Here is a 45,747-nt window from a genome sequence, read left to right as displayed (position 1 = left end):
CTGCCGCGGTTTAACGGTTCAAATATTCAGAGGATCCAGCTATGAGTAGCGGACGTATCGTTCAAATCATCGGCGCCGTTATCGACGTGGAATTCCCACGCGACAGCGTACCGAGCATCTACAACGCGCTGACTGTACAAAGCGCGGCCGCAACCACTCTGGAAGTTCAGCAACAGCTGGGCGACGGCGTGGTTCGTACCATTGCGATGGGCTCCACCGAGGGCTTGAAGCGTGGTCTGGACGTCATCGACACCGGCGCAGCCATCTCCGTACCAGTCGGTAAAGCGACCCTGGGCCGGATCATGGACGTACTGGGTAACCCGATCGACGAGGCTGGCCCGGTCGAAACCGAAGAGCGTTGGGGCATTCACCGTCCTGCGCCAAGCTTCGCTGAGCAAGCGGGCGGCAATGACCTGCTGGAAACTGGCATCAAGGTTATCGACCTGGTTTGCCCGTTCGCCAAGGGTGGTAAGGTTGGTCTGTTCGGTGGTGCCGGTGTAGGCAAAACCGTAAACATGATGGAACTGATCCGTAACATCGCCATCGAGCACAGCGGTTATTCCGTGTTCGCCGGTGTGGGTGAGCGTACTCGTGAGGGTAACGACTTCTACCACGAGATGAAGGATTCCAACGTACTGGACAAGGTTGCTCTGGTATACGGCCAAATGAACGAGCCACCAGGAAACCGTCTGCGCGTAGCGCTGACTGGCCTGACCATGGCTGAGAAGTTCCGTGACGAAGGTAACGACGTTCTGCTGTTCGTCGACAACATCTATCGTTACACCCTGGCCGGTACTGAAGTATCCGCACTGCTGGGCCGTATGCCTTCTGCAGTAGGTTACCAGCCGACCCTGGCTGAAGAGATGGGCGTGCTGCAAGAGCGCATCACTTCGACCAAGCAAGGTTCGATCACTTCGATCCAAGCGGTATACGTACCTGCGGACGACTTGACTGACCCGTCGCCAGCGACCACCTTCGCCCACTTGGACGCCACCGTCGTTCTGTCCCGTGACATCGCTTCCCTGGGTATCTACCCAGCGGTAGACCCACTGGACTCGACTTCGCGTCAGCTGGATCCGAACGTGATCGGCAACGACCACTACGATACCGCTCGCGGTGTTCAGTACGTGCTGCAGCGTTACAAAGAACTGAAGGACATCATTGCGATCCTGGGTATGGACGAGCTGTCGGAAGCCGACAAGCAGTTGGTAAACCGTGCTCGTAAGATCCAGCGTTTCTTGTCGCAGCCGTTCTTCGTGGCTGAAGTCTTCACCGGTGCTTCGGGTAAATACGTTTCCCTGAAAGACACCATTGCTGGCTTCAAAGGCATCCTCAACGGTGACTACGACCACCTGCCAGAACAAGCGTTCTACATGGTTGGCGGCATCGAAGAAGCGATCGAGAAAGCCAAGAAACTGTAATCCCGGCGCCCGGTAACGGGCGCTAATTTAGGGTGAGGCAATCAGATGGCTATGACAGTCCATTGCGATATCGTCAGCGCGGAAGGAGAAATCTTTTCCGGTCTGGTCGAGATGGTGATTGCGCACGGTGCACTGGGTGATCTTGGTATCGCTCTGGGTCACGCGCCGCTGATCACTAACCTGAAACCAGGTCCGATCCGCCTGGTCAAGCAGGGCGGGGAAGAGGAGGTGTATTACATCTCCGGTGGTTTCCTCGAGGTTCAGCCGAACATGGTCAAAGTGCTTGCCGACACTGTGCAACGTGCTGCCGACCTGGATGAAGCCTCCGCTCAGGAAGCCGTCAAGGCTGCCGAGAAGGCCTTGCATGATCGGGGCGCGGAATTCGATTACGGTTCTGCTGCCGCACGTCTGGCCGAGGCTGCAGCTCAGCTGCGCACCGTCCAGCAGGTCCGCAAGAAGTTCGGCCGCTAAGGCTTCGCTTGTTGTGCGATTGATTAAAAAGGGTAGCCTCGGCTACCCTTTTTTCTTTTCCGATATTCTTAAATTTGGTCGCAGCCGCTGACCACCCAGGATTGGTGCCAGACATGTCTCTTGAAATCGTTATTCTCGCCGCCGGCCAAGGCACGCGCATGCGTTCGGCCTTGCCGAAAGTCTTGCACCCGATTGCCGGCAATTCGATGCTCGGTCATGTTATCCACAGCGCCAGACAGCTTGATCCACAGCGCATTCACGTGGTGATCGGCCATGGTGCCGATGCGGTGCGTGAACGTCTGGGTGCCGACGATTTGAATTTCGTCCTTCAGGATAAACAACTGGGGACAGGCCATGCGGTGGCCCAAGCGTTGCCATTCATTGAGTCCGATACCGTGTTGGTTCTTTACGGTGACGTACCGCTGATTGAAGTTGAAACCCTGCAAAGACTGCTCAAGCTGGTTGAGCCAGGGCAAATGGGTCTGTTGACCGTAGAGCTGGATGACGCAACCGGTTACGGCCGTATCGTTCGCGGAGCGGATGGCAAGGTCGCGGCCATTGTTGAACACAAGGACGCCACTGAAGCTCAGCGCGCTATCAAGGAAGGCAACACCGGTATTCTGGCGGTTCCTGCCAATCGCCTGACCGATTGGACGGGGCGCCTGTCGAACAACAATGTGCAAGGTGAGTACTACCTGACCGACGTGATTGAAATGGCGGTTGGCGATGGTCTGGTGGTTGCCACCGAGCAGCCCCATGACGCGATGGAAGTGCAGGGCGCCAATGATCGTAAACAGCTTTCCGAGTTGGAGCGCCACTATCAACTGCGTGCTGGTCGTCGTTTGATGGCTCAAGGCGTGACATTGCGCGATCCGGCCCGTTTCGATGTTCGCGGTGAAGTCACTGTAGGTCGTGACGTACTGATCGACATCAACGTGATCCTTGAAGGCAAGGTGGTCATCGAAGACGACGTGGTGATTGGCCCGAACTGTGTCATCAAGGACAGCACCCTGCGTAAAGGCGTTGTGATCAAGGCTAACAGCCATATCGAAGGTGCGATTTTGGGCGAAGGCAGCGATGCCGGCCCATTTGCGCGTTTGCGCCCAGGCACCGTACTCGAGTCACGAGCGCATGTGGGTAACTTCGTCGAGCTGAAAAATGCACACATGGGCGAAGGCGCCAAGGCTGGTCACCTGTCTTATCTAGGCGATGCTGAAATCGGCGCGCGCACCAACATCGGTGCTGGCACCATCACCTGCAATTACGATGGTGTGAATAAGTGGAAAACCGTGTTGGGTGAAGATGTGTTCATCGGCTCCAACAACTCGTTGGTAGCGCCTGTGGATATCTCTTCAGGAGCAACTACCGCAGCCGGTTCAACCATCACGCAGAATGTGGATAACGCGCAGTTGGCCGTGGGTCGTGCCCGTCAGAAAAACATCGATGGCTGGAAGCGGCCGGAGAAGGTCAAGAAGAGCTGAGTTATTCACAGCCAGCTTTGGTTGAAGTTATACACAATCTGATCCAGTGCATTCGCGGGCAAGCCTCGCTCCCACAGTAACTAAATTCTGTAGGAGCCGAGCTTGCCCGCGATGCTTTTATCCACAGATCTTTTTATCGCCCCGCGCTTGACGAAGTTTCATCGATAGGTTTTGATTGCTTCCGTTATCTTTCGAAACGAAACTTACCAAGTCATGTCGAAACGCAACACACCTCAACGTCGCCACAACATCCTAGCCTTGCTCAATGAGCAGGGCGAAGTCAGTGTGGATGAACTGGCGAAGCGCTTCGAAACATCCGAAGTTACGATTCGCAAGGATCTGGCTGCGCTGGAAAGCAACGGACTGTTGCTGCGTCGTTACGGTGGCGCGATCACCATGCCTCAGGAACTGGTGGCCGATATCGGCCAGCCGGTGTCCAAATACAAACAAGCCATCGCTCGCGCCGCCGTTGCGCGGATTCGCGAGCATGCGCGGATCATCATTGATAGCGGCAGTACCACCGCATCGATGATTCCCGAACTCGGTCAGCAACCAGGCCTGGTGGTGATGACTAACTCCCTGCACGTCGCCAACGCTCTGAGCGAACTTGAACACGAGCCAGTGCTGTTGATGACAGGCGGCACCTGGGACCCCCACTCCGAGTCCTTTCAGGGTCAGGTTGCCGAGCAGGTACTACGCTCCTACGACTTCGATCAACTGTTCATTGGTGCCGATGGTATTGATCTGGTCCGCGGCACCACTACGTTCAATGAGTTGCTTGGGTTGAGCCGGGTTATGGCGGAAGTCGCCCGGGAAGTGGTCGTAATGGTTGAGGCCGACAAGATCGGTCGCAAGATTCCAAACCTGGAACTGCCCTGGAGCAGCGTCCATACCCTAATTACCGATGATCGCCTGCCGCTTGAGGCCCGCGATCAGATACAGGCCCGCGGGATCAACTTGATTTGCGCGGCTGTCAGTCAGGAGAAATAGCATGTGTGGAATTGTCGGCGCAGTTGCAGAACGTAATATTACCGCCATCCTGGTCGAAGGCCTGAAGCGTCTGGAATATCGTGGGTATGACAGCGCCGGTGTGGCGGTCTATACCAACGATCAAAAGCTCGAGCGCTTGCGTCGTCCGGGCAAGGTCAGCGAACTGGAGCAGGCGTTGGCCGAAAGTGCTCTGGTCGGTCGCCTGGGGATTGCCCACACCCGTTGGGCCACACATGGCGCGCCATGCGAGCGCAATGCACACCCGCATTTTTCCGGTGATCTGGCGGTGGTGCATAACGGCATCATCGAAAACCACGAAGCCCTGCGCAAACAACTTAAAGCCTTGGGTTACGTGTTTACTTCTGACACTGACACCGAAGTCATTGCCCATCTGTTGAACCACAAGCTCAAGGAGCTGCCCGATCTGACCGAGGCTCTGAAGGCAACCGTTAAAGAACTGCACGGCGCCTACGGCCTGGCCGTAATCAGCGCGCAACAACCGGATCGTCTGGTTGCAGCACGTAGCGGCAGCCCACTGGTTATCGGACTGGGCCTTGGGGAAAACTTCCTCGCGTCCGACCAGTTGGCCCTGCGTCAAGTCACCGACCGTTTCATGTACCTGGAAGAGGGCGATATCGCCGAGATCCGCCGTGACAGCGTGCAGATTTGGGACGTGACGGGCCAAGCAGTCGAGCGCCAGACCGTGCAATACAGCGACGGTGCTGAAGCTGCCGACAAAGGTGAATTCCGCCATTTCATGCTCAAGGAAATCCATGAGCAACCGTCCGTGGTGCAGCGCACCCTTGAAGGTCGACTGAGCCAGAATCAAGTCCTGGTGCAAGCGTTCGGTCCACAAGCTGCCGAGCTGTTCGCCAAGGTACGTAACGTGCAGATCGTGGCGTGTGGCACCAGTTATCACGCGGGTATGGTTGCCCGTTACTGGCTCGAAGAGTTGGCCGGTATTCCGTGCCAGGTCGAAGTCGCCAGCGAATTCCGTTACCGCAAGGTAGTGGTGCAGGCCGATACGCTGTTCGTAACCATTTCCCAGTCCGGCGAGACCGCCGACACGTTGGCCGCGTTGCGTAATGCCAAGGAACTGGGATTCCTCGCGAGCCTGGCCATCTGCAACGTCGGTATCAGTTCCCTGGTCCGTGAGTCTGACCTGACTCTGTTGACCCAAGCGGGTCGCGAAATCGGCGTAGCTTCGACCAAGGCGTTCACCACGCAACTGGTTGGCCTGCTGTTGCTGACCCTGTCGCTTGGGCAAGTCCGCGGGACCCTGGCCGCAGGCGTCGAATCAACATTGGTTGAGGAACTGCGTCGCTTGCCTACACGTTTGGGTGAGGCGCTGGCGATGGACAGCACTGTGGAAAAAATTGCCGAGCTGTTCGCCGAAAAGAATCACACACTGTTCCTTGGTCGTGGCGCGCAGTTCCCGGTGGCAATGGAAGGGGCGCTCAAACTTAAGGAAATATCCTACATTCACGCCGAAGCTTATCCGGCGGGCGAGCTGAAGCACGGCCCGTTGGCGCTTGTGGATAACGACATGCCAGTCGTTACCGTTGCGCCGAACAATGAGCTGCTGGAAAAGCTCAAGTCCAATCTTCAGGAAGTCCGCGCCCGTGGTGGCGAGCTTATCGTTTTCGCTGACCAGAAGGCCGGCATGACCAATGGTGAAGGTACTCATGTCGTGCAGATGCCGCATATACACGACATCCTCTCGCCGATCCTCTACACCATCCCGCTGCAATTGTTGTCGTACTACGTGGCCGTGCTCAAAGGCACTGACGTCGACCAGCCACGTAACCTGGCGAAATCGGTGACTGTGGAATAAGTTATCCACAGCTGATCAAACCTCTAAAAATCGCAGCCCCAGGGTTGCGATTTTTTTATGTGAATCGAGGACATGTCATGGACCGCTGGCTTTTGAGAATTAAAACGGTCGCGTGCGAATTAAAACGGTTCCATGCGGCCATTCATCACTTGGACATCGCGTCGCAGGCTGGGGAATCTGATGCAGCTTCATCAGCTATTCAAGGCCGCGACGTGATTTTGAGTCCGTTGTTGGAGCTTCGGCCTTGAGCTCTGATATATACCCCACGCTCTTCGACTGGCGCATGAAATAAAAGTGACTTATCACAATGCTTCTACGTATCCAGCGAGACGAAACAATTCGCTCCTTTATAGAGCGCAATATCTTTATTTTAGGCAAAGGCCGGTTTCCAAAATGGTATACGTCTAAGAGCCTCACAAGTGAAGATGTTAGAAAAGTTGCATCATTATTAGGATGGCATGGATGCTCTGGTTTCAACCGACTATTGCATAACCACACCTGTCAACCGTTGTTCTCAGTATTAAAAAATTCACAGGATATGGCTTATTCCGGTAGTAAATATATTGCCGAATTCTTAGATGTAGACCCTGCTTATCCGAAGCGATTAACCTTCTGTCCTGAATGCGTGAGGTCTGATTTTGAGAAAATCGGTTTCTCATATTGGCGCAGGGCCTCCATAGAGTCTGTTGGCGTATGTGCAATTCATAACGTTATTTTAGAGTCTGTATGCCCTGCTTGCGATAAGCCATTTAACTTTCAAGGACATAGTCGTAATGTAATGTGGGAGGGGTGTGGCGGAAAGTATCTCAGCGAAAGCCACTCAAGAGTGAACAACGACCTTGCGGAGCTAAAGCGCTCACGGTTAATCGATGATTTATACAAATACCGATTTCATATATCGTTAATACCAGCCTTAGAAGCACTGTCAATTAGGTTTTTTTCGAACTCGTTGGAGATGCCTTCGAATGCATTTAGCCAAGAAGAGTTACACAAAATTTCGCGAGTTATAAGTACTCTGCTGGCTCGATTGAAAATACATGCCGAAAGTAACCTTGCATTTTATTTTGAGTATGTCGATTTCGACAGTATTATTAACTCTATAACTATGCTTTACGATGGGTTTCAGGAGTTTGTCGCGGATGTCATTGAACCCTGTGATGAAGTACGCGACATCACATCATTATGGTCAACTTACAGGGCCGGAGGTCATGAGTCTGCCAATTATGTGGACGAAGATTATTCGCTTGGAGTTGGCAACTGGTATTGCCCATACCCATCACCTCTATCTTTCGGGTTTGGGCGTGGTGATTTCATTAAAAAAAGCATTTCGGTAGTCTATCCATGCTGTTCGTTTGTTGATGTAAAAAAAGGCAGAGGGCAACTCGCTCCAAGCTTAGCTGATCCGCCACACCCCGCTATTCCGAGTATCGAACCAACGGAAACTTATGGATAGGGTCCTACTCATCTTATTAGACAAGGGTCCCCAATAGCGCTCCGTAGCGATACGATTCCCGATAGATGCTTAATATAATGAGACGTCCATCACCCCGTGCGTTGTAATAGCTCTCTAATAAGCAATCGGGTTTTAGGATAATGGGTGCGTTTTTCTAATAAACGAAACAAACTTGGAACCAGATTGAACAGCGCGGTTTTAGATATTCTCAGTTGGTCGTACTCGCCATACGCGCGATGCATCGTCGAAAGTATCAGATCCTGAAGTTCTACATCACGTTTGTCCCAGTCTATGGATGAGTAATTCCCCAGCCGTCCGCACGGCAATTCTGAGTTGCGTTCTAGCAGCCAATCACGATCATTGCGATAGAGCCAAGCATATACGCTTGGCATCGTTGATCTTAATTCTTTTGCGGACATTTGAGTGTTTGCCTTAACAGCGCCAATCCATTGTGCACGATAATTATTCAAATTTTCTTTTAGTTGATTCTCTTGCCTTAACGACTTTACTATTGGGTCTGAGAATAGCAGTCGATTAACGGTGCTAATGGAAACCTGGAATTTAGAGCAAATTTTATCTTTGGCTTGTCCTTTTTCAGGTTTTCTAAAATTGCAGCACGTAGTGGAGGGTTTAATTTTTTGGGCTTACGAGTAACCGCGTTGCTAGGCTCATCAGCGATATGCAGTTGAGCACCTCCCACGACCTTAGCATTACTATTTTTAATCAATAGGCCAGCCGCGCTGCGTCGGTCGTATGCATCGATGAAAATGTTAAGCCGGCCGAATAGCCAAGTGATCATTACCAGGTGCTTTAAAGGATGGCACCTGCCACGAGCTTTGCGCGACATCTGTGCGATAAAAGCAGATGCTGTTGGCGCCGATGTTGAATTGACCCAGCTGCCGAGATTACCCAGACCCAGTTTGATTACTCGCGAACCATTGTCTGTGCTGGGTTCATGCCGATTTGGAGGTGGGGCAGTCTTGCCTCGGCACATGGGTTAATTCGGCATCGCCTTCAACAGAGAGTCCTTTCCGGGTCGGTAAAACAACCCAACAAACACTTCGCAGCATCGAACAGGCGCTGTTCAGTATTGGGTATGACTTGCCGGTGAACGACTGACCACCATTTCTTTGGTGAAACGATCTCACAGTCACCCTGCTGGAGGAGGCGAGGGGGCGTCCTGCGCCCTTGCGCGCCCCACTAACTCAAATCGGAGGCCCCAATGGCCGAGATGACCTCGCTGCAACTCATGATTGTCGAGTTGGCAAAAAGCGGTATTAGTTCGTCGTCGCTCAAATCTGCTGTCCTAAGCGTTCACCCACACCTGAACGATGGTGCTTACTTGGCGGAATTGGCCACCTTGCAAGTCGAAGGCCGGCTTGTTGGTGAAGAGGCGGAGGGCGCTTGGTTTTTCACGTCTTTCACCGACGACGTGGTCGCTGACCGGGTACCTGAGTACAGCCCGGAGTTCGCCGAAATGATTGTGGCCGCAGATTGTGGCAACTGGACCGAATTGGATCCGGATGAGCTCATAGCGCAGTTGGATGAAATGCTCAGAAAGGCAAACGCCCGGCGTTCGGGAAAAGCGTAGCGTCGTGGTACCTCGTGGATATACAAAGCTCCGTTGATGTCTTCACCCTACCAACGCACACAATAATGGAGTGACAACGCTCCAGTATTTATCTTTAAACCATAACAATGGAGTGACAGAACTCCAGTTAAGCCTTTCGCTACGCTAAAAACATTACTAAAGTGCCACCATCTAATAGCGAGATGATGGCAATGAATATCCTCACGCCTCAACCCATTCAGGTTTCGCTCGGCCAATGGTTTAGCCGCAACTTATCGTCCGTTCTCGCTGTAGCAGGTGCGCTGCGGGAAACGCAACGCGATGCCGACGGCCCCGGGCCTTTGTCCGCGGTGCAGATCCACCAGCAAACCGGCATCGCTCGTAGCACGTTGCGGGCCCTGAAATCACCAGCGCAAGGTAGCGATGCCAACCCGGACCTGAGCACTATCGAGCGTCTTGCCCAGGCTCTGGGGGTGCCACCTGCTTTCCTGTTGATGCGCCCCCAGGACTGGGCAATGCTGGCCAGCGCGATCGGCAACAGCGGCGATTACTTGGCTGCAGCTCACAAGTTGGAGGCCGAAGAGCGGCTTCAAGAGGTTAATCCGGTGGAAAAGGTCCTGCGCGAATGCAAGGTCCATCCGGATCAGCGCCCCAGTATTGTGGGGGCCTCGCCGGAGGTTGCCCGGGCCAATGCCCGAGATGAGTGGCGTAGACGCGCCTGTCTCAAGCTCGATGCGCTGATGCTGCGCGAGATTTCAAAATCCGGCCCACGAAAGTGGTTGGCCGCGATAGCGGGCGCCTGGGTCAGCCAGACCACGCCACACGATCCTTCTTCTAGCGAACAATAAGGAGTGCCGGGATGCCGATCATTCACGACCCCGATCTTGCCGATGTATTGATGAGTGCCAGCGCCGACGACGTGGGCCTGTTGATAGATGTGATCACCGACAACGGCAAGGGACGCATCTCCCTGTCATCTTCAGTCTGTCGTCAGTTGATGGCCGACAAGGACAAGGGTGTCGGCGAGTCGACCCGGGCTATTTTCGCCGAGGAGCTGACCCGCTTTGGCGGCAACTCACTGGTCAACCTGTTCCGCGGCGGCAGTGGTGTGCCGTACCGCGAGCTGTTGGAGGATGTGGCCGGGCACGTCGGCGCGAAGAACAAGGCGAACGCCAGCTGCGCCGAGATGGAAATGGCGATCATCACCAAGGTATTCGCCCAGTCCCTGGCGCGCATGAGCGAGGAAGACCGCAAAACACTGTTCGAATCCCTGGGCGGACTGGCGTACCGACCCGGCATGGGGCCGGGGGCATTGGCGGCCTTGCTGGCTTCACTCGGTAGTTCCGGGTTGGTTTCCTACAACGTGGCGGCGGTGGTTGCCAGCGCGACCATGAGCAGCCTAGTAGGGCGTGGCGTGGTGCTGGCGGGTTCGAGCACCCTGGGTCGTGGTCTAGCAGTGCTGGCTGGCCCGGTGGGTTGGGCCATCACCGGGATCTGGACGGCATTCGACCTAGCAAGCCCGGCGTACCGGGTCACCGTGCCCTGCGTCATCCAGATCGGCCATATGCGCCAGAAGATGTTGCTCAAACCCACCTGTCCCGGTTGCCACGCGATAGTCGCGGCCGGCGCCAACTTTTGTGGCAAATGCGGGATACGCCAGGGCGCCTGATGCCCTCTTTAGACAACCAAGGAGTGAGTCCATGAACCCTGTGATTTCCCCTCTCGAATTCCTCCTGACCAACGTCATCTGCTTCGCTGCCGGCGCGGCCACGGTGGTCGCGCTGAACCTTGCGGCGAAAGCCGTGCATGCCTCCGGCAAACGCGCCGCGCAGAGCGCCACCTGAACCAATGGATTGAATAGGAGCGAGAACCGTGTACAGCAACCATCACGCCAAGCGACTGGTATCCCTCAAGGGGGAAATCATAAAGATCAATGCAGACATCCAGAATCTGCGTGCCGACCTCGAATGGTTCGAGCGATTCGACCAGGAGAGCAACCATAGCAGGCTTGCTCAGGTGCAACGGGAAACTCTCGCCGCACGGGAGCAGCTTGCCAGGGTCGAACAGAGCATCAAGGCCAGCCGCGCTGAGCTGAACATCGCCAAGGGCGTTGCCGAGGCGGGCTGGTCGCCGTTGCACTGGTTTTCCAGTGAACGGCGCGTGGCTGAGCGCCAGGTCAGCACCCTGCAGGAGCGGCTGGCGCAGTTCAAGAGCCGGCAAGAGGGCTTGGTATCCGGGCTCGGCGAAAGCGAACGGGAGCAGCTGCGCCTGAGCGCCAATTCGCGGCGATACCAGGGCTTCGATTCATTGCAGGCCAAGGCCACCATCACGCAACTGGACAATGACGTGCAACGCCTGCAGGGCGTCGCCGACGAAGTCAGAAAGGCCAGCGCCCACTGGGAGGCGGTGGCCGGAGAGGTGTATCACAATTGGAAAACGACTCATGACCAGTTGCGGGCGACGGAGCGGGACATCATCGATGCCGAATGCTTCATCAACCAGTTGGACAATGCGCAAAGCTCATTCGATAAAAGGATGGCCCATGACGAATGTGAAAACCGCTTTGGTGTCGGGCAACGCAGTCCGGATAGGGTGTTGAAGGATCGGCAATTCCACCAGCGCAAACTGGAACGGGAAGAGGAAAAACGCAAGCGCCGCCTGCGCGACACCATTCGCCTGCTGGAAAACGAAATCCGCAACTTGGTGGTAGATGGCAATAATCTTTGCTACCTGAACGAAGCGGGCGGAAAACGGCGCTTCATCGGTCTGGAGGTGCTCAAGACACTGGTGCCTCACCTGGCCGCGACTTATGGCGTGACCTTGGTCTTCGATCCGGGCATCCGCCGCCAGCTCGATATGAGCGACAACGCACTCCAAGCGATGTTTCCGCAGGCCCGGGTACTGGTTATGCCGCCCACCCTCACCGCCGACCATCCGGTGCTGGCCGCCGCGGAGTTCGATGTCGAGACCTATGTGATCAGCAACGACCACTACAGCGATTACCCGGACATGGCTGCGGTCCGAGAGGAGCGGGTACTGCATACAGTGGTCCATCGCGACTCCGTGCAGATCCCGCAACTGCAGGTATTGCAGCCTTACTGATGCCCCACGCGACCGGTGACTACCGGTCATGTGCAACCCACGCCTGTGCGCTCGTGCAGGCTAGCAACGAGTCAAGAAAGATGGATCTGAAAGGCCACCTGCTGTACATCGATATCACCCAAATCTGCGGCATCGGTTGCGCGTTCTGCATGTACGCCGACAAGCACAAGACGGGGATGAGCATGGAGTTGTCGAGCCTCGCCCGGGAGAACCTGGCTGCGCTGATCAACGCCCCCGACGTCAAGCGCATCTCCATCAGCGGAGAGGGCGAACCCCTCAACAACGCCAGAGTCTTCCACGAGATTCTTGAGCTTTCCCAAGGCGGCAAGCGTTTCGAGTTCATCACAAGCGGCTTCTTTCCGCACGAGAAGATGGCGGAGTTCTATGACACCACCAATCGCATCGTGGTTAGCCGGGGCGACACCTGCAATATCAGGCTGAGCTCGGACAGTCACCATATCGAAAAGGTGAAATGGCGGGCTCATGGCTTCAGCCTAGATTATCTGCGACGAAACAGACCGGCCGGGCTGAGCTTCTCGTTTCGCTCGATCGACACTGATCGGGAGTTCACCCGCGACTACCTCCGGGAGGAACTGGCACGCTGGGGCCTCGACGCCGGGATCGTGGCGGGCAATACCCTGGAAGATACGCTGGTGGTCGGCGAGGACCGCTTCGGCATCGACTACAAGAACCTCGTCCACCCGGCGGCTGACACTCCACCCGGTTACCTGGACCTACATGGCTACATCGACGCGATCGAAGCCCGGGTCAACAAGCGCTTCACCCTCGGCAGCCTCAACCCGCCTCCTCACGCCAACGGCATGGACCTGACGGTGAAACCTAATGGTGACGTCTTCCTGTACGGTATCGAGCACCAGCGCCTGGGCAATATCCACTTCGACCGGATCGGCTGGGAGCGACTGGCCAGCCACGTACGCGACACCCCCCTGGTCCGTGCCCTTTACAGCCAACCGCTGAGGGACCTGCTTGCGCGTCTCGACGACCTTGAGCTGGTGCACAAGATCCTGCGCAAGGCGAATAACCCCTATTGGCTGGTCAAGGAACTGGCTAGTCACGATGGCCTGTTAGAACGGATGGTGCCGGCGTGATCGACTCCCACAGCCATACCTTTTATTCCAAGCATGCCGTCGGTACGGTGGATGAGTTGGTGCGGGCGTCAATCGCCGCCGGAGTGAAGATCCTCACCATCACCGACCACGCGCCGTTCCCGGTGGACAGCGACAATCGCCTGTTGGAGGTGGAACTGGACCGCTATTTCTCCGATATTGAGCGGGCACGACAAGAGCACCAGGGCCAGATCAAGATTCTGCGCGGACTGGAGTTCGACTACATGCCGGGTGCGGATGTATACAACCGCGAGTTGCTGGCCCGGTACGAGCTGGATTTCGCCATCGGCTCGATCCACTACGTCGAGTTGCCGGGCGAGCCCATGGCGAAGGTTTGGGAGTTGGCCCGGCTGTCCACCCCGGCCTTTCTCGACCGTTATTTCGCCCATCTGCAAGCCTTGTTGGAGTGCGGGCTGTTCGACGCCGTGGGGCACGCCGATACGCTACTGCGCGGGGTGGCGGAAGACGTAGTGCTGCGCCGGATGGAACCGCTGCTGCCGCTGTTCGCCCTCAATGGTGTGGCCTACGAACTGAATGCCTCGGGTATTCGCAAGTCGAGCCTGTTGCCCGGTTCGACTCGTGAGGTTCAAGGCGTCTGGAGCTATCCATCACGCACCCTGCTGCCCCAACTGATCGCCCACGGCGCGGCGTTCACCATAGGTTCCGACGCCCACGATCCGCGGGACGCGGGGGCTGGTATTCGCACCTTGGTCGATGAACTGCAACCGCTTGGCCTGGACCGGATCAGCTACTTCGATGGGCGTCGACGCATTGACATGCCTCTGGATTTCTTCAGCCGGTCGTCTGGCACCGATACAAGGATTGTCCTGTGAACTCCCGATCGAATGACTGGAAACTACTTGCTACGGCGCCTGTCGACGAACAGCTTGCGCGCTTTCACGAGGCCGTGGCCCGGCCGCAGGCGGAGGACGTAAATGGAGGCCTGCGTGCGTTCGCTGGCGGCTTGCTGGCGCAAGACCTGATCGATATGGACAGCTATGTCGCGGTGCTCGGTGGTCATGCCCTGCACTGTCTGACGATCGACGGCACCGACGGATTCCGCGACATGAGCAGTGGCGCAAGCGCCTCCGAGCTGACGGCCATCTACAGCCGTGCCAAATACGGTAGCCAGAAGGACATCCGCTATCTCGCCGGCCTGGTGATCAACTATCTGGAGCGGCAGCTGGATGACCCGACATCGCTCTGGGCACGGCTGTTCACCAGCGCGCGGGAGCTCAACGACAATGTGGTGCTGATGACCACTGGCTGGCGCAACGTGCCTTCGACGGCCAACGTGCTCTACGACATCGTGGTGGAGGAGATAAACGTCACGCTCGCCCATATGGGCTTGCCCACCCTGATCAACGTCAAGCTGCCGCGTATTGCCCCTCCTTGCGAGAACTACGCGAGCCTTAGTACTGAAGAGCGCGAGCGGGTCAATCTTGTCCAGGACCATGTTATACCCGCGGAGAACTTCTATCGCTGGAGCGGCGTGCACGTCATCTTCGGCGACGATGTGCTGGTGACAGGATCGACCGCCGACAAGGTGTTGCGTGAGTCGCTGCTAGCCGGAGCCCGCTCGTTCCAGGCGATCTACCCGGTTGCCATCGATCCGCGGGTCGCCCTGGCGGATGCCACCGTCGAGGAGCGCCTGAACATGGTGGAAATCAGCCATCAGCTGGATGACACATTGGCCGAACTGCTTGGGGCGAAGGACTACCAACCGATCCTGCGCACGTTGCGTCTACTGTTTTCGACGGACAACTACCAAGCCTTCCCGGCATTCCTGGCGCAGGTGCCGGCTGCCAATTGGTTGCGGCTGTACAAGGCGGCTCTGGGCAACGAGTTCCTGCGCCAGGCCGAATGCAAACCCTCGCTGACGCTGCTGCGGCATTACTTGGAGGACCTCGGGCTGCTGGGCAGTAGCGGCGTGACGGTAGAGAGGGCCCCCTTGTGCGTGTGAACTACGTGAGCTACTGGGAAACGGCGGCGGGGCAGAACATGCCGCCGTGGATCGCCTTGGCGCTGGTCTCCATGCAGCGGGCGCTGGGGGACAATTTCACCCTGCTAACCCCGGACAGCCTGCAGAATTGCATAGACGCTTCTATCCTCGGCAAGAATTGGCGCTTCGAGCCGCTGAGCTTCAGCATGCACAAAGGGATCGAGGCGATCGTCGCCAGGAGCGACTTCATCCGCATGGCCTACGTTCATCGCCATGGCGGGGCCTGGATCGACGCGGACAGCATCCTGCTGCGCGACCCGACCTCCATGTTGTTCCCGACGGGACTCGACGAGCGACTGCACTGGCACAGCGAATGCCTGTTCGCCTCACTGCCGGGAAATGCCCATCTCGCTGAGGCACTGGCGACCGGGCTCGCCGTCGAGAAACATGCCTGGGGCAACCCGGGAGGGATCAAGGAGATTGTCGCCAGGTCGCCGCACCAGCTGGTGCCAATTTCGCCCTCGGTATGCGACCCGGGTTATCGACCGCTGTACAACTTCGACAGTTGCGCGGTGATGAGGCGCACGGACATTGGCGTGAGCGACTTCCTGCTCCGCGACGTGAGCATGCTCAAGCTGTACAACACCTGGTTCAAGCGGACAGCGACACGCGATGAGTCGGTGGCGGAATTCCTTGGCGAGGGAACCCTGCTGTCACGCATCTTCCTGCATATCGAACCCGACCGTGGCTATTGGCTGGGGGAGTGTGAGCGCTTGCTCGAACGCTGCGGCTGAGGGTTCAGGCCAGATCCACCGCATGCGCCGGCAGGTGCACGCGGCAACGTTTGGCCCCGTTTAGCTCCAGGCGAGTCGCGATCACCTCGTGCACCTTCGGGGTCTGCCGGTGTGGCGAGCCATGGGCGACGTACAGCCAGGCCGGCACGCGGTGGGCAAGGTGGTCGAATTCCAACTCGATGCGCAGTAAGTCGAACACCTCCCTGGTACGTCCGCTCGGTGTCCACGCCAGCGGCGCGCTGCGGTGATGAGGATGGATCAAACGCAGCGGTCGTGACAGTTGCAGGTTCAGCGTGCCCGGATGGCACTCGGCGACTTCAGGAAAGGACCGGCTGATCAAGGGCAGCTGGCGGGCCAGGGTACCAGTGGCCACGCCCAGGCCGGAAACGATATGCGCATCCACTGCGAGGGTCGCAGCGATCGACTCTTGGAGCAGTTCGGCGACTGGTTGAATCACGTCGACATCAGTGAATTCGTTCATGTTTTTCCTGCCGGTGTGCGAGTACTGACGTGGTCCCTGGCGACTAAATACAACCCGGGTATGGGGGGAAAGCGGCGGCAGCCAGGGATTAGAAGAGTTGCTGGCCGGATAGATCGCGACCAATGACGCCTTCAGTCCGACGGCCATGTGCACAATGGCAGTATCGACACTGACAACCACTCTGGCCCGCTGGATGGCACCCGCGACCGCGCGGGGCGTATCCAGTTCGACCAGTGTCCGGACGTTGCTGCGGGCGATGGCGTGCTCGAGCTGCAGTGCCTCGGTACGGCTGGCGGGACTACACAGAATGCCAATATGGTGCTGCGGCCAGGCATCCGCCAGGGCACGGACCAGTGAGAGCGCTCTGGCGAACCCAAGGCTTTTATCAGGTCGGCTGGCATATGGGTTGACCAGGATGTGCGCGACGTTGTTGCCGTCCTGTCGTTCGGGAAGCGGGACGATATAGTCGCGGTTGATCCGGGTCGCACCGAGGTCGAGCAGGACCCGGGTGTAGCGCTCGACCACGTTGAGCTGCGCGGTGGTTTCACCCAGCTTGCCGCTGACGCAGCGCAAGGCATCATCCAGCGAGTAGACCCGGGCGGGCTTAAGCATGCGGATGAACAGCATCTCGAGGGGTTGGATACGGCCAACTAAGTGGACAAACGCATCGACCGATCCCAATTCCCGTACCAGTGGGCCCAGCCCGGTCAGCGTGGGTGCGCAAGCGACAGGGATGACCCGGTCGACGCCGAAGTCGAGCCGATGCAGGTCGACCAGCTCCGGTACGGTGAGCACGGTGATCCGGGCACCGAGCTTGTGCGCTTCGCGAAAAAAGAATGAAGAAACGATCGCGTCGCCCAGTTTGGCGTCCCAGCGGGGAAGCACGATATGCAGGGGGTGGGCAAGGTCGCGAGGTGCCAGCTGACAGTCGACTAAGCAGCGCATCAACAGACGAACGATAGCCTTTCGATGGTTTTGCAAAATCGAAGCTCGCACTTTCGGAAATAGCTGGCGATGATATCTAGCGCACTGGGCCGTTACTAGTACTGGCCTAAGGAGGGGTAGTCCGTACGAGCTTGGAAAGTATCTACAAAACCAGGGACGATTCAATTAGCCGACCATTTGGGACAGCCTTTCATAAATCCTATTGCAATCCATGTCGTATCCGTAGATGTACTCTGCTAGCCGGGGAGCCGATCTGTCGACTTTCCATAAATCGAACCACCGGTCAGGCTGTTCCACATACATCGAAGGCCGGCCTGGAAATTGATCACCCGTAACGTCATTTACAATTCAGTCAGAGTGCAGCCAAACGTGGGAAGTATTCTCTAGGTACATATTTAGGTCACTCAGGACGTCCTCCAAAGCGTTCCTAATGCAAACGAATGATCAGTGTCGATGCAATCGGGTGCTCAAGTGAGGTGCAATTTCACAGTTACACCAACTGCGCCTGATGCGCCTGAAGCTGTTCGATGAGATGCGTCCTGTGCGACTCTTGCTGTTGCAAGGCAAGATCCAGCTCTGAGTTCATAAGCTCCATCAGCCTGCCGCGGTTGACGCCAAACATGTCGGCTTTGTCAACCATGTAGACCGCGATGGTGGAGGTGAGAGCTGTCGTTGCGCCTACAATCACTGCGGTGGCCAAGTCTGCAAAGGGTAATATTACCGGTATCGCTTTCAGCTGAAGGCTTATCGTCTCCTCAAGCACAACTCCACCGACAACGATTGCCCCACCCACGAGCACTTTAGACGCTTCGTGAAACCCCTCGGCAAGAGTCATACCTTCTGGTCGGACGAGCACGGTTCTGCACGCCGTAAGCAGCGATGATGCGCCTTCACGGATCATGCGTGCGGTCCGCTTGGCAGTGGTAATGAACGTGTTTATTAGGACAGTCAGAAGGTTAGCCAGAAATCCAGAGATGAAGCCTCCAGCACCGGCGGCAAGAACACCTTTCCACTGCTTGGCAACTCGAACTCCAACACGCTTGATTCGACGCTTGAGTTCGGTAGCCACGGTCTCCTCCTGGGCTCCATGCACATACCAGTCGCGAATTTCATCCCAGATCCCGGCGAACGCCTCGACCAGCACCGCCCCGACCGCGGCCTGGAACGCTGCACGACCGCCGGCCTTTGCGCTCGTTTTAAGGCAGTCAGAACGGAACTGCGGGCTGCTGTAATAGGTGTTGATCTCTTTCTCATAATCAGCCCTAGCTTTCCGATCGGCAGCGAGAAGTGGTTCAGGATTATTCGAAATCTTGTCCTGCTCGGTCAGCTTGGCGAGCTCTTGAGCAAGATCTTTCCTCAGCGGTTCGCCAGTAGCCTTCTGGGCGTGCAACTCTGCCAATCTTGCGTCACGCGCTGGTTTGTTTTCTTCAAGCCAAGCAATGTATTCGGATGCCGACTTCTGTTGCATTGCCGAATTCGTCGTCTTGGTGGTGGGATTTAAGTTGCTAGCCTCATTCGCCAATGTGGGGCCGTCCTTGCCTGCCAAAACCCGGCCGCGGTCTTTATGAATCCACTCGGCCGCTATTGTGTGGTCTAAGCTTTGGCTTTCCTCTAGACCGAGAAGGTCTCCTGTATAGGTGTCGGAAAGGTTGCCCGCCAGCCGGTCTTTGGTCGCCTTACGGTTCGTTTCTGCATATCGTTGGTCTTTCTGGTGATAGTCGTAAGTGTTGTACTCACCACGATCTAGATAAGCCTTCTGGGCTTCGTCGGTCGCATAGACACCCGCACGGGCATTGTGGATCGTGTCCACACTTCCACCAGCCTTGTCATAGGCACTGAGTATCTTGCCTACTCCAAAAGTTACTGCTACGGACTGCAGTGTTGACTGCCGTGTCTCGGCGAACAACCTCGAAACTCGTTCTGCGTGAAACGCTTCCTCTAAACCTGAGAGCCGGGCTGCAATCGTTTCTGCGCTGATGGTAATTGGAGGGCTGAGCAAAGGAGCCGCAAGCGCGAGGCCCTCAAGGTAAGCGTGATCAACCGGTGCTGCAAACAGCCGTTGTGCATCGGCCGAGGAGGGCATAGGAATAAGCTGGGAGCCGGCACTTCGCTGTGCGCGCAGAGCCTGGCGGAGCGCAAAACGCTCAATTGAATTGGTCATGATTTTGGCTTCACGCTGTTTCGCGCAGATAGAACCATTCGGATCGGAAGGCCGTCAGTCCGACATCTACTACATTCTGGAGATCAAAAAGAAGCCCGACGAGCTCATCAAAGAACCGCCACGTTTCAGTACTCGCTACGCTGACCGCATGGGTGAATGCTGTTTTTACATCAGGTGGTGCTAGGGCCACGCTGTCCATTTTCGTCCGCATGTACGTAGGCATCGCGACCTTGGATACACCAACTATGTACTCCTCGATGTGCGCCTTCTGCTCATCGGATACGGGCCCAAAGCTTGCCGCACACGCAAGTCCGACTGAATACAGGGCAAGGGTCATCTGGAACATGCGCCGGTTTTCTTCGGCCTCCGCGTTCAGCTTCTCTAGATTGTCGTTCTCGGCCTGGCGTTGCTGTTCCTGTCTCGCTTTTTCTTCAGCGGCGCCCTCACGCTTCCCGTTCGATTTCGCAGTCTGGACGTTACTACGGTTGAAGTAATACATGGTTGGGACAACGGCACAGGCTGTTACAGCAGCACTGGCAACTACATATACAAGCTTCCCTGCGGCGGCGGCACTCATTAACCAGAACCCCGTTATGTTATTCAGTGAGCGGATGATCCCACCAAATAGTGATTGTTAATAGCCATCACTATAGCGGCTTCGGCAACATCACTCTGCCGGTGAATGAAAATAGGGAGCCGCGGTTTTCGTGGCTGCCGAAGGACCGCTTTCTGCAGAACCTCTCGTTACACCAATGCCCTAGCGACAGCCAAACAGGATGAAGCTAGCCAAAATTGCCGCCAAACCGCCGTCGTAGAGGACTGCGACAGTTTTAATTCTCTAGCACTTGGCGCCCAAGCTGCATTTCTGAATGTTGCGACAGTTTTGCGCGTTCTCCAAAGGAGGCTAAAATCCGCGAATTCCTTGGGCCGTTTGCGACAGTTTTAATTCTCTAAATCCACCGCTTCCAGGAAATGCAGGTCTTCGCTGCTGTCGCCCAGGAACAGGGCTTTTCTGCGGCAGCACGGCGATTGGGTTTGTCGGCGGCCAGTGTTACCCGGGCGGTGGCGGCGCTTGAGCAACGCATTGGTACGCAATTGCTCACGCGAACTACGCGCAGTGTATTTTTGAGCGAGGCGGGTCAGCGATACCTTGAAGATTGTCGGAGAATTCTTGCCGAGGTGCAGGAAGCCGAGGATTCAGCCGCGGGCAGTCACGCTCAACCCCGTGGGCAACTCACGATCACCGCGCCGGTGTTATTTGGAGAGTTGTTCATCACACCGCTGATGGTGAGTTTTTTAAAGCAATTCCCGGACGTCACGATCAATGCGCAGTTGATTGACCGGGTTGTCAGTGTGGTCGAGGAGGGGGTCGATGTGGCTGTGCGCATCGGTGAGCTGCCGGATAGCAATCAGCATGCAATTCGTGTTGGGGAAGTGCGGCGGGTGATCGTAGCGTCGCCTGAGTTTCTGGCAAGCCATGGTCGGCCAAGGCATCCACAAGACTTGGTTCAGGCACCGATTATTGCGACCTCTGCAATTGGTCAGCTCAGAAGCTGGCCTTTTCTTGAAGGTGACGAGCCTCTGAGTGTCCGCACTGAACCACGCCTGGTGGTGACAGCGAATCAGGCTGCAATTACAGCCGCTGCCTTGGGATTAGGCTACACCCGAGTCCTGTCTTACCAAGTGGCGGGCAAAGTTGAAGCCGGGGAGCTAGAAATCATTCTGTCGGACTTCGAAATGCCGCCCTTGCCCATCCATGTGGTTTATCAGGGCGGGCGAAAGGCGGCGACGCGGATTCGTAGTTTTGTCGACTTTACGGTGAAGGCGCTGAGGGAGCATCCGGCCCTGCAGGGTTGAGGCTTTATTTCACTGGCTGAAATTATGGATTGCACTTGCTGGTAATTCTGTTGTTTTGATCAGTGGCGGAAGATGGCTGCCATCGGTGCTGATCTACTCTGAACAGCGCCACTCACCCGCGGAGTCGATCATGCAAGCCATCAAGCTCTACAACTTCCCCCGTTCCGGCCACGCCCATCGTGTGGAACTGATGCTGTCGCTGCTGCAACTTCCGACCGAATTGGTCTTCGTCGATCTCGCCAAGGGCGAACACAAGAAGCCTGAATTCCTGGCACTCAATGCTTTTGGTCAGGTGCCGGTGCTGGATGATCAAGGTGTGGTGTTGGCGGATTCCAACGCAATACTGGTTTATCTGGCGCAAAAGTACGGTAAGGGTCGTTGGCTTCCGTCCGACCCGGTCGGTGCCGCCAAAGTACAACGCTGGCTGTCTGCTGCCGCAGGACCCATCGCCTTTGGCCCAGCTCGGGCAAGGTTGATTACAGTATTTGGTGCGCCTTATAACGCGGATGAAGTGATTGCCTATGCCCATACCGTACTCAAGGTGATCGATAACGAACTGGCCAACACACCTTATCTGGCCGGGAACGAACCAACCATTGCCGATGTGGCTGCCTATAGCTATGTCGCCCACGCGCCTGAAGGCAATGTATCGCTAGACGACTACGCCAACATCCGCGCCTGGCTGGCACGGGTCGAAGCTTTACCTGGTTTTGTCCCTATGCCGCGCACTGTCGCCGGTCTGCAAAAAACCGCTTGATGCTTACGGCCCGACAACGTCGGGCCCTTCATGCTGTGCCCATGGCGCAGGGGAGAAGCCGTAATGGATCGTTCACCGTGGCATGCAGGCGAGAGAGAGTTGCAGGCTCATATCGGGGTTAGCGAACGAATGGAGGTACTTGGTCGCAGAGTGATCCGCGATCATATGCCGGACCAACACCGTGCGTTCTATGAGCAATTGCCGTTCATGCTGTACGGCGCGGTGGATGCAGATGGGAGGCCGTGGGCAAGTGTGCTTGAAGGCGAGCCGGGTTTTGTCCATTCGCCTGAACCAGGATTGTTGCAATTCGCCAGCCTGTCGGCTGCAGATGATCCTGCGCAATTGAACGCTGGCGCAGCGATCGGCCTGCTGGGAATCGAATTGCATACTCGGCGTCGCAACCGCATCAATGGTCACATCGGCAAGATGTCCGCGAGTGGTTTTGGTGTGACGGTGGATCAGTCTTACGGCAATTGCCCGCAGTACATTCAGCTACGGCAGTTTCGCTCGGTCCCATTGGCGGATCCTGCCACGCGCACCGCGCAGCTTTTTTCCGAGCTGGACGAGGCGGCCATAGCCCTGATCGCCGAGGCGGATACTCTGTTTGTCGCCAGTTATGTGGATATTGATGGCGAGCGTTCAGTGGATGTTTCCCATCGTGGCGGACAGGCAGGTTTCGTTAAGGTGGAAGGCAATCAACTGACCATCCCGGACTTCGCCGGCAATCTTTTTTTTAATACGCTGGGCAACCTGCGGGTTAATCCTCGGGCAGGTTTGTTGTTCATCGATTTCAGTTCGGGTGAACTGCTGCACCTCACGGGGCGTACTGAAATCATTCTTGAAGGCCCACAGGTTGAGGCCTTTCAGGGAGCAGAAAGATTGTGGACGTTCCACGTGGAACACATTGTGCGTCGACCCGCTGCTCTTGCTTTACGTTGGCGCTTCGACGGTGTTTCACCTACCAGTCTGCTCACGGGAACTTGGGAGCAAGCCGCGGCCAGACTACAGGCCAAGGCGCTGGGCGATCAATGGCGACCATTACGCGTGGTGCGCATTGAAGCGGAAAGCCACAACATCCGTTCGATTTATCTGGAACCAGCGGATGGTGCCGGGTTGCCGTTGTTCCATGCTGGGCAGCATTTGCCGCTGCGGTTCCATATAGAAGGCGAGGTGCATATCCGCACATACAGCCTGTCCAGCGCACCGTCCGATGATTTTTTCCGCATCAGCGTCAAGCGCGATGGGCGGGTGTCTTCACATTTGCATGAACAGGTTCAAGTCGGTGATGTGCTGGAGGCGCGCGCGCCGCAAGGGCATTTCACCGTGGCACCTCACGAGCGTCGGCCACTTGTGTTGTTGGCTGCCGGGGTTGGCATCACGCCATTGTTATCGATGCTACGGGAGGTGGTTTATCAAGGGTTGCGCACGCGCCACATCCGTCCGACATTGTTCTTGCAGAGTTCGCGTGCCCTGGCTGACCAGCCATTTCGCTCCGAACTGGATCGCTTGCTCGATAACGCCGGTGATGCGGTGAGGGTAATTCGCCTACTCAGCCAACCGGAACCTGAGGCTCGAGAGGGTGATGATTTCGATTTGCCCGGGCGGATCAATGTCGAGCTGCTCAAAGACCTGCTTGAAGTCGAGGACTACGATCAGGTGGATTTTGTCGTGTGCGGTCCCGGTAGTTTTACCCAGGCGTTGTACGACGGACTGCGCGAGCTGGATGTCCGCGATGCGCGGATTCACGCTGAGACATTCGGCCCCTCGACGTTGCGCCGTCAACCCGATCCCGACGCGATTGTGATCGAACAACCGCCTGCTGCAACCACTTCGGTGCCGGTGGTGTTTCAGCGTTCGGCCAAGGAGGCTCGCTGGCAACCCGATGGTGGTAGCTTGCTGGAGCTGGCGGAAAGCCGCGGTTTGCATCCCGAGTTCAGTTGTCGCGGGGGCTCGTGCGGCACCTGTAAGACGCGCCTGATCAGCGGCCAAGTGAATTATCCACAACCACCGGCCGAGGTTCCGGAGCCAGGCGAGGTGCTGATTTGCTGTGCCATCCCGGCGCAAGGCGCACAGCCATTGGTGCTCGATATCTGAGGGATCATGCGGTTGAACATTGCCCGGCGGTCGATGGCTGAGTAGGGTAGGAGGCAGAACGAACAAGGGCCGGACAGGCCCTTTCTGCATTTCAGGGATAGGCGTTTCATGATTGTGTTCACTCGCTTGATCATCTCGTTGACGACGTTGGTGCTGCTCAATGGCTGTGACCAGCAGGACGCGCCACCGCTCGATCAGCAGCTCTACGTCTGGCAGCGGCAATGGACACCAGCCCATGAAGCGGCTCTGAGAGACAGTCGTGCAGATTTTTCCACTCTCCGCGTGCTGGCGTTGCAAGCATTCCCCCAAGCAGGATGGCATCGGGCACGGATTGATCCAGCGTTGCTAAAAAACGATGGCCGGCCCCTGATTGCAGTGGTTCGCCTGGATGGCCAGCTTCCTTCATTGGATCAGCAGGAAGTTACGAAGCAGATCCAGCAGGTCATCAGCGACTGGCAGTCTCAAGGATTGTCCATCGCAGGCTTGGAAATCGACCATGACGCGGGTGTTGCGCGGCTAACGGCCTATCGCGATTTTCTGATGCACTTGCGCGCGGCTCTACCAGCTTCTGTTCAGTTGAGTATCACCGCATTACCGGCATGGCTCGACAGCGCTGAACTGACTGCATTGTTATCCACAGTCGACAGTAGCGTGTTGCAGGTGCATGCGGTGAGCGATCCGCGTCGCGGTTTGTTTGATCCTGACCAGGCGCGGCAATGGGCGAAAGCCTGGAGCCGCATCACTGAAAAACCGTTCTATCTGGCGCTACCCGCTTATGGGGTGGCGTTGTTGCCAGGGGACGGAGGTACGCCGATCGTGGAAAGCGAAATTCGAATAGAACGGGACGGCAAGCGTCAGGAGTTACTGGCCGATCCGCAGCAGCTAAGTCGGCTTGCTACTCAATTGCGGCTCGACCCTCCGAGACACCTGGCGGGCCTGATCTGGTTTCGAATGCCGCTGGCCAACGATCGCCGAGCGTGGAGCCTGACAACGTTGCGGGCGGTGGCGTTGGGGGATTCGCTTCAAAGTCGGCTAACGCTGAAACTTGCGGCGCACGAAGGTCTCTACGACATCAGCATCGCCAATGAGGGCAATCTCGACAGTGCCTGGCCTGAGCGCTTGACGCTGGCGGTGCAGGCCTGCGACGGCGCCGATGCCCTTGCAGGTTATGCGTTGCAACAAGGCCCGGATCTGCTTACCTTCACCCGCCTGCGCGACGGTCGGATAGCGGCCGGCGGGCAGCGCGCGATCGGTTGGGCGCGCTGTGAAAAAATTGATCAAGGAGCTTCAAATGTTCACCCGTAACTGGCCTCGCCATCTGCTTTGCCTAAGCCTCAGCCTGCCACTGGGTTCGGCGTTGGCATGTGGGCCGGACTTCCCGATGCGACTGCTGGATAACCGCGGGCAGTCGCTGGCCGAACTGCCGGAAGGCAACTTCAACTTCGAGGTCAGTCGGCTCGGGCATGCGATTGCCGGGTTGAAGAATGTCACCCAAACCGCCTACAGCATGGAGGCGTCCGACTACGCAGAACAACGTAGCCAGGCCGAACAGTCTGGTTTGCCGGTCGAGCAGCTGGCGTTGGTGAAGCAGTTGCGTAACTTGACGGACGCCCGTGAGGTCGAAGCTCAGGGCGCGAACCTGCCAGGCGAAATCCGGTTCTATCTGGCGGGGGCGGTGGCTTTCAATGCGGGTGACTTCGAACTGGCTGCCGAATACTTCCAGAAAGTGCTGGCACTTGCTGCTGATCAACGAGCGATGCGTAGCACTTGGGCGGCTTACTCGTTGGGCCGGGCGTTGTTCGCCATGGGGTCGCAGGCGCGAGCAAGTCCTGATCTGTTGACTCAATCTCGCAAGGCCTTTGAGCAAACCCGACTACTGGCGATCGACGGTTTCAGTGATCCATTGGAGCTCGGTGTTGCCAGTCTCGGCGAAGAAGCCCGTGCAGCCCGTACCGCAGGTGACTGGAACAACGCCATCGAACTCTATGCCACGCAAAACCTCCACGGTTCGGCGGTGGGTTACACCTCGCTCAAGCTGCTGATAGCTGATCTGGCAGCAATGCCTGAGGATCAGTTGGCCCAGTTGCTTCAGGGCAAGCCAGTGCAGCAACTGGTGACGGCGTCGCTGATCAGTCGCTTGGGCTGGTCGTTCGGTGATCAACCGCCGAACGAACTCAAACTGATCAAACTGCTGCAAACCAGCACTCGCGGCAGCCTCGACAACGCGGATCGTCTGGCAGCTGTGAATTATCAACAGGGTGACTACGCCAACGCCAAGGCGTTCCTGGAACACGCTGGCGATGGCGGCCTCGCCTGGTGGTTACGAGCCAAGCTGGCGTTGCGTGATGGCGACAGAACTGCCGCGGCTGCGGCTTATGCCAAAGCGGCGCAGGCCTTTGCGCAGAATGAATCCTGGGGTGAACGCAGAACGCCCGAATACGATTTCGAAACCCTTCAGCCCAAATGTCGGGTCGAGGGCGAGAGCGCCATCCTGGCGTTGCAACGCGGTGACTACCTGCAGGCCTTCGATCAGCTTTATCGCAGCCAGAGCCTCTATTGGTTCGATGCAGCAACCGTTGCCGAGCGCGTCCTGACGCTCGAAGAGCTCAAGCATTACGTCGACACCCAAGTCCCAGCGCCACCACCGCTCAGCCAGCAGGAGCGCGATAACTACGTGCCCTTGCCAGTGGCGGCAAGCCTGCGAAATTTGCTGGGGCGACGTATGTTGCGTGAAGGGCGTTACGAGGAGGCCCCGGCGTACTTCGATAATGACGGGTTACGAAACAAAGCCAGGCTGTATGGCCAGCAACGCCTGGCTGCCGATTCGGCATGGTGGCCGACCCGTCGCGCCGCCGCACTGTTCAATGCGGCCTGGACCGCCCGTGAGTGGGGGATGGATATTCTCGGTTACGAGCTGGCGCCGGATTACGCCACGTTCGTGGGCAATTACAGTTTTGAAACCCCTGAGCTGAAAGTCGGCCCATTGATGTCCGAGGACGAAGTGAAGCGTCAACAGGCCAGCGCGGCTCAGCCTGATCAGCGTTACCACTACCGGTTTGTCGCCACAGCATTGGCCAGTCGCGCGGCAGACAATTTGCCTCATACCAGCCAGGCGTTTGCTGCTGTGTTGTGTGAAGCGGCTGGGTGGAACAGCAGCCTCGCGGATCAAAGTGCGCTCTATCAACGCTATGTCAAAGAGGGGCCGTTTGTGGAGTGGGCGGCGGATTTTGGGCATCAATGCCCGTATCCAGATTTCGAGAATGCCGACAAACGCTATGTCACGCAGGTCACCGATGCCGCACGTTCTACGCTACGGCCATACAAGAACGCGTTGCAGTTTGGCGGCGTCATCGCGGTCTCCGGTATGGCTTTGTTGTTGATCAATCGCCGCCGCCGTAAAGCGCAATAGGGTTCAAGCCTGTTGAACAAAGGTCAGTCGTACGGCGAAACCGATCAACAGGCTGCCAAACAACCATTGCTGCAGGCGCTGGGCAGAAGGGCTGCGTTGTAACCAGCGGCCGAGCGCCGCTCCGATCAATGCGTAGGCGCTGTCGAACAGTAAGCCGACGCCAACCAACACAGCGCCCAAGCCTGCAAATTGCGCGAGTACGGGACCTGCTTGCGGGTTGATGAACTGCGGCAGCAGTACCGAACAGAAAAGCAATGCCTTGGGATTGAGCAGATTGGTGAGCAACCCGCGCCGTATTGCTTCCCTCCAGTGTGCATTTGCGACCGGTTTATCGCTGGGATTCAGATCCGGCAGCATTGTCGTTCGCAGGCATTGGATACCGATCCACAACAGGTACGCCGCACCAGCCAGACGTACAACGTCGAATGTCCAGGGTGCAGCCTTGAACAGTGCCGCCAACCCCAACGCGGCCAGTGCAACGTGACAGCCTCGGGCAATGGCTAGCCCCACCGCCGTGGCCAATGCCGCTCCTTTGCCCTGTCGGGCGCCGGTCTGCAACAGAAGAATCATGTCGGGGCCGGGCAACAGGTAAACCACCGCCAGCGCCATGATAAATAGCCAGAGATCCGCCATGTTGCACCCCATTCGTTGTCGATTCGGTAGGGTTAGTCTAGGGCGCAAAGGCAGGGCAGGTGCTTGCGTAGTTGGCTTCTAAAACTCCTTGGCTTGGCATAATCTGCCACTAGATTGCTACTCAACCATCGGGATCTGCCAAACCATGAAACTGGATGCCTACGACCGCAAGATTCTCGCCGCGCTGCAACGAGATGGTCGGCTAAGCAACGTGCAACTGGCTGAAGAGATCGGGCTGTCGGCGTCACCGTGCTTGCGTCGGGTGCGCATGCTTGAGGAAGCCGGGGTGATTCGCGGGTATCAGGCCAATCTGGATCGCGATGAGGTGGGGCTGGGGTTGACCGTGTTTGTAGGGGTTAAGGTCGAGCGACACAACGATGAGCAGGCAGAGTCTTTTCGTCTGGCCGTGACGGCGTTACCGGAGGTGATTTCGGCGTTCCTGGTGTCGGGCGAATCGGATTTCCTGTTGCAGGTGGTGGTTCCGGATTTGCGCGCCTATGACCGGTTTCTGACCGGACGATTGTTGAAGTTGCCGGGCGTGAGCGATATCCGCAGCAACTTCGCGATTCACACGGTGAAGGCGCCGGGAGTGTTGCCGTTGGAGCATTTGCCGGGTTGAGAGACCGGGTTGCCCGCAAATGCGGGTAACCCGGTCACTGAAAATCTTCACATCTGAGTGGCCATTCCCTCCACATTCATCGCCGCTTGGCGCAAGGCCTCGGAGCGAGTCGGGTGTGGGTGGCAGGTCAGGGCGATGTCCTCGGCAGAGGCGCTGAACTCCATGGCCACGCAATACTCGCCAATCATTTCACTGACACTTGGACCTACCAGATGCACGCCGAGGATTTCGTCGGTGCGTTCATCGGCCAGCACTTTGGCGAAGCCTTCGGTTTCGTGATTGATCTTCGCTCGACTATTGGCGGTGAAGGGAAACTTGCCGACCTTGTAGGCTCGGCCCTCGGCCTTCAATTGCTCCTCGGTTTTACCGACACTGGCCAGTTCCGGTTTGGTATAGATCACATTGGGAATCAGGTCGTAATTCACTTCCCCCGCCTTGCCTACGATTTGCTCGACACACGCCATGGCTTCATCTTCGGCCTTGTGCGCGAGCATGGGCCCGGATGTCACATCGCCAATCACCCAAACGCCAGCGGCTTCGGTACGGTGATGCTTATGGGCGAGCATGCCGCGTTTGTCCGTGGCGAGGCCGACGTTCTCCAGTCCAAGGCCCTGTGTATAAGGGCGGCGACCGATGGCCACCAGCACGTAATCGGCTTCGATCAATTCAGCGGTGCCCCCGGCAGCGGGTTCGACGCTGAGTTGCACCCCAGCATCAGAAGTTGTCGCGCTGGTGACCTTCGAGCTCAATTTGAAGCTGATTCCCTGTTTGCTCAGCGAGCGTTGCAGGGTTTTGCCTGCCTCGGTGTCCACGCCGGGACAGATTCTGTCGAGGAATTCGATGACGGTCACCTGCGCCCCTAAACGGCGCCACACCGAACCCAGTTCCAAACCGATCACGCCGGCACCGATGACCACCAAATGCTTCGGTACTTGCGCCAGTGACAGGGCGCCGGTGGAGTCGAGGATGCGTTTGTTATCAATCTCGACGCCCGGCAGGGGCGTGGGCTCGGAGCCTGTGGCGATGATGATGTCTTTGGCGCTCAGTTCTGTCTTGCCGCCTGCTGCATCTGTCACGGTGACTTTGCCAGGACCGTCGATATGGCCCCAGCCCTTGATCCAGTCGACCTTGTTTTTGCGAAAGAGAAACTCGATGCCCTTGGTCAGCCCGGTCACGCTTTCATCTTTCTGTTTCATCATTTGCGCAAGGTTAAGGCTGGGTTTGACCTCGATACCCAGGTTGGCGAATTCCGTGCCCATGGCTGCGTCGTAAAGTTCAGAGGCATGTAGCAACGCCTTTGATGGCATGCAGCCGACGTTAAGGCAGGTGCCGCCAAGAGTGGCGCGTCCTTCTACACACGCGGCTTTCAAACCCAGTTGCCCCGCACGGATCGCTGCGTTGTAACCGCCGGGGCCACCGCCGAGTATCACTACGTCATAAGTGCTCATGGATCTACTCCAGGATTGAAAGGGGTTGGATGGGTAAAAGTAGTTTCTGAATAAAATTACGATCGTAATATGTGCGTTCAAACGTCTTTCGGTCAAGGGTTCAGCCAAGCGACAGGTTGGGCGTCTTTAGATAGAGCAATTGTGTACGAAAATTTCACGAGTTTCGTTATAGGGTAACGAATGCTGTTTAAGTGAAGATATTCACTGGGGTGCTATGCAAGTCGATCTCGATGTAGACGGGGCTGAGGTAGCTGCGCTCCCACGCTTCCAGCAGGCAGTTTTTCAAGGACGGCGATTGCGTCTGTTGGCTATATGTTTGGGCGCTCTCGCGGCGCTGGGGCTGGTATCGGGTTTTTTTGTTGGGCTGTTTGCCCCGCAATCGCTTTGGCCCGCATTGCTGTTCAATCAGAGTGCCGCTTTGTTAGTGATGGTTGCCGGACTGCAATCAGCCTGGTGGGTGACGAAGTGGCGCGCACAAGCGATAAATCCGCGTGCCGCAGAGGTCGTCGCTACAGAGATTGAACCCCCGAGCGGTTGGTACGAACGCTTGTTGGAGAACATCAGCAAGCGCTGGTTTAGCGCGCTCAGACAGATCGGTGCTGCAACGCTTTGGCTGGGCGGTTGGTCGTTGCTGACTTTGCTCATTGTCGAGCAGGTTTGGAACCTTGGGTTGCCCTCGGCAGCGCTGGGATTGTCGGCAAAGATTGGCGCCGTCGTGGCGTTGTCACTGGCTTTTGGTTTGTTAGTGCTGGAGCGCCATTTGGCTCAGGAAAGCACAGTGCAATGGCCGGAAGCAGCAGCCTTGGCGCAAATGACGCGGGTAGCGATCGTCAGCCTTGTATTGGGGGCGTTGTGCTTGTTGTTTGGCGGCGAAGCATCAGTTTGGCCAGTGCGACTGGCGGTATTGATGGGCTTGCTGCCGGGGCTCGTGGCGACTGAGTTACTGCTGCGTTCTGTGTTGTCGTTGTTCAGCCCACGCCGCGAACAACTTGAACCCGTACTTATGGCACGCAGCTTTATCGCTGATCTGCTGCGCTGGCCACCGCAACCATTGCTGGCGTTGCAACATGAACTGCACAACCGCTTCGGTATCGATCTGCGGCAGGTCTGGGCGTTCACCTACATGCGTCGGGCATTCTGGCCGGTTCTGTTCGTTGTCGCCTTTGCCGGTTGGTTACTGACCGGACTCCACGAAATACCACTGCAAGGGCGGGGGATCTACGAGCGCTTCGGCAAACCGGTGACGGTCTTTGGTCCCGGTTTGCACGCCGGTTTACCTTGGCCATTGGGGCGGGTGCTTAATGTGGAAAACGGCGTGGTGCATGAACTGGCCACTAGTGTTGGTGACGCGTCTGCGCCTACTCAGGTAGCTCCCGCTGAAGGTCCAGCCCCCATCACCGCCAATCGCTTGTGGGACGCCAGCCATGTGAACGACAAGTCCCAGGTGATCGCCAGCAGTCGTGCCGACAAGCAGAGCTTTCAGATCGTCAACATGGATGTGCGCTTTGTCTACCGCATCGGCCTGAACGATCAGGCGGCGTTGGCTGCGACTTACAACAGCGCTGATGTACCGACGCTGATCCGTAGCACCGCCAGCCGGATTCTGGTTCACGACTTTGCTTCGCGAACCCTCGATGGTTTGCTCGGTGAAGACAGGGTAGGGCTCGGCGAAGAAATTGGCCGAGCGGTGCAGGCTGACCTGCAAAAGCTCGACAGTGGCGTAGAAATTCTCGCCACTGTGGTTGAAGCGATTCATCCGCCTGCTGGAGCAGCCAATGCTTATCACGGTGTGCAAGCGGCGCAGATTGGCGTTCAGGCATTGATCGCCCGTGAACGTGGCGCCGCTGCCGAAGCCACCAACCAAGCGCAATTGCAGGCCAGTGTTGCCCGCGATCAAGCGACCGCCAGTGCGCACGAAATCAATGCCAGCGCCCAAGTGGCGGATCTCAAGTTCAGTGCTGAGCAGAAGGCGTACGCCAATGCGGGTCAGGCCTTCGTGCTGGAGCAGTATTTCGGTCAGCTCTCTCAGGGTTTGGCCAATGCCAGGTTGCTGGTGCTCGATCATCGTTTGGGTGGTACCAGTAACGCACCGACTATCGACCTCCGTACGTTCACGTTGCCGGCTGACCCTGCGTCGTCGCTTAAAACCGCTCAGCCAGGAGCTACCCATTGAGCCAGTCTCACAGTCACGATCACGCCGGTCACGATCACGATCACGGCGGACATCACCACGGTCATCACCATCATCACCACGGCGACCCACAGGAAGCTGGCCCGTTTCCTTGGCGGCGAATGGGCTGGGCGGCGTTATTGGTAGTCATTGCCGTTGCGGCAGCCAGCCTGGTGCAAGTGCGTTCGGGCGAAGCCACAGTGATTACGCGTTTCGGCAATCCAGCGCGGGTGTTGTTGGAACCAGGTCTTGGCTGGCGCTGGCCGACGCCATTTGAGGCGGCGATCCCGGTTGATCTTCGGCTGCGAACCACGTCCAGCGGGTTGCAGGATGTGGGTACTCGAGATGGCTTGCGCATCATTGTTCAGGCATACGTCGCTTGGCAGGTGCAAGGTGATCCCGACAATGTGCAGCGCTTCATGCGCGCCGTGCAAAACCAACCCGATGAGGCGGCGCGACAGATCCGCACTTTTATAGGCTCGGCGCTGGAAACCACGGCCAGCAGTTTCGATCTGGCGAACCTGGTGAACACCGACGCCAGTCAGGTACACATCGCAGAATTCGAAGCGCAGCTTCGTCATCAAATCGATCAACAGTTACTCACCACTTATGGGGTTCGAGTTCTGCAAGTCGGTATCGAACGGCTGACCTTGCCGTCGGTAACGCTCACCGCGACGGTCGATCGTATGCGTGCCGAGCGTGAGACCATCGCCACGGAACGAACTGCCATTGGCAAGCGAGAAGCGGCACAAATTCGTTCTGCTGCCGAACGTGATGCTCGAATCGTCCAGGCTGATGCCACAGTAAAAGCGGCTGACATAGAAGCGCAGTCACGCGTGGAAGCTGCGCAGATTTATGGTCGTGCATACGCCGGTTCCCCTCAGCTTTACAATTTGCTGCGGTCGCTCGACACATTGGGCACCGTAGTGACACCGGGGACAAAAATCATCCTGCGCACGGATGCTGCGCCCTTCCGGGTTTTGGTTGACGGCCCACCGAGCCTCGACACCAAGACTGGATCGCAGCCATGAGTTTGGTTCCACGTGGAACAATTGAGTTGAGTAGCCCCTGGATACAGGCCGGGCGGTTGGCTTTTTTAGTGTTGTATGGGGTGACGATACTCGCCGCTCTGGCGTGGGCGTTTTCCAATGTGCGTCAGATCGACCCGCAAGATCGCGCGGTGGTTTTGCACTTCGGCGCGCTCGATCGCATCCGGAACGCAGGTTTATTGTTGGCTTGGCCGCGACCGTTTGAGCAGGTGATTTTGTTGCCAGCAGCGGACCGGGTAATCGAGCGTCGGGTGGATAACTTGCTGCGCAGTGATGCCGCTTTGCAAGCTGATCGCGTGGCCAGTTTCGCCACGCCGATCAGCGACGCGTTGGCGGGTTCCGGTTACCTGCTGACCGGTGATGCCGGGGTAGTGCAGCTTGATGTGCGGGTTTTCTATAAAGTCGCTGATCCTTATGCCTTTGTGCTTCAAGGTGAACACGTGCTGCCGGCATTGGATCGACTGGTGACGCGCAGTGCTGTCGCCCTGACCGCTGCGCGAGATCTGGACACCATTCTGGTTGCACGTCCGGAATTGATCGGTGCAGATAACCAGGCAGCTGAAAGGCGCGAACGGCTACGCGGTGATTTGGTGCAGGGCATCAATCAGCGCCTGGCAGAGTTAGCCGCGACAGGGCAGGGCCTGGGGATCGAAGTCGCACGAGTCGACGTTCAGTCGAGCTTGCCCGGTCCTGCGGTGAACGCCTTCAACGCCGTTCTCACGGCCAGTCAACAAGCCGATAAAGCCGTCGCCAACGCACGCACTGAAGCCGAGAAACTGGCGCAGGCTGCCAACGAGCAAGCCGACCGAACTCTACAAGTCGCCCACGCTCAGGCGAGTGAGCGGCTGGCCAAAGCGTCGGCTGACACCGCTACGGTATTGAGCCTGGCCAAGGCGCAAGAGCAGGGCACCGATCCGCAAATGTTGCTGCGGATTTACCGCGAGAGAATGCCGAAAATTCTAGGTCAGGCCGGGTCGGTGACGACGGTTGATCCCAAAGATGATTCCCGCCTGATCATTCAGGGAGCAGCACAATGACCGCGCAATCCGACGCTGCACCGAGCTTATTGTCCTCGGCCGAACAACGCAGCGCCGCCCGCCAGTTAACCCTGGCCATGCTGGCACTCGGGTTACTCGCTTTGGGCCTGGTGTGGCATTGGTTGGCGCCGCAGCAGACGGGCGTGAGTCAGCTATTGCTGGGTTTTGCTTCGTTGCTGGTGGCAGTACCGGTGATGCGTTCCGCCTGGTACAGCCTGCGTTATCCGAGCCTGCACGGCATCACCGACCAGTTGATTGCCCTGGCCTTGCTCGGTGCTTGGGCGACGGGCGATCTACTGACTGCGGCGCTGTTGCCGATCATCATGATCTTTGGCCACGTGCTGGAAGAGCGCAGCGTGATCGGCTCACAGGAAGCCATTCATGCCCTCGGCAAATTGACGCGTAGTCATGCACGCAAGGTGCAGGCCGATGGCTCTATCGTCGAAATCGACAACGGCATGCTAAAGGCTGGGGATCTGGTTGAGGTTCGTGCCGGTGATCGAGTGCCTGCGGATGGGCGGGTTTTGTCGGGGCAGGCGAGTCTGGACACAGCGTCGATTACAGGTGAGTCGGTGCCGGTGGAGGTGGGCGTTGGCATGCCGGTGTTTGGTGGCGCGATCAATCTTGATGGCTTGTTGCGTATCGAAGTGACCCGTACCGGGCATGATTCGACGCTCGGCAAAGTCATCGCATTGATGCAAAACGCCGAACGCTCCAAGCCACCGATAACCCGGTTGTTGGAGCGCTATGCCGGCAGCTACATGGTGTTGGTGTTGTTACTGGCGGCAGTGACCTGGTTCATCACCAATGACGCCCAGGCCATGCTCGCGGTATTGGTGGCAGCATGTCCTTGTGCACTAGTGCTCTCCGCACCCGCAACGGCAATAGCCGGGGTGGCGGTGGCCGCGCGCCACGGCATTCTGATTCGTAGCTCGGCCTTTCTTGAAGAATTGGCAGACCTGACGTCACTGGTGGTCGATAAGACCGGCACCCTGACCTACGGCACCCTGCGCTTGCAGTCCATTGAAAGCGTGCTTGAGGATCACAGTCTCGTGCTGAAACTTGCCGCCAGTCTGGGTTCCGCCAGCAGCCACCCGGTCAGCCGGGCGCTGGCCGGGCTGGTGACACAGGAGCACTTTGTACCGCTCTCGGACATTCATGAGCGCCAAGGGTTGGGCGTGGTGGCGATGACCGACCAGGGTGAAGCTGCGCTCGGGCGACCGGAGCTATTCACGCAATTGGGCATCGTTACCTCAGCCGTTCCCGAGCATGACGGACCGATTGCCGGGTTGGCGCTCAGTGGCCATTTCTTCGCCTGGTTATTGCTTGCTGACAGCGTCAAACCTGAGGCGAAGTTCGCGTTGAGTGAGTTACGCGACTTGGGACTGGGCCGGCAACTGTTGCTCACCGGTGACCGCAAAAGCGTTGCGCATACGCTGGCGCAGAATGTCGGTATCCACAATGTCGAAGCGCAAGCGTTGCCCGAGGACAAACTCAATCGCGTGCTCACTGAAATCGATAGCGGCTTCCGGCCAATGGTGGTGGGTGATGGCATCAACGACTCCCTTGCCCTCAAGGCGGGTGTAGTCGGGGTGGCGATGGGCGCTGGCGGGGCGGACATTGCGCTGGCTTCGGCCGACATCGTGCTGATCGGCAGTGATCTAAGACGACTCGGCACATGCGTGCGATTGAGTCGTCAGTGTCGGCAGACGTTGCAAGTCAACGTCATCATTGGTTTGGGCTGGACACTGGTCATAGTCGCTTTCGCTGCGTTCGGTTGGCTCGGTGCGGCCGGCGCGATGATTGCGGCATTGCTGCATAACCTCAGCACGTTGCTGGTATTGGGCAACGCAGGAAGACTGCTACGGTTTCAGGAACCCTTGCTGAAACTGAAGGATGAGACGTGAGTGGTTTTGTAGAAACGGCTCTAAACCGCACCGCCCTGTGAAAGAAAATTGTTAGAACTGTCGGCCCTGTACGCAGTCACTTAAAGTGAGGGCACAGCATTTATGCATTCGCGGCGCATGAGTTGATCCGGCGCGATTCATAGAAGACGGCTATTAATTCGATAGCCAGCTATTTTTCAAGGATGGTCTACCCTCTGATCAGGCGTCTGAAACAAGGGGGATTTTCCATGCTCGCGCAACTTCCACCGGCCTTACAGAATCTGCATTTACCGCTGCGCCTGCGACTCTGGGATGGCCATGAATTCAATCTGGGGCCGACGCCCAGCGTCACGATTGTGGTCAAGGACCCACAAATGGTCACCCAGTTCACCAATCCCAGTCTTGATGCGCTGGGCGCTGCCTTTGTCGAGGGCAAACTGGAGCTCGAAGGTTCCATCAGCGACGTGATTCGCGTCTGCGATGAATGGAGCCAAGCCTTGTTGGATGAAGGCGACGACGATCAACTGATCCGCACCGTCCACGACAAGGAGACGGATGCCAAGGCGATTTCCTACCACTACGACCTTTCCAACGCCTTTTACCAGCTATGGCTCGACAGTGACATGGCGTATTCCTGCGCTTACTTCGAGACTGGCAGTGAAACACTTGAACAGGCACAACAGGCAAAATTCCGCCATTTGTGCCGCAAGTTGCGCCTGCAGCCTGGCGAGTATCTTCTGGATGTGGGCTGCGGTTGGGGCGGACTGGCGCGCTATGCGGCCCGTGAATTTGGGGCAAAGGTGTTTGGCATCACGCTCAGCAAAGAACAACTTGAGCTGGCCAGGGAGCGTGTCAAGGCAGAAGGCCTGGAAGACATGGTCGAACTGCAATTGCTCGACTACCGCGATTTACCGCAGGACGGACGCTTCGACAAAGTTGTCAGCGTCGGCATGTTCGAACACGTCGGTCACGCGAACCTGGCCGAGTACTGCAAAACCTTGTTCGGCGCGGTGAAAGAGGGTGGCCTGGTGATGAACCATGGGATCACTGCCAAGCACATCGATGGGCGTCCGGTAGGACGCGGTGCCGGCGATTTCATTGGTAAGTATGTGTTCCCTAACGGCGAGCTGCCGCACCTGTCGATGATCTCTGCCGAGATCAGTGAGGCAGGCCTGGAAATCGTCGATGTCGAAAGCTTGCGTCTGCATTACGCGCGCACGTTGGATCATTGGAGCGAACGTCTGGAGGACAACCTCGAAGCCGCTGCCAAACTGGTACCGGGTCAGGCCTTGCGTATCTGGCGTTTGTACCTGGCCGGTTGTGCTTACGCGTTTGCCCGGGGCTGGATCAACCTGCACCAGATTCTCGCAGTGAAGGCTCACGCCGATGGCAGTCATGAGCTGCCATGGACGCGTGACGATATCTACAATCCTTAAAGGATGGGTGAAATGAGCCGGGCGACCCGCATGCCGAGCTGTTGCAAGCGGCGGGTCTCCCGGCCTTCGTCTTTGGCGATTTCGTGGGCTTGAGCAAAGTCCTCGTTGAGCATTTGCTCCACCTGGGCGGCAAACTTGCTGTCGACCGTCAGCAACATCACTTCGAAATTTAATCGGAACGAACGATTGTCCAGGTTAGCGCTGCCAATGGCGCTGATCTCGTTGTCGATCAAAACGACTTTCTGATGCAGGAAGCCGGGCTCGTATCGGAAAACCCGCACACCTGCGCGCACTGCTTCGAAGGCATACAAACTGGAGGCCGCGTAGACGATGCGATGGTCGGGTCGTGACGGCAGCAGAAGCCGCACATCCACCCCACGCAGCACTGCAAGGCGCAAGGCGGCGAATACGGCTTCATCGGGAATGAAGTATGGGCTGGTGATCCATACGCGCTCTGTCGCTGCGTGGATGGCTTCGACGAAGAATAAAGAGCAGGTCTCGTAGGCGTCAGCAGGGCCGCTGGCGAGCATTTGGCACAGGACGCCGTCGTCCGGATACACCTGCGGCAGCATCAGCGGGGGCAAAGTGCGGGCCGCCCAGAACCAGTCTTCAGCAAAGGATTCCTGCATGCAGGCCACCACCGGGCCGCGTACTTGCACATGGGTATCGCGCCAAGGAGCCAGGGGTGGTTTTTCACCCATGTATTCGTCGCCCACGTTGTGCCCGCCAACGAAGCCGAGGATGCCATCGACCACTACAATCTTGCGATGGTTGCGGAAGTTGACCTGGAAGCGGTTCAGCCAGCCGCTACGGGTTGCAAAGGCTTTGACCTCAACGCCGCCATCTCGCAGTGACTGCACGTAGCTGTGGGGCAGGGAGTGGCTGCCGATACGGTCGTAGAGCAGGTAGACGGCCACGCCTTCAGCAGCTTTTTCCAGTAACAGCTTATGCAGGCGCTGACCCAGTCGGTCATCGTGAATGATGAAAAACTGGATCAGCACGGCTTCTTTGGCTTGAGCGATAGCGGCGAAAATCGCATCGAAGGTCGCCCGGCCATTGATCAACAAGCGCACTTCATTGTTGGCCAGGCAGGGCATGTGCCCCAGTTTCGGCATTGCCCTTAGTGAGGCGTAGGCGGTGGAGGCGCGGGCGGTAAGCGCTTCCTCGACCCATGGCCGCCAGTTCAGTTCGGAGATGGCCTTGCGCATTTCTTCGTTGGCTTGGCGCCGGGCCTTGATGTAACCATCGAAAGTACTGCGACCGAACACCAGATAGGGAATCAGGGTCAGGTATGGCATGAAAACCAAAGACAAGGCCCAAGCGATCGAGCCTTGTGCGGTACGAACGGTCAACACGGCATGGATTGCTGCAATCGTGCCCAAAGAGTGCAGCAGTGCAATCGTGTAGCCGAAGATATGCGGTCCGAAGTAATCCATTTGGGGCTGCCTTGCTCCTGAAGATTCAATGCTTAACAGACCATGTTCCGGGCAGAATGTCGCTATTTAATTGGCCCATGAACCGAAGCCCGTGGCTGACGTCTAACGGCCACAACTGATCAGGAGTTACACGATGAACGTTCGTCTGCTGGGTTTGGCCGTCACGCTGGGTTTGGCACTTCCTGTGGCGGCTCAAGCGCAAATGCTGCAGCCAGGTTTGTGGGAGCTGACCACCAGCAACATGAAGGTTGATGACCAGAACATGCCGGACCTGCAGCTGCTGCTCGGGCAAATACAAAGCCAGATAACCCCTGAGCAACGTGCGCAGCTGGAAAAGCAGGGCATCACCATGGGGGGCAAAGGTATTCGCGCTTGCCTGACGCCGGAGCAGGTCAAGACTGACAATATCCCTCTGACGGACCCGCAATCGGGTTGCAAGCAGGAGATCACCGATCGCACCGGCAACCAGTGGAAATTCCGTTTCAGCTGTCCGAAAGCGCAGGGCGCGGGCGTTGCCACATTCCTCAGTGACCGTGAATTCACCACCAAGGTCAACGGCACGTTCAATGCCACCGGTATCAACCAGAAGGGTAGCCTCGATACTCGTGCCGTGTGGTTGGGGCAGGATTGCGGAACTGTCAAACCAAGAGCTTAAAAGCACCGCGGGCAAGTCGGATTGCCGATTTGCCCGCGAACACTTTCGTTCAGTGCCTGGCTATCCCCAGCTGACTTAACCACTCACAGACCGCTTCAACCGTCATCCTTCCGAAATCCTCCCCGCTGTCACTTCGCACGCTGACAAATCCACCGGCTTTTTCATTCTCCCCAACCACCACCAGATACGGAACGGTCTGGCTGTGCTGGCGAATTTTATAGTGGACCTTTTCGTTTCGAAGATCCGCCAGGGCGCGTACACCACCGCGCCGCAAGGCCTCGGTTACCTCATGTGCGTAGGTTGTCTGGCGATCATCCATGCTGACGACCATCACGTGAGCGGGCAGGCGCCAATATTGCAATTCCTTGTGGTTGGACCAACACGTTCCATAGATCCGTTGATGCAAGGTGCCGCTGATGTGATCGAGGGCGAACCCCTGCAACACCTTGGTGGTGGGCACATGCGGGCCGGTGGTCCAGTACTCGGTATCCCCGAGACGATAGAGAGACAGATTGTCTAGGGGCGATACTGCTCGGCGTCGAATCGAGTGGTTTGTCGCTGCCAGTGATTGCATGCGCGCTTCAATGAGCGGCAGCTCGGCCGCCGACAGGGCTCGCTCGACAGCAAACTCACAGAAGAACCCGTCACCCAGTGCCGAGCTCTTTCGCATTTGAGTGTGTGTGTGAAGTTGTTTGACGGCCATCGCGAGCATCAGCGCACAGGAACGGCGCAGGATCTCCAGGCCGTCAGGCTCCTGCGGCGTCACAATGCTGACACGGGCATTGGCCTCGACCATGTGCTCGCAATCTACCAACACACCATCGACGCGACCCGCTACCGCCGCATTGGCCAGCCCCAGGCCGATGCTCGCGGCGATCTCATGTACGGACAGCGGTTGGTCGTATTCACGCAATGCACCATCGGGCAGAGTGATCTGGATCATATTATTTTTCTCGAATGCTTCGATCACGCGCTATAGCGAATAGACACCATAGTGCCAAATCTGGGCCGCTGTCATTTAGACATTTGTCGAGCTGGTTTTAAACCGTAGTTCCACGTGGAACGTAGCGCTTTATCCACGTGCACAATTTCTACCGCGCACAGTCAGAACAGAAAGTGGCGACTATGTATCGTTATACTATAACATTTGGCAGCGCCTGGCATTTCGACCAGGCATGCCATGTGGAGCAGCTGATGCCAGATCGTCTACCGGTTACTGTCCTCTCGGGCTTTTTAGGGGCCGGAAAGAGTACACTTCTTAATTACATATTACGTACTAGAGAGAATTTGCGCGTCGCGGTAATCGTCAATGACATGAGTGAAATCAACATCGATGGCAGCGATGTCCAGCGCGGTATCAGCCTCAGTCGCGCAGAAGAAAAACTGGTGGAAATGAGCAATGGCTGCATCTGCTGCACGTTGCGCGAAGACTTGTTGGAGGAAGTGAGCAAGCTTGCCAGTGAAGGTCGCTTTGATTACTTGTTGATCGAATCCACAGGTATTTCCGAACCATTACCGGTCGCGGAAACGTTCACTTTCCGCGACGCAAGCGGCCAAAGCCTCACTGACATCGCCCGGCTCGATACCATGGTCACTGTGGTTGATGGAGTGAATTTCCTGCTCGATTACCAGGCCGCTGAAAGCCTTGCGTCCCGTGGTGAAACCTTGGGGGAGGAGGACGAGCGGTCGATTACGGATCTGTTGGTTGAGCAGGTCGAATTCGCTGACGTGATACTCATCAGCAAGACCGACATGATCAGCAGCAATGAGCTTCAGGAGCTGATGGCGATCCTTGAACGGCTCAACGCCGAGGCTGAAGTCATTGCGATGGTCATGGGTGAAGTGCCACTTAAGAAGATCCTCGACACCGGTCGCTTCAACTTCGAGAAAGCCGCGCAGGCGCCGGGTTGGCTGCGAGAATCACGCGGTGAACACGTACCTGAAACTCAAGAGTACGGCATCGGCTCCAGTGCTTACCGGGCTCGTCGACCCTTCCATCCGCAGCGCTTCTACAGCTTCATCGACCGCCCGTGGACGAATGGAAAACTACTGCGCTCCAAGGGTTTCTTCTGGCTGGCGAACAAGCACACGGATGCTGGTAGCTGGTCTCAGGCCGGTGGTTTGATGCGTCACGGTTTCGCCGGGCGCTGGTGGCGTTTTGTACCAAAAAACCAATGGCCGCAGGACGAAGAAAGCACTGCCAGCATCATGGAGAACTGGTCCGCTGATGCTGGTGATTGCCGCCAGGAACTGGTGTTCATCGGCCAGAACGTTGACTTCAAACGGCTCACCGCAGAGCTTGATGAATGCCTGCTGACCGATGAAGAAATGGCGCTGGGTACCGAGGGTTGGCGAACGCTGCCTGATCCATTCGGGCCTTGGCATGAAGAGGCTGTTGGCTGAGCTGCACAGCTCAAGGCTTTAGCCAGTGACCCTGGCTTTGCGTTTCACAATACGGCTTCAAATACGCCGCATCCGAGGCCACGCCGTAATAGTGAATATCCTGACGGTAGGGCATATTGGCGACTTGAGCGTTGCTGCACACGCCGAACGCTCCGGCGGGGCATTGGTCGACGTATTGCACCTCGACTTTCTGCCCGGCCAGGTTTGATTGGCAGAATCCGTCGGCGAACAGTTTTTCCGGGATGTTGCGGTTCTGCTGGCAGACTTTGACGTCGAGTCGTTCCGCCTGGCTGTGGACAACGCAGGCCTGTGCCAGCACCTCGCTGCAAGTCAGTGTCAGGAGCAACGACAATCCCATCCACCGCATTTCACCTCCTCAGAAACCTTTGATCATGTTGCAGAACATTCCTACCCACGTCATCGCCGGGCCATTGGGGGCCGGCAAGACCAGTCTGATCAAACACCTGCTGGAGCAACGCCCTGCAGGCGAGCGCTGGGCGGTGTTGATCAATGAGTTCGGACAGATCGGAATCGACGCCGCACTGCTGACCCAGGATGCCGATGGTATCGCACTGGGCGAAGTGGCCGGGGGGTGTTTGTGTTGCGTCAACGGTGCGCCGTTTCAGGTCGGTCTCGGCCGTTTACTGCGCAAGGCGCGGCCGGATCGGTTGTTCATTGAGCCTTCCGGGCTGGGCCACCCGGCGCAGTTGCTCAAGCAATTGAGCGAGACACCGTGGCTGGGCGTATTGAGCGTTCAACCCTGCGTTTTGGTACTGGATGCCCAGGCGCTCGCCGCCGGCAAGGCATTGCCACAGGCACAGCAAGAGGCCCTGAGCAGCGCCGGCCTACTATTGCTGAACAAATCGGAAAACCTCGATGAAATTGATCGACATCGCCTCGCCGCACAGCTGCCAACGCGTCCGTTGTATTGGACGCAACAGGCGCAGATGCCACTGATCGAATTACCTGGTCTGCGGGTTCAAGCCGTCGAAGGTGTGGATAACTTCGTGATGCCCCAGGGACTGGCGCAAGTTCCAGCGATCTGGACGGATCCGGCGATGCCGATTTTCTTGAGTCAGGAACAGGAAGGCAGCTGGAGCGCCGGCTGGCGCTGGCATCCGAGCCAGGTCTTCGATGCAACGCTTGTCCGCCAATGGCTTGAAAGCCTTTCCTGGCGGCGCGCGAAGCTGGTTATCCACAGCGTCGAGGGCTGGGTGTCGGCCAATGCGCTGGATAACTCAGCGTTGAAATGGCAGCCCAGCGAATGGCGGCAGGATTCGCGGATCGAATTGATTTTCAGCAGCTCGCAGGATGTTGTCGCGCTACAGAAGGGATTGGCGGGGTGCAGGGCTCAGCCGAGCTAGAGGATTTTTGCGCAACCCCTGACGGCCCCTTCGCGGGCAAGCCCGCTCCCACAGTTGATCTGTGGTGGTGCATTTTTTTCCAGGCCAAACATGAATGTGTGGGAGCGGGCTTGCCCGCGAATGGATTTAACTGACGACATCAAACGTCATGACTTCCACTTGTTGTGCTCCTGGCGCCAATGGTTCAGTTCGATCACCTGAGCGCTGTGCTTGACCACATCTGCAACGGGAGGCGTGTCGTCAAACGGCATGGGGTAAGGCGCCAGCTCTATCTGCGCGCTGTGGGCGCCAAACTGGGTGATGGTGCCGTTATGCCGGGTTTCGCCTGTGACGGTGAATTCGAAGTTATACACACGGGCCAGGCGCCGCCGACCATTGGCATCCTTGATAAAGCCAATTTTTCTCAATGCCACGTTGCCATCCAGCAACTCGATCCCCAGGTTGCTGCAATGCTGCTTTACCCGCTCCAATGCGCGCTCGCGCAAGCCGTGATTGTGCCAAAGCCAGGCGCCAGCCGTGGCGAGCAGCATTAACACGAAGATATTTCCAAGGGTCAGCATCAGCAGGTGCTCCAACAAGATAGTGTCAGCTTAACTGCGTCGCCGGTCTGTCGTACAGGCTGCGTTTAGTCGCATACTGCGCCCCTTGAATTTCAATCGTTTTACGGAAACTCGCCGCATGAAACGTACGCCTCATCTGCTCGCTATCCAGTCCCACGTGGTGTTCGGCCACGCTGGCAACAGTGCCGCGGTTTTTCCGATGCAGCGGGTCGGGGTGAATGTCTGGCCGCTCAACACCGTGCAGTTCTCCAACCACACGCAATACGGGCAGTGGGCGGGCGACGTGCTGGCGCCGCATCAGATTCCCGATCTGGTCGAAGGTATAGCGGCGATTGGCGAACTGGGAAATTGCGACGCGGTGTTGTCGGGCTACCTTGGCAGTGCTGCTCAGGGCCGGGCCATCCTCACAGGTGTGGCGCGGATCAAGTCGATGAACCCCAAAGCGTTGTACCTCTGTGACCCGGTGATGGGGCATCCGGAGAAGGGTTGCAGCGTGCCTGCGGAAGTCAGTGACTTCCTGCTGGAGGAGGCCGCTGCGGTGGCTGACTTCATGTGCCCCAATCAACTTGAACTCGACAGCTTTTCCGGACGCAAGCCGCAGTCGCTGTTTGATTGCCTGGCGATGGCGCGGGCGTTGCTGGCGCGTGGGCCCAAAGCGGTTCTGGTCAAGCATCTGGACTATCCCGGCAAAACCCCGGGCGTCTTCGAAATGCTGCTGGTAACCGACGAAGGCAGTTGGCATCTACAGCGTCCGCTGCTGGCGTTTCCGCGTCAGCCAGTAGGCGTTGGTGACCTGACGTCCGGGCTGTTCCTGGCGCGCATATTGTTGGGCGATAGCCTGGTGGCCGCTTTCGAGTTCGCCGCATCGGCGGTGCATGAAGTACTGCTGGAAACCCAGGCCTGTGCCAGTTACGAGCTGGAGTTGGTGCGGGCGCAGGATCGGATTGCTCATCCGCGCGTGCGGTTCGAGGCGAACTCGATCAGCCTTTAAGAGCTTCGCGGGCAAGCCTCGCTCCTACAGGTCGTTCGCATATTTGTGTGCGAGCTGTAGGAGCGAGGCTTGCCCTAATGCCGGTCAGTTAAGGCATTTGTAGGAGCGAGCTTGCTCGCGAAAAACGTTAACGATAACGCGAAAATTCTGAATGAACGCGGCGTCCTGAAG

The 45,747-nt window shown here is 57.3% G+C and carries 41 protein-coding genes; 31 read left to right on the top strand and 10 right to left on the bottom strand.

Going from position 1 to position 45,747, the window contains the following annotated elements; genetic code table 11:
- Positions 1-41 precede the first annotated feature (41 nt).
- The 7 genes from atpD to ACRESJ_RS15045 all read left to right on the top strand — a co-directional run bounded on the left by atpD (position 42) and on the right by ACRESJ_RS15045 (position 7,650).
- On the top strand, positions 42-1,421 hold the full coding sequence (gene atpD / locus ACRESJ_RS15075; RefSeq protein ID WP_431758606.1) for a F0F1 ATP synthase subunit beta: 1,380 nt from the start codon (positions 42-44) through the stop codon (positions 1,419-1,421).
- Between the two features lie 45 nt (positions 1,422-1,466).
- Positions 1,467-1,892, top strand: coding sequence for a F0F1 ATP synthase subunit epsilon (locus ACRESJ_RS15070; RefSeq protein WP_431758605.1), 426 nt, complete (start codon positions 1,467-1,469; stop codon positions 1,890-1,892).
- A gap of 113 nt (positions 1,893-2,005) precedes the next feature.
- Entirely contained in the window at positions 2,006-3,373 is a 1,368-nt protein-coding gene (gene glmU, locus ACRESJ_RS15065; RefSeq protein ID WP_431758604.1) for a bifunctional UDP-N-acetylglucosamine diphosphorylase/glucosamine-1-phosphate N-acetyltransferase GlmU, read from the top strand.
- A gap of 213 nt (positions 3,374-3,586) precedes the next feature.
- Positions 3,587-4,363, top strand: coding sequence for a DeoR family transcriptional regulator (locus ACRESJ_RS15060; protein ID WP_431758603.1), 777 nt, complete (start codon positions 3,587-3,589; stop codon positions 4,361-4,363).
- A gap of 1 nt (position 4,364) precedes the next feature.
- A complete protein-coding gene (gene glmS / locus ACRESJ_RS15055) occupies positions 4,365-6,197 on the top strand; it encodes a glutamine--fructose-6-phosphate transaminase (isomerizing) (RefSeq protein ID WP_431758602.1) in 1,833 nt (610 codons plus the stop codon).
- A gap of 77 nt (positions 6,198-6,274) precedes the next feature.
- On the top strand, positions 6,275-6,445 hold the full coding sequence (locus tag ACRESJ_RS15050) for a hypothetical protein (protein WP_431758601.1): 171 nt from the start codon (positions 6,275-6,277) through the stop codon (positions 6,443-6,445).
- A gap of 59 nt (positions 6,446-6,504) precedes the next feature.
- Positions 6,505-7,650, top strand: coding sequence for a TniQ family protein (locus ACRESJ_RS15045; RefSeq protein ID WP_431758600.1), 1,146 nt, complete (start codon positions 6,505-6,507; stop codon positions 7,648-7,650).
- 89 nt (positions 7,651-7,739) lie between these two features.
- On the opposite strand, the gene ACRESJ_RS15040 is transcribed toward ACRESJ_RS15045, so the two are convergent.
- Positions 7,740-8,285, bottom strand: a complete 546-nt coding sequence (locus tag ACRESJ_RS15040) for a TnsD family Tn7-like transposition protein (protein WP_431758608.1) — start codon at positions 8,283-8,285, stop codon at positions 7,740-7,742.
- Positions 8,286-8,872: 587 nt separating this feature from the next.
- Between ACRESJ_RS15040 and ACRESJ_RS15035 the strand changes: the two genes are divergently transcribed.
- The 9 genes from ACRESJ_RS15035 (at position 8,873) to ACRESJ_RS14995 (ending at position 16,185) form a co-directional block, all read left to right on the top strand.
- Entirely contained in the window at positions 8,873-9,241 is a 369-nt protein-coding gene (locus ACRESJ_RS15035) for a hypothetical protein (protein ID WP_431758599.1), read from the top strand.
- Positions 9,242-9,432: 191 nt separating this feature from the next.
- On the top strand, positions 9,433-10,068 hold the full coding sequence (locus ACRESJ_RS15030; protein ID WP_431758598.1) for a helix-turn-helix domain-containing protein: 636 nt from the start codon (positions 9,433-9,435) through the stop codon (positions 10,066-10,068).
- Positions 10,069-10,079: 11 nt separating this feature from the next.
- The gene (locus tag ACRESJ_RS15025) at positions 10,080-10,889 is read left to right on the top strand and encodes a hypothetical protein (protein ID WP_431758597.1); all 810 of its coding nucleotides are present in this window, start codon (positions 10,080-10,082) and stop codon (positions 10,887-10,889) included.
- 31 nt (positions 10,890-10,920) lie between these two features.
- Positions 10,921-11,064, top strand: a complete 144-nt coding sequence (locus ACRESJ_RS15020) for a hypothetical protein (RefSeq protein WP_164488184.1) — start codon at positions 10,921-10,923, stop codon at positions 11,062-11,064.
- A gap of 28 nt (positions 11,065-11,092) precedes the next feature.
- Complete coding sequence (locus ACRESJ_RS15015; RefSeq protein ID WP_431758596.1) at positions 11,093-12,322, top strand: hypothetical protein; 1,230 nt, start codon at positions 11,093-11,095, stop codon at positions 12,320-12,322.
- A gap of 80 nt (positions 12,323-12,402) precedes the next feature.
- Positions 12,403-13,431, top strand: a complete 1,029-nt coding sequence (locus tag ACRESJ_RS15010; RefSeq protein WP_431758595.1) for a radical SAM protein — start codon at positions 12,403-12,405, stop codon at positions 13,429-13,431.
- On the top strand, positions 13,428-14,282 hold the full coding sequence (locus ACRESJ_RS15005; RefSeq protein ID WP_431758594.1) for a histidinol-phosphatase: 855 nt from the start codon (positions 13,428-13,430) through the stop codon (positions 14,280-14,282). Before ACRESJ_RS15010 ends, ACRESJ_RS15005 begins: the two co-directional genes overlap by 4 nt.
- Complete coding sequence (locus tag ACRESJ_RS15000; RefSeq protein ID WP_431758593.1) at positions 14,279-15,412, top strand: hypothetical protein; 1,134 nt, start codon at positions 14,279-14,281, stop codon at positions 15,410-15,412. Before ACRESJ_RS15005 ends, ACRESJ_RS15000 begins: the two co-directional genes overlap by 4 nt.
- The gene (locus ACRESJ_RS14995; RefSeq protein ID WP_431758592.1) at positions 15,403-16,185 is read left to right on the top strand and encodes a glycosyltransferase; all 783 of its coding nucleotides are present in this window, start codon (positions 15,403-15,405) and stop codon (positions 16,183-16,185) included. The genes ACRESJ_RS15000 and ACRESJ_RS14995 overlap by 10 nt, the downstream gene beginning before the upstream one ends.
- Before the next feature lie 4 nt (positions 16,186-16,189).
- Here the strand turns inward: ACRESJ_RS14995 and ACRESJ_RS14990 are convergent, their stop codons facing one another.
- The 3 genes from ACRESJ_RS14990 to ACRESJ_RS14980 form a co-directional block, all read right to left on the bottom strand.
- Positions 16,190-17,647 carry a glycosyltransferase family 9 protein gene (locus ACRESJ_RS14990; RefSeq protein ID WP_431758591.1) on the bottom strand — a complete coding sequence of 486 codons (1,458 nt, stop codon included), beginning with the start codon at positions 17,645-17,647 and terminating at the stop codon, positions 16,190-16,192.
- 454 nt (positions 17,648-18,101) lie between these two features.
- Positions 18,102-19,772, bottom strand: coding sequence for a hypothetical protein (locus ACRESJ_RS14985; RefSeq protein WP_431758590.1), 1,671 nt, complete (start codon positions 19,770-19,772; stop codon positions 18,102-18,104).
- A gap of 10 nt (positions 19,773-19,782) precedes the next feature.
- Positions 19,783-20,349: a hypothetical protein gene (locus ACRESJ_RS14980; protein ID WP_431758589.1), complete on the bottom strand. Its 567-nt coding sequence runs from the start codon at positions 20,347-20,349 to the stop codon at positions 19,783-19,785.
- Between the two features lie 377 nt (positions 20,350-20,726).
- Between ACRESJ_RS14980 and ACRESJ_RS14975 the strand changes: the two genes are divergently transcribed.
- From ACRESJ_RS14975 to ACRESJ_RS14955, 5 genes are all read left to right on the top strand, one after another.
- Complete coding sequence (locus ACRESJ_RS14975; protein WP_431758607.1) at positions 20,727-21,629, top strand: LysR family transcriptional regulator; 903 nt, start codon at positions 20,727-20,729, stop codon at positions 21,627-21,629.
- 130 nt (positions 21,630-21,759) lie between these two features.
- Positions 21,760-22,386: a glutathione S-transferase family protein gene (locus ACRESJ_RS14970; RefSeq protein WP_431758588.1), complete on the top strand. Its 627-nt coding sequence runs from the start codon at positions 21,760-21,762 to the stop codon at positions 22,384-22,386.
- A 63-nt stretch (positions 22,387-22,449) separates the two neighbouring features.
- Positions 22,450-24,480, top strand: coding sequence for a pyridoxamine 5'-phosphate oxidase family protein (locus ACRESJ_RS14965; RefSeq protein WP_431758587.1), 2,031 nt, complete (start codon positions 22,450-22,452; stop codon positions 24,478-24,480).
- A gap of 108 nt (positions 24,481-24,588) precedes the next feature.
- Positions 24,589-25,785, top strand: a complete 1,197-nt coding sequence (locus ACRESJ_RS14960) for a DUF3142 domain-containing protein (RefSeq protein WP_431758586.1) — start codon at positions 24,589-24,591, stop codon at positions 25,783-25,785.
- Positions 25,772-27,889, top strand: a complete 2,118-nt coding sequence (locus tag ACRESJ_RS14955; protein ID WP_431758585.1) for a hypothetical protein — start codon at positions 25,772-25,774, stop codon at positions 27,887-27,889. Before ACRESJ_RS14960 ends, ACRESJ_RS14955 begins: the two co-directional genes overlap by 14 nt.
- A gap of 3 nt (positions 27,890-27,892) precedes the next feature.
- On the opposite strand, the gene ACRESJ_RS14950 is transcribed toward ACRESJ_RS14955, so the two are convergent.
- Positions 27,893-28,522, bottom strand: coding sequence for a LysE family translocator (locus tag ACRESJ_RS14950; protein WP_431758584.1), 630 nt, complete (start codon positions 28,520-28,522; stop codon positions 27,893-27,895).
- A gap of 145 nt (positions 28,523-28,667) precedes the next feature.
- Between ACRESJ_RS14950 and ACRESJ_RS14945 the strand changes: the two genes are divergently transcribed.
- Positions 28,668-29,141 (top strand): Lrp/AsnC family transcriptional regulator, encoded by a 474-nt coding sequence (locus tag ACRESJ_RS14945; RefSeq protein ID WP_431758583.1) that lies wholly within the window; start codon positions 28,668-28,670, stop codon positions 29,139-29,141.
- Positions 29,142-29,188: 47 nt separating this feature from the next.
- Here the strand turns inward: ACRESJ_RS14945 and lpdA are convergent, their stop codons facing one another.
- Positions 29,189-30,589, bottom strand: a complete 1,401-nt coding sequence (gene lpdA / locus ACRESJ_RS14940; RefSeq protein ID WP_431758582.1) for a dihydrolipoyl dehydrogenase — start codon at positions 30,587-30,589, stop codon at positions 29,189-29,191.
- Between the two features lie 214 nt (positions 30,590-30,803).
- Between lpdA and ACRESJ_RS14935 the strand changes: the two genes are divergently transcribed.
- The 5 genes from ACRESJ_RS14935 (at position 30,804) to cfaB (ending at position 38,167) form a co-directional block, all read left to right on the top strand.
- Complete coding sequence (locus ACRESJ_RS14935) at positions 30,804-32,762, top strand: SPFH domain-containing protein (protein ID WP_431758581.1); 1,959 nt, start codon at positions 30,804-30,806, stop codon at positions 32,760-32,762.
- Positions 32,759-33,790, top strand: a complete 1,032-nt coding sequence (hflC, locus tag ACRESJ_RS14930) for a protease modulator HflC (RefSeq protein ID WP_431758580.1) — start codon at positions 32,759-32,761, stop codon at positions 33,788-33,790. The genes ACRESJ_RS14935 and hflC overlap by 4 nt, the downstream gene beginning before the upstream one ends.
- Positions 33,787-34,845 carry a protease modulator HflK gene (gene hflK, locus ACRESJ_RS14925; protein WP_431758579.1) on the top strand — a complete coding sequence of 353 codons (1,059 nt, stop codon included), beginning with the start codon at positions 33,787-33,789 and terminating at the stop codon, positions 34,843-34,845. The genes hflC and hflK overlap by 4 nt, the downstream gene beginning before the upstream one ends.
- Positions 34,842-36,752, top strand: a complete 1,911-nt coding sequence (locus ACRESJ_RS14920; protein ID WP_431758578.1) for a cation-translocating P-type ATPase — start codon at positions 34,842-34,844, stop codon at positions 36,750-36,752. Before hflK ends, ACRESJ_RS14920 begins: the two co-directional genes overlap by 4 nt.
- Before the next feature lie 227 nt (positions 36,753-36,979).
- On the top strand, positions 36,980-38,167 hold the full coding sequence (gene cfaB / locus ACRESJ_RS14915; protein WP_431758577.1) for a C17 cyclopropane fatty acid synthase CfaB: 1,188 nt from the start codon (positions 36,980-36,982) through the stop codon (positions 38,165-38,167).
- On the opposite strand, the gene cls is transcribed toward cfaB, so the two are convergent.
- A complete protein-coding gene (cls, locus tag ACRESJ_RS14910; protein WP_431758576.1) occupies positions 38,164-39,603 on the bottom strand; it encodes a cardiolipin synthase in 1,440 nt (479 codons plus the stop codon). The genes cfaB and cls overlap by 4 nt on opposite strands.
- Positions 39,604-39,736: 133 nt before the next feature.
- Here cls and ACRESJ_RS14905 point away from each other — a divergent pair, with 133 nt between their 5' ends.
- Complete coding sequence (locus tag ACRESJ_RS14905) at positions 39,737-40,258, top strand: DUF3617 domain-containing protein (RefSeq protein ID WP_431758575.1); 522 nt, start codon at positions 39,737-39,739, stop codon at positions 40,256-40,258.
- A 49-nt stretch (positions 40,259-40,307) separates the two neighbouring features.
- On the opposite strand, the gene ACRESJ_RS14900 is transcribed toward ACRESJ_RS14905, so the two are convergent.
- Positions 40,308-41,201, bottom strand: coding sequence for a His/Gly/Thr/Pro-type tRNA ligase C-terminal domain-containing protein (locus tag ACRESJ_RS14900; protein ID WP_431758574.1), 894 nt, complete (start codon positions 41,199-41,201; stop codon positions 40,308-40,310).
- A 251-nt stretch (positions 41,202-41,452) separates the two neighbouring features.
- Between ACRESJ_RS14900 and zigA the strand changes: the two genes are divergently transcribed.
- Complete coding sequence (gene zigA / locus ACRESJ_RS14895) at positions 41,453-42,661, top strand: zinc metallochaperone GTPase ZigA (RefSeq protein ID WP_431758573.1); 1,209 nt, start codon at positions 41,453-41,455, stop codon at positions 42,659-42,661.
- A 10-nt stretch (positions 42,662-42,671) separates the two neighbouring features.
- Here the strand turns inward: zigA and ACRESJ_RS14890 are convergent, their stop codons facing one another.
- A complete protein-coding gene (locus tag ACRESJ_RS14890) occupies positions 42,672-43,028 on the bottom strand; it encodes an NADH:ubiquinone oxidoreductase (protein ID WP_431758572.1) in 357 nt (118 codons plus the stop codon).
- 25 nt (positions 43,029-43,053) lie between these two features.
- On the opposite strand from ACRESJ_RS14890, the gene ACRESJ_RS14885 reads away from it, so the two are divergent.
- On the top strand, positions 43,054-44,025 hold the full coding sequence (locus tag ACRESJ_RS14885; RefSeq protein WP_431758571.1) for a CobW family GTP-binding protein: 972 nt from the start codon (positions 43,054-43,056) through the stop codon (positions 44,023-44,025).
- A 146-nt stretch (positions 44,026-44,171) separates the two neighbouring features.
- Here the strand turns inward: ACRESJ_RS14885 and ACRESJ_RS14880 are convergent, their stop codons facing one another.
- Positions 44,172-44,585, bottom strand: a complete 414-nt coding sequence (locus ACRESJ_RS14880; protein WP_431758570.1) for a DUF3301 domain-containing protein — start codon at positions 44,583-44,585, stop codon at positions 44,172-44,174.
- A gap of 118 nt (positions 44,586-44,703) precedes the next feature.
- Here ACRESJ_RS14880 and pdxY point away from each other — a divergent pair, with 118 nt between their 5' ends.
- Positions 44,704-45,576, top strand: coding sequence for a pyridoxal kinase PdxY (pdxY, locus tag ACRESJ_RS14875; protein WP_431758569.1), 873 nt, complete (start codon positions 44,704-44,706; stop codon positions 45,574-45,576).
- The last annotated feature ends 171 nt before the right edge of the window (positions 45,577-45,747 follow it).

Origin of the sequence: Pseudomonas sp. (assembly GCF_050739655.1) — a bacterium.
GTDB lineage: Bacteria > Pseudomonadota > Gammaproteobacteria > Pseudomonadales > Pseudomonadaceae > Aquipseudomonas.
This window is presented reverse-complemented; position numbering and strand designations above follow the sequence as displayed.

What these genes read in the sequence shown, in the direction of transcription:
- hflK (WP_431758579.1), top strand. Translation starts at nt 33,787, where the DNA reads ATGAGTTTGGTTCCACGTGGAACAATTGAGTTGAGTAGCCCCTGGATA.
- ACRESJ_RS15010 (WP_431758595.1), top strand. Translation starts at nt 12,403, where the DNA reads ATGGATCTGAAAGGCCACCTGCTGTACATCGATATCACCCAAATCTGC.
- ACRESJ_RS15020 (WP_164488184.1), top strand. Translation starts at nt 10,921, where the DNA reads ATGAACCCTGTGATTTCCCCTCTCGAATTCCTCCTGACCAACGTCATC.
- ACRESJ_RS15070 (WP_431758605.1), top strand. Translation starts at nt 1,467, where the DNA reads ATGGCTATGACAGTCCATTGCGATATCGTCAGCGCGGAAGGAGAAATC.
- ACRESJ_RS14880 (WP_431758570.1), bottom strand. Translation starts at nt 44,585, where the DNA reads ATGCTGACCCTTGGAAATATCTTCGTGTTAATGCTGCTCGCCACGGCT.
- zigA (WP_431758573.1), top strand. Translation starts at nt 41,453, where the DNA reads ATGCCAGATCGTCTACCGGTTACTGTCCTCTCGGGCTTTTTAGGGGCC.
- ACRESJ_RS14885 (WP_431758571.1), top strand. Translation starts at nt 43,054, where the DNA reads ATGTTGCAGAACATTCCTACCCACGTCATCGCCGGGCCATTGGGGGCC.
- ACRESJ_RS14980 (WP_431758589.1), bottom strand. Translation starts at nt 20,349, where the DNA reads ATGAGTGCCGCCGCCGCAGGGAAGCTTGTATATGTAGTTGCCAGTGCT.
- ACRESJ_RS14900 (WP_431758574.1), bottom strand. Translation starts at nt 41,201, where the DNA reads ATGATCCAGATCACTCTGCCCGATGGTGCATTGCGTGAATACGACCAA.
- ACRESJ_RS15035 (WP_431758599.1), top strand. Translation starts at nt 8,873, where the DNA reads ATGGCCGAGATGACCTCGCTGCAACTCATGATTGTCGAGTTGGCAAAA.
- ACRESJ_RS14970 (WP_431758588.1), top strand. Translation starts at nt 21,760, where the DNA reads ATGCAAGCCATCAAGCTCTACAACTTCCCCCGTTCCGGCCACGCCCAT.
- ACRESJ_RS15030 (WP_431758598.1), top strand. Translation starts at nt 9,433, where the DNA reads ATGAATATCCTCACGCCTCAACCCATTCAGGTTTCGCTCGGCCAATGG.
- ACRESJ_RS14955 (WP_431758585.1), top strand. Translation starts at nt 25,772, where the DNA reads ATGTTCACCCGTAACTGGCCTCGCCATCTGCTTTGCCTAAGCCTCAGC.
- ACRESJ_RS14960 (WP_431758586.1), top strand. Translation starts at nt 24,589, where the DNA reads ATGATTGTGTTCACTCGCTTGATCATCTCGTTGACGACGTTGGTGCTG.
- ACRESJ_RS15025 (WP_431758597.1), top strand. Translation starts at nt 10,080, where the DNA reads ATGCCGATCATTCACGACCCCGATCTTGCCGATGTATTGATGAGTGCC.
- ACRESJ_RS14905 (WP_431758575.1), top strand. Translation starts at nt 39,737, where the DNA reads ATGAACGTTCGTCTGCTGGGTTTGGCCGTCACGCTGGGTTTGGCACTT.
- ACRESJ_RS14920 (WP_431758578.1), top strand. Translation starts at nt 34,842, where the DNA reads ATGACCGCGCAATCCGACGCTGCACCGAGCTTATTGTCCTCGGCCGAA.
- ACRESJ_RS14950 (WP_431758584.1), bottom strand. Translation starts at nt 28,522, where the DNA reads ATGGCGGATCTCTGGCTATTTATCATGGCGCTGGCGGTGGTTTACCTG.
- ACRESJ_RS14890 (WP_431758572.1), bottom strand. Translation starts at nt 43,028, where the DNA reads ATGCGGTGGATGGGATTGTCGTTGCTCCTGACACTGACTTGCAGCGAG.
- pdxY (WP_431758569.1), top strand. Translation starts at nt 44,704, where the DNA reads ATGAAACGTACGCCTCATCTGCTCGCTATCCAGTCCCACGTGGTGTTC.
- atpD (WP_431758606.1), top strand. Translation starts at nt 42, where the DNA reads ATGAGTAGCGGACGTATCGTTCAAATCATCGGCGCCGTTATCGACGTG.
- lpdA (WP_431758582.1), bottom strand. Translation starts at nt 30,589, where the DNA reads ATGAGCACTTATGACGTAGTGATACTCGGCGGTGGCCCCGGCGGTTAC.
- cls (WP_431758576.1), bottom strand. Translation starts at nt 39,603, where the DNA reads ATGGATTACTTCGGACCGCATATCTTCGGCTACACGATTGCACTGCTG.
- ACRESJ_RS15060 (WP_431758603.1), top strand. Translation starts at nt 3,587, where the DNA reads ATGTCGAAACGCAACACACCTCAACGTCGCCACAACATCCTAGCCTTG.
- ACRESJ_RS15045 (WP_431758600.1), top strand. Translation starts at nt 6,505, where the DNA reads ATGCTTCTACGTATCCAGCGAGACGAAACAATTCGCTCCTTTATAGAG.
- cfaB (WP_431758577.1), top strand. Translation starts at nt 36,980, where the DNA reads ATGCTCGCGCAACTTCCACCGGCCTTACAGAATCTGCATTTACCGCTG.
- ACRESJ_RS14945 (WP_431758583.1), top strand. Translation starts at nt 28,668, where the DNA reads ATGAAACTGGATGCCTACGACCGCAAGATTCTCGCCGCGCTGCAACGA.
- ACRESJ_RS14985 (WP_431758590.1), bottom strand. Translation starts at nt 19,772, where the DNA reads ATGACCAATTCAATTGAGCGTTTTGCGCTCCGCCAGGCTCTGCGCGCA.
- ACRESJ_RS14965 (WP_431758587.1), top strand. Translation starts at nt 22,450, where the DNA reads ATGGATCGTTCACCGTGGCATGCAGGCGAGAGAGAGTTGCAGGCTCAT.
- ACRESJ_RS15050 (WP_431758601.1), top strand. Translation starts at nt 6,275, where the DNA reads ATGGACCGCTGGCTTTTGAGAATTAAAACGGTCGCGTGCGAATTAAAA.
- glmS (WP_431758602.1), top strand. Translation starts at nt 4,365, where the DNA reads ATGTGTGGAATTGTCGGCGCAGTTGCAGAACGTAATATTACCGCCATC.
- glmU (WP_431758604.1), top strand. Translation starts at nt 2,006, where the DNA reads ATGTCTCTTGAAATCGTTATTCTCGCCGCCGGCCAAGGCACGCGCATG.
- ACRESJ_RS14935 (WP_431758581.1), top strand. Translation starts at nt 30,804, where the DNA reads ATGCAAGTCGATCTCGATGTAGACGGGGCTGAGGTAGCTGCGCTCCCA.